The organism is Hoeflea sp. CAU 1731, from assembly GCF_039888615.1.
Classification (GTDB): Bacteria; Pseudomonadota; Alphaproteobacteria; order Rhizobiales; family Rhizobiaceae; genus Flavimaribacter.
This window is the reverse complement of sequence record NZ_JBDQQS010000004.1, coordinates 171,338-229,008: the sequence shown is the minus strand read 5'-3', so window position 1 is coordinate 229,008 and position 57,671 is coordinate 171,338. Positions and strand designations below refer to the sequence as shown.

Below are 57,671 nucleotides of genomic sequence, written 5' to 3'. Positions count from 1 at the left end.
CGGCTATCTGGCCGACAATGGCGACCCGGAGACCAGCGTGCCCGGCGCCAGCATGATCACCGGCATCGGCTTCGTCAGCGGCGTGCGCTGCCTGGTCTTCGTCGACGACAGCGGCATCAACGCCGGCGCTTCCACCCCGAGATCGGTCGACAAGGCGCTCGGCTGTCTGGACATCGCCCTGAAGCAGAAACTGCCTTTCATCCATCTCGTGGAAAGCGCAGGCGCCAATCTCATGGACTACACGGTGGAGCTCTGGGCGCACGGCGGGGGCATGTTTCACGGCCTTGCGAAACTGTCGGCCGCCGGCGTTCCGGTCATCACCGTATTGCACGGCCCGTCGACCGCAGGCGGGGCGTACCAGCCCGGAATGAGCGACTATGTGATTGGCGTGCGCAAGAACGGCATGGCGGCGCTTGCCGGAGCAGCCCTCGTTCAGGCGGCGACGGGCGAAGAATCAGACGACCAGACGCTTGGCGGCGCGGAAATGCACGCATCCGTCAGCGGACTGGTGGAGTATCTGGCCGAGGACGACGCCCACGGCATTGCGATCGCCCGCGACATCGTCGCGCGTCTCGACTGGAACAAGGACTGCGCCGCGCCGCCCGCCCGGGCTTTTGCGGAGCCAGTATCGTCGGCGGACGAAATCGCGGGGCTTGCGCCCGTCGACTACCGACGCCCCTACGACATGCGCGAGCTTGCCGCAAGGCTGGTGGACGGCTCCGATTTCAGCGATTTCAAGCCAGACTACGGCGTCTCCACGGTTTGCCTGCAGGCCAATGTCTTTGGCCATTCCTGCGGAATTCTCGGCAACAATGGACCAATCGATCCGCAAAGCGCGACGAAAGCTGCGCAATTCATGCAATTGTGCGACCAGGCCGACATTCCGCTGGTCTTTCTTTCGAACACCACCGGTTACATGGTCGGCGCGGATTATGAGCACGCCGGCATGATCAAGCACGGGTCCAAGATGATCCAGGCCGTATCCAATGTGCGGGTTCCGAAGATCACCTTCTATGTTGGCGCGAGCTTCGGCGCCGGGAACTACGGCATGTGCGGCTACGCCTACGCGCCGGATTTCCTGTTCTCATGGCCGAACGCGAAAACCGGAGTGATGGGCGGCGAGCAAGCTGCATTGACGATGGAACAAGTCATGACCCGATCGGCGGCCCGGCGCGGCAAGACGCTCGATCCGGCAATGCTGAAAGCACAGCGCGACAAGATCGTCGGTCTGTTCGACGGACAGTCCGACGCTTTCTATACCTCCGGCCACATGCTGGACCATGGCGTTATCGACCCGCGCGACACGCGCAAGGTGCTGGGCTTTACGCTGGAAACCTGCCGGGAAGCGCGGCGGCGACGGCTCCATCCGAACAGTTTCGGCGTGGCGAGGATGTAAGGAGAACCCCATGTTGCAGGAATCCGGCGGTCTGGAACTGGTCCATGAGGACCATTGGCTGACAATCCGATTCAACCGCCCTGAGAAACGCAATGCGCTGTCGTCGGACACGGTGACGGCCCTGACCTCCGTCCTCGATCAGGCGCGCGACGACAGCACGATTCGCGGCATTACATTCCGCGGCAATGGCGGGGTCTTCAGCTCAGGCGGCGACCTGAAAGGCTTCATGGAGGCGGAGGAATCCGCCGATCCAGTGGCGACGATCCGCGACGCGAGCCGCGACGCTGGCGAGCTCTTCGCGCTGATCGACGGCATGCCCCAGGTGGTCGTCATGCTGGTCGAAGGCGCCGCCATGGCCGGAGGGCTCGGCCTGTTGTGTGCTGGCGACATCGTCATCACCACCCGTGACGCGCAGTTTTCCCTGACCGAAACAACGCTTGGTATTCCGCCGGCGCAGATCGCGCCCTATGTTGTCCGCCGGCTCGGGCTGCGAACCGCCCGCCGCATCATGCTGACGGCGACGCGGTTCGACGGCGACGAGGCTCTGACACTCGGACTTGCCAACGAGGTTGTCGACACCGCCGATGAACTTGCCGAAAAGGAAAGGGAGATCCGCAAGGCGGTCCTCAGGTGTGGGCCGGAGGCGAACGCGGCGACCAAGGAAATTCTCCTGAGCGTCGGCCAGATGGACACCGATGAACTGATCGACCTTGCGGCCGATCGCTTCGCCAACTGCATGACCAGTCAGGAAGGACGCGAGGGCATCGCCGCCTTCCTTGGCAAACGAAAGCCGGACTGGGCGCGATGACGCAAACCTTCGACACGCTTCTCGTCGCCAATCGCGGCGAGATCGCGCTCCGCATCATGCGCACGGCAAGGCGCATGGGGCTTGAGACAATCGCTGTCCACTCGCCGGCAGACAGCGCCGCGCCGCATGTAAAGTTCGCCGACAGAGCGGTCGCTCTGGAGGGGTCGGCTGCGGCCGAGTCTTATCTTTCCATCGAGCAGATTATCGCACTTTCGCTTGAATCGAATGCTCAAGCCATTCACCCAGGCTACGGTTTTCTTTCGGAAAATCCGGACTTCGCGAAAGCCTGCAAGGACACAGGCCTTATCTTCGTGGGGCCGGACGAACACGCCATCCGGGCCATGGGAAGCAAGGCTGCGGCAAAAGCGCTGGCGGAACAGGCGGGCATCCCGTGCATTCCCGGCTTCAAAGGCGGAGACCAGAGCGACGACGCCTTTGTGCGGGCTGCGGAAGAGATCGGCTTTCCACTGATGATCAAGGCAACGGCGGGCGGCGGCGGTCGCGGCATGCGCCTTGTCAGGAACGCTGACGCCCTGAAGGGCGAACTCGATCTTGCGCGCACGGAGGCGCGTGCGGCGTTCGGATCGGACGAACTGATCCTCGAACGGGCGATGGAGAACGTGCGTCATGTCGAGATCCAGATTCTCGCCGATGCGCACGGACATTGCATCCATCTGGGCGAACGCGACTGCTCGGTCCAGCGGCGCCACCAGAAGGTGTTGGAGGAAGCACCCTGCCCGGCCCTGACAAACGAGCTGCGCCAACGCATGGGCAAGGCCGCCGTGGACGCCGCCCGGGCGGTGAATTACGTCGGCGCCGGGACCGTGGAGTTCTTGCTGACGGAAAGCGGCGATTTTTACTTCCTCGAAATGAACACGCGGCTGCAGGTCGAGCATCCGGTGACCGAGATGGTGACCGGCCTCGACATCGTGGAATGGCAGATCCGTATCGCGCGCGGCGAAACGCTCGCTCTACGTCAGGAGGATATCGGCTTCCATGGGCACGCGATCGAGGCGCGGCTGTGCGCCGAGGACGACGCCTTCATGCCGTCCACCGGTCCGATCCATTTCTGGCGGCCGCCTGAGGGCGACGGCGTCAGGGTTGATGCTGGCATCGAGGCCGGCTTGGAAATCTCGCCGTTCTATGATTCCATGATCGCCAAGATCATCGCCCACGGGCCAGACCGCGAGAGCGCCAGGCAGGCGCTTGTAACGGCGCTCGACCAGACAATCCTCTTCGGCCCGCAGACCAACAAGGCGTTCTTGAAGACCCTGCTGACCTCCGACGCCTTTGCCTCAGGCCAGGCGACAACGGATTTGGTCGGTCAGTTGGCGTTTGAACAGGACGAAGCCGATCCGGATACGACAGCGATCGCCGCCGTTCTCGTCTATCTTGATCGGCGCAGACAGGCGCATGAAAAGGCCGTTTCGGTTTCTCCCGCCCTGCTCGACTGGTCGAGTTCGCCACTGCTTCCCGTTCGCATAGGCCTGGCGGAAGCGCCGGCGCTGCGCCTCACCGCCAAAGGCAATGGCTGCTACGCGATTGAAATGGACGGCGCGACGAGAACTGTACAGACCGATCCTTCGGACCCGCTGCAGTTCGTCGTCGATAGCAAGCGCCTGCGCCTCGATGCAGCGTTGATCGATGGCGACGCCGTCTTTGTCGCGCTGAAAGGCCGGGAGTTGTGCTTTCGACGTCTCGATGGATTGCAGTCGGGCTCACAGGACGGCGCTGAAGCCGGCCTTCTGCGCGCGCCGATGCACGGTGTCGTGACGGAGATTGGCGTCTCAATCGGCGACGCCGTGACCAAAGGCCAGCGGCTCGGCGTCGTGGAAGCCATGAAGATGCAGCACGAAATCGTTGCGCCCATCGACGGAATCGTCGCAGCGATCGGCGCAGAGACCAGTCGCCAGATCGCCAACGGCGCCATGCTTTTTGAGATCAACGATAATTGAGCCGAGCAAGCGCAATCGAGGAGGCGCGGACATGCAGCAAGCCACAGACTTTCTTGAGGAATCCAGAGCCCTTGACGCTCTTGTCGCACCGCTCGACGCGGCGCAGTTGAAGACCGTTACGCAGTTCAAGGAGTGGACGATCGAGGATGTGATCGGACATTTGCACATGTTCAATCACGGCGCTTTGCTGACATTGAGGGACCGCGCGGCGTTCGGCGCCTTCATGGGCCCGATCGCCAAGGCTTTCCAGCAAGGCAAGTCCTTGCGTCAGGCGCAGTATGACTGGCTGGGGGACACGACTGGCCTGCGCCTTACAGCGTCCTGGCGCGAGGGTTTCGAAGAACTGGCTGAAGCCTACTCGAAAGCCGACCCCAAGGCGCGTCTCGCCTGGGCCGGACCGGACATGAGCGCGCGCTCCTGCATTACCGCGCGCCAGATGGAGACCTGGGCGCACGGCCAGGAGGTCTTCGATGTGCTCGGCGAGGAGCGGGTCGACACCGACCGGATCAGGAACATCTCCCATCTGGGCGTGACCACCTTCAGCTGGACTTTCGCCAATCGCGGGAAACCGGTTCCGGACACAGCGCCGTTCGTTTCACTGACTGCGCCATCGGGCGAGACGTGGGAATGGAACGAGCCGCAGGAAGACAACCGCGTCTCGGGTTCGGCGACTGGCTTTTGCCAGGTGGTGACCCAGACCCGCAACGTTGCGGATACGCGGATCGAGGCTGTCGGCCCGGTCGCCAAATACTGGATGCAGAACGCCCAGTGTTTCGCCGGCGCGGTGGAGACCCCGCCGGCGCCGGGCGCGCGCTTTCGCATGAAATAACGGCGCTACGCAGTTTCGAGCCAGGCCGCGACCTCCGGAGAGAAGACGTAATCGTCGAAGGCTTCAACCGGCGCCCCGCCTTCGACAAGCGCCTCGGCGCACCCGACGTAATCCAGCGGCGCCGGGTCGGCGATGTCCTCCGCATTCGAGGCGAAGGACAAAGTGCCCAAAACATTGTCGCCGAAACCGTGCTCAGTGCGCCAGTCGGCGCCCGCCTCCATGAGCAAGCGCGTCATGGCGGCGTCTCCCTGAAATACGGCGTGATTCAAGGCCGTCGCATGCCATCCCGCCTTGACCTCTCTCGGCCAGCCGACCGCCAGCATCGTGCGGACGGCGTCGATCGCGCCAACGCCCGCAAGCTGCGGAAGCATCCTCAGCTGCGCCTTTGACAAACGTGACAACATATCGGGATGATCGGCAAGGATGGAACGGGCCGCCGCCTCGTCGCCGCGCGCACAGGCTGCGACAAAGCGCTCTTCGTCGCTTGGGCTTTCCTCGACGCCGAGACCCTGGAGAAAGGTCACGACATCCTCGCGGCCATGAAGCATGGCCCAGCGGAAAGCGCTGACGCCTTCGCGGTTTTCGGCGCTGGTATCGCCACCAGCCTCGACAAGCAGCCTGATATGCTCCAGGGAGCGCCCGCGCAAAATGGCATGGTGCAGCCAGGCATTCTCGTTCGGGTCGCCGCCGTGATCGATGAGGAGTTTCAGCGCATCCAGCCGGTCGTAGTCCAGCGCCCGCCCCACCGCGTTGGTTCCCGGAACCGTCGCCCCTGCCTCCAGAAGCAGTCGCGTGCAGGCGAGATCGCCTGTCTCCATGGAATGATAAAGAGATTCGTTGTCATCCGGATCGGCGCCCGCGTCGAGCAGCAGCTTCGTCATACCTGCATGGTGGGTGACGCCTGCCGCTCCGTATAGCGGCGAAAGCGAACTGTCCTTGTATTGCGGGTCGGACCAGCGTCCGTTGACATCCGCGCCGCGATCGATGAGCAGACGCGCCGATGCGAGCAGGCCGTCCTCGCGATCGCCGTCGAGAATGAGTTTCGAATGCGCGACGGCGACCAGCGGCGGCATGGCGAGAGGACCGCCCGTCTTCAGAGCGAAATCCGGATCGCGCTCAAGAATGTCACGCAGAACCGAAACATCGCCGAGGACGCACGCGACCCATGGGTCGCCGGCAAACAGATCCGGCTCTTCATCCATCATGCGCATGGCGAGCCGGCGACGGGCGGCGTTGCCTTCGAGCACAAGCCGCAACCAGCTCGCCAGCCTTTCGGCGCGATCCCCGCGCTTCCATTCGACATACCGCTTCAACTGTGACCAGGACGGGAACCCGTATTCACGCGCAATGACCGATTGCGCATTGTGTAGCCGCAGCACTTTCGCGGTAGGCGCAACGCCGCCCCGCAAGGACGGCAACGCCTCGACAAAACGCGCGATCGCTTCGGGGTTTTCAGCCCTGGCGGCTTTCAGCAGCTGCTTGGACTGCTTCTTGAGATGGGAAATATCCGGAGATGCGGGAAGGGTTTTCATGATGCCTCCATGTGCAAAGGACCGAGACCCGCAACCGGCTGCACCTGGGGCAGACGAATGTCATGAATGATCGAGCAGGCTGAACCTTTTCCGCGGGTCCGGAGGCATCTCGCTGGGCCAAGCGCACTCTATTCGCTGCGGCGACGCGTGACAAGATGGAATTGAAATTTAGGAAAATGCAATTAAATCAATATCTTGAGCTATGATATTGAATCAAGATATTGATAACACAGAGCTTTTACGAAATCTGGCTTTGTTTCGGGAATCGACCGTTTCGCGTGTTTGGGTTTGTTTCGGGAATCTGATTTTCAGGCGTTCGCTGCTTCATCTTTCGCCACGCAGACGCGTGGCTGCTGGATGCCGGATCAAGTCCGGCAGGAGGGTTGGTGGGGGATGTTTCATAATCTGGCTTTGTTTCGGGAAATGGCCGTTTTGCGTGTTTGGGTTCGTTTCGGGAATCCGGATTTCAGGCGCTCGCTGCTCCATCTTTCGCCACGCAGACGCGTGGCTGCTGGATGCCGGATCAAGTCCGGCATGAGGGTTGATGGTGGGATTTATTTCGCAATCTGGCTTTGTTTCGGGAATTCGGGTTTTCAGGCGTCAGGGGCCCGGTCGCTCGCGGGTTTCACTGCACGTCTTATAGCACAAATCGCTGGAAATTACAGCAGGAGATTCCGTGTCGCCCTGTCCGGTTTCGGGACAGGGCGTGTGTTCGGGCAGGTATCAGAAAAAGGCCTGCAGGCCGGTCTGGGCGCGGCCGAGGATCAGCGCATGGACGTCGTGCGCGCCCTCATAGGTGTTGACGGTTTCCAGATTGCACATGTGGCGCATGACCTGGAATTCCTCGGAAATGCCGTTGCCGCCGTGCATGTCGCGCGCCATGCGGGCGATCTCCAGAGCCTTTCCGCAATTGTTGCGCTTGACGATCGAGATCATCTCCGGCGCGGCCTGGGCATCGTCCATGAGCCGGCCGACCCGCAACGCGCCCTGAAGACCGAGAGAAATCTCGGTCTGCATGTCGGCGAGCTTCTTCTGGAAGAGCTGGGTTTGCGCAAGCGGACGACCGAACTGTTTCCGGTCGAGACCGTACTGGCGCGCCGCATGCCAGCAGAATTCCGCCGCGCCAAGCGCGCCCCAGGCAATGCCGTATCGCGCGCGATTGAGGCAGCCGAACGGGCCTTTGAGGCCTTCGACATTCGGCAGAAGCGCGTCTTCGGACACCTCGACATTGTCGAGCACAATCTCGCCGGTGATCGAAGCCCTCAGCGACAGCTTGCCCTCAATCTTGGGCGCCGACAGTCCCTTCATGCCTTTTTCGAGCACGAACCCGCGGATTTTTCCGTCATGGGCCTCGGACTTTGCCCAGATGACGAAGACGTCGGCGATCGGCGAGTTGGAAATCCACATTTTGGCGCCGGACAGGCTGTAGCCGCCGTCGATCTTCTTGGCGCGGGTCTTCATGCCGCCCGGATCGGATCCGGCGTCGGGTTCCGTGAGGCCGAAACAGCCGATGGACGTGCCGGCGGCGAGACCGGGCAGATATTTCTTGCGCTGTTCTTCCGAGCCATAGGCGTAGATCGGATACATGACGAGCGAGGACTGGACCGACATCATCGAGCGGTAGCCGGAATCGACGCGTTCGACTTCGCGGGCGACCAGGCCGTAGGACACGTAGCCTGCGCCAATGCCGCCATAGGCTTCCGGAATGGTGACGCCGAGCAGCCCCATTTCACCCATTTCGGCGAAGATGCCGGGATCTGTCTTTTCTTCTCGATAGGCTTCGATCACGCGCGGCTGCAGCTTTTCCTGCGCATAGGCGTGCGCGGATTCGCGGATCATCCGTTCGTCGTCGGTAAGCTGGTCGTCCAGACGGAACGGATCGGACCAGTTGAAGGAACCGAGCGACGGGCTGTCCTTCTGTTTCAACTGAATGTTCATGGGGAATCTCCCTTACGCAGGTCTTGTCACAAAATACCGCGAGACGCCCTGAAACACTATCCACAATACGCAGAGCAGTGCTTGCCGGCTGCAAAATTACTTTCGCATCACGTGGCGGAATTCATCTGGACGTATCTGCACCGCATTCCCCGGAAAGTAAACCGGGACCGCGCACAAACGACAAGACGCGATCAGATGGCGGCCTGACGCATCTTGTCAATATAGACCGAGCGCAGACTCGTGGCGACCGGCCCGGGCTTGCCGTCGCCGATCGGTTTGCCGTCGATTTCCACGGCGGGCACGACGAAACCGGACGCCGAGGTTGAAAACGCCTCGACGGCGTTTTCGGCTTCCTCGACACTGAACGGGCGCTCCTCGATCTTCATCTGCAGGTCCCGCGCGCATTCGAGGACAGCCTGCCGGGTGATGCCGCTGAGGATGAGGCTTGAAATATCCCTCGTAACGATCGTCCCGTCGGACGTCACGATATAGGCGTTGTTGGACGAGCCTTCCGTGACGAAACCGTCGCGGACCAGCCAAGCGTCATCCGCGCCTTTCGCCTTCGCCTCCATCTTGGCGAGCGACGGATAGAGCAACTGCACGGTCTTGATGTCGCAGCGATTCCAGCGCTTATCCTCAATGGTGATGACCTTCTGGCCCCTGGCGGCGAGCGCGCTCTCAATCAGCGGTTTCTTCTGCGTGAACAGCACGACTGTTGGCGGCGTATCTTCGGAAGGAAATACGAAATCCCGGTCTGCGGCGCCGCGCGTGACCTGGAGATAGATCATGCCCTCATCGATGTCGTTGCGCGCAACGAGTTCGCGGTGGATGGCGAGCAGATCCTCGTCGCTCAGGTCGAGACGCATGTCCAGTTCGCCGAGCGAGCGGCGCAATCGCCTGCAATGTCCGCCAAAATCAATGAGCTTGCCGTCAAGTACCGAGGTGACCTCGTAGACCCCGTCGGCGAACAGAAAGCCGCGATCGAAAACCGAGACCTTGGCCTGATCTTCCGGCACATAGTCGCCGTTGACGTAGACTGTTCGCATTCTTCAACCCCATAATTCCGGTTCGGACGGGCAGACGCCGCCATCTTTGTACACAAGTGGATGATCACGATCTTCGGCGAGCAACAGCGGGCCGTCCAGATCAACGATGTCGACGCCCTGGGCCACAAGAATGGCTGGCGCCATGGCGAGCGACGAACCGACCATGCATCCGACCATGATCGCATAGCCCGCGGCCAGCGCCTCTTCCCTCAAAAGCAGGGCTTCGGTGAGACCGCCTGTCTTGTCGAGCTTGATGTTGACCATGTCGTATTTGCCGACGAGCGATGGAAGGCTCGACCGGTCGTGGCAGCTTTCATCGGCGCAGACGGGAAGTATGCGATCGAGCTCCAGCAGCGCATCGTCTTTGCCCGCCGGCAGCGGCTGCTCGACCATCCGCACGCCAAGGCGCAACAGTTCCGGCGCGAGGCTGCGATAGGTCTCGACGCTCCAGCCCTCGTTGGCGTCGACGATGATGGCCGTTTCCGGCGCCCCTTCCCGGACGGCTTTGATGCGATCAATGTCGCCCTCTCCGCCGAGCTTGATCTTGAGTAGCGGGCGATGCGCATTCTTGCGCGCCTTTTCCCGCATCACGTCGGGCGCTTCCAGCGACAGGGTGAAGGCGGTCGTCACGGACTCGGGTTGCGGCAGGCCGGCGACTTCGTAGACGCGTTTACCGGATTGTTTCGCCTCAAGATCCCATAAGGCGCAATCAAGGGCATTGCGGGCCGCGCCCACGGGCAGCAACGACTGCAACTCGGCGCGCGTGGCGCCCGCCTCGATGTCCGGCTGATGCGCCTTGATGGCGGCGATGACGCCGCCGACCGTCTCGTCATAGCGCGCATAGGGCACGCATTCGCCGAAACCGGTATGACCGTCCTCGGTGATCGAAACCGTAATCACGTTCGCCTGATCGCGCGATCCACGCGAAATGGTGAACGTCTCCGCCAGGCGAAATACGGTTTCCTCGACCGCAAGACTGCGCTTGCTCATGCCAGGGCGTCCGCGAGCTTGCCCGCTCCCTGACGAAACGGATCGACTGTCGGAAGCTGCATTCTTTGCTCCACTTCGGCGATATAGGCGGCCGCCTTCTCGTCATCCATGGCCGATGTATTGAGCGATACGCCGATCACCTTGCAGTCCGGATTGACGATCCTGGCCATCTGCAGCGCCACGTCTTGCAGCGTCTCCAGGCTCGGGAGCGTGTAGTCCGGCAGACCGCGCATATGCGGCCGGAAGGGCTCGTCGCACAGGATCAGCGCATCGGGCTGTCCGCCATGGATGAGCGCCAGCGTAACGCCGGAATAGGATGCGTGGAACAGGCTGCCCTGCCCCTCGATCAGATCCCAGTGATCGGGATCGTTGTCCGGCGTGAGGTATTCGATCGAACCGGCCATGAAATCCGCGATCACCGCGTCGAGCGGCACGCCGTCGCCGGTGATCAGGATCCCGGTCTGGCCGGTCGCGCGAAACGTGGCCTTCATGCCGCGTTCGTGCATCGCCTTTTCCATGGACAGGGCGGTGTACATCTTGCCGACGGAGCAATCGGTGCCGACCGCGAGACATCTCTTGCCCGTGCGTTTCTTGCCATTGGCGATCGGATATTTCACGGATGGAATACGAACGTCATGCAGCGTGCGGCCCGTGCTTGCCGCCAGTTGCGCCAGTTCCGGCTCGTCGCGCAGCAAATTGTGCAGGCCCGAGGCCAGGTCCATGCCGGCTTCCAGCGCCTCCTTCAGGACGGTTTTCCAGCTTTCGGAAATGACGCCGCCGCGGTTGGCGACGCCGATCACCAGGGTGCGCGCGCCCCTGGCCTTGGCTTCCTCGATGGTTAGATCGGGAATTTTCAGGTCGGCCTTGCAGCCCTCCAGCCGCAATTGTCCGACGGCGAGTTCCGGTCGCCAGTCCTTGATGCCCTGCGCAACCTTGGCCGCCAGTGAATCGGGCGCATCGCCCAGGAACAGTAGATAGGGGGTCTCAAGCAAGGCAGGCTCCGATGTTAGAAATCAGTATGAATCGGCGCCAGCATTGCATCTTTCCCCGACAAGGCAAGAGCGATTTTTTGCAATGCATCAAACGTAGCGATTGACGACATTCTCCAGATATTCCTGCCGGCCGGATTTCGGCTGCGGATTGACGTCCGACTGCTCCACGTAAGACGCGATGTCTTCGAGCGAATAATCGCCGTTCAGCATCTTCTGCGCCTCCTCGCCCTGCCAGCCGGAGTAGCGTTCGGCGACAAAGCCGGAGAGGACACCGTCCTCGATCATTTTCGCGGCGGCCTTGAGACCACGCGCGCAACAGTCCATGCCGCCGATATGAGCGATCAGAAGATCATCCGGTTCGATCGACTGACGCCGCAGCTTGGCGTCGAAATTGGTGCCGCCCGTCGTGAAGCCGCCGGCCTGCAGGATGTGATAATAGGCGAGCGCCATTTCCGGTACGTTGTTCGGGAACTGGTCGGTGTCCCAGCCGGACTGGTAGTCGTTGCGGTTCATGTCGATCGATCCGAGCAGGCCGAGCGCGGCAGCCGTTGCGAGTTCATGCTCGAAGGAATGGCCGGCGAGGATCGCGTGGCCCTGCTCGATATTCATCTTGACCTCGCCTTCCAGGCCGTAGCGCTTCAGGAAGCCGTAGACGGTCGAAACATCGAAATCATATTGGTGTTTGGTTGGCTCCTGCGGCTTCGGCTCGACGAGAATCTCGCCCTTGAAACCGATCTTGTGCTTGTACTCGACGACCATGTTGAGGAAGCGCCCCATCTGGTCGAGTTCCTGGCCGATATTGGTGTTGAGCAGCGTCTCGTATCCCTCGCGACCGCCCCAAAGCACGTAATTCTCGCCTCCAAGCCGGTGGGTCACGTCGATGCAGGTCTTCACCGTTGCGGCTGCAAAGGCGAAGACATCCGGATCGGGGTTGGTGGCGGCGCCCGCCATATAGCGCTTGTGAGAGAACAGGTTGGCCGTGCCCCAGAGCAGCTTGACGCCGGTCTCCGCCTGCTTTTCCTCGAAATAATCGGCGATGGCGTTCAGATTGCTTGTGTTTTCCGCGAAACTGTCGCCTTCCGGGCGGACATCCGCGTCGTGAAAACAGTAGAAGGGCGAACGCAACAGCGTGAACATGTCGAAGGCGACGTCCGCCTTTTGTTTCGCCAGATCCAGCGTGTCGCCGAACCAGGGCCGATCGAAGGTCTGGCCGCCGAACGGATCGAGGCCCGGCCAGACGAAATTGTGCCAGTAGCAGACGGCGAAGCGCAGATGGTCTTCCATGCGCTTGCCCATGACGATCTCGTCCGGGTTGTAGAAGCGAAACGCCAACGGGTTTGTGCTGTCTGCTCCTTCATAGGCAACAGGTTCGATATCTCCAAAGTAGCGCGTGCTCATTCTCATATACTCCGCAATGCCGGGTAGGTTTTTCGATAGGTCTGGTAGGCTTCGCCGAAGGCGTCCGTAAACGAATGCTCCGGTTCGATCGTGTGTTCGACGGCCGGCATGGCGCAGGTCGCCGCAGGATCGGAGCCCTCGGCTGCAAGCATGCCGAGACGCGCCGCGCCGAACGCCGCGCCCACTTCGCCGGCTGCCGGAACGTCGATCGGCACGTCGAGCACCGTCGCCACCGTCTTCAGCCAGTAATCCGATCGCGAACCGCCGCCGCTGGCGATCAGCCTGTCGATGCGGGTGCCGGCCGCAGCAAGCGCCTCGATGCAGTCGCGGAAGGCGAAGGCGACGCCCTGCAGGATCGCAGCGGTAATGGCCGGCCGGTCGGTTCCATGCGAAATGCCGGTCAGCGCGCCGCGGATATGCGCGTCGTTGTGGGGCGTGCGCTCGCCGGAGAGATAGGGCAGGAAGATCGCCGCAGGACCGCGCAAGTCGCCGCCCAGTTCGCTCGTCAGTTCACTGGCGGACTTGCCGGTCACGCCGGAAAACCAGTTCAGCGTATCGGTGGCGGACAGGATGACCCCCATCTGGTGCCAGCTTGCCGGAACGGCGTGGCAAAAGGTATGGACCGCGCTTTCGGCGTTCGGTCGATAAGCGCTGTTCGCCGCAAACACGACGCCAGAGGTGCCCAGCGACAGAAAGGCGGAGCCCTCCTGGAGAATGCCCATGCCGATTGCGGTGGCAGCATTGTCGCCTGCTCCGCCGGCGACTGTGACGGGATGCGCAAGGCCCCATTCTGAAGCAAGTTCTGCGCGAAGCATGCCGCTGGCCTCCGAGCCTTCAACGAGACGCGGCATCTTGCCTGCGTCCATGAAGGAGGCTTCAAGCAGCGCGTCGGACCATTTTCGCGCACTCACGTCGAGCCAGCTTGTGCCTGCCGCATCTGACATTTCCGAGACGTATTCGCCGGTGAGCCACAGACGCAGATAGTCCTTTGGAAGCAGTACCTTCCTAGTTTTGCTGAATATCTCCGGCTCGTTGTTGCGGACCCAGACGAGCTTGGGCGCGGTGAAGCCTGGGAAAACGATATTGCCGGAAATCTCGCGAAAGCGCGGATCGGCGTCGAGTTCTGCGGCTTCCTTGTAGCTGCGCGTATCGTTCCACAGGATGCAGGGGCGCAGAACATTGTCGCTTTCGTCAAGCAACGTCGCGCCATGCATCTGCCCGGACAAACCGATGCCCCGGACTTCGGAAAAGGCGTCCGGATGCGCGCTGCGCAACTCCGCCACGGCCTTTTTCGTGGCTTCGATCCAGTGCGCGGGATCCTGCTCCGACCAGCCCGAGGCCGGTCGCGAAACGTCCAGCGGAGCGGTCGCCGATCCTGCGATCGACTGGTCCGCGCCAATCAGCAGCGCCTTGACACCGGACGTGCCCAGATCGAACCCCAGATACATGCTACCTCCAATAGGTTTGACGCGGCGCCGCTGTCAGGCGGCAAGCGCGCCGGGACCAGGCTGCGCGCCGGGCGGACATTTTCCGGCGATGATCATGCCAAGCACCTCGTCCTTGGTGACGTCCGTGGTTTTGGCATAGCCCACGAACTGGCCATTCTTCATGACGCCGACACGGTCGGCGAGGTCGAAAACGTCGTGAATGTCGTGGCTGATCAGGAAAATGCCGATGCCTTCAGCCTTCAACTGCAGGATAAGATCGGCGACCTGCGCCGTCTCCTCCGGCCCAAGCGCCGCGGTCGGCTCGTCCATAATCAGGATGCGCGCATTGAACAGGATCGCGCGGGCGATCGCCACGGACTGCCGCTGGCCGCCGGACAGCGCCTTGACCGGCTCCTTGAAGCGCTGGAAACGCGGATTGAGCCGGCCCATGACCTCGCGCGCCCTGGCCTCCATCGCGACGTCGTCGAGCGTGCCCCAGGCAGTCATCAGTTCTCGCCCGAGATAGAGATTGGCGGCCGTGTCGACATTGTCGGCGAGCGCAAGGGTCTGGTAGATCGTCTCGATGCCGTAGGCCTTGGCGTCGCGCGGATTGTTGATCGTCGCCGGCTTGCCGTCGATGGAAATCGTGCCGCCGTCGCGCTGATAGGCGCCGGAGAGAATCTTGATCAAGGTCGACTTGCCGGCGCCGTTGTGGCCGAGCAGGCCGACGACCTCGCCCGGGAAGAGGTCGACAGTCGCATCGTCGACGGCGTGAATGCCGCCGAAGGAGATGCTGACATTGTTCATCTCAACGAGGGCCGTGGCTGAGGTCTGCGTATTCATTGTCAGATCTCCCGAAATCAGTGACGCGTCTTGCGGTAGAGCATATCGAACCAGACCGCGATGACGAGAACGATGCCAACCACAATGTTTTGCAGCGGCGTATCGAGCCCCATAAGCACCATGCCCGACTGCAAAGATTGCATGACGACTGCGCCGATCATCGCGCCGGCGATCGTGCCGATGCCGCCGGCAAGCGCCGTTCCGCCGATGACCGCCGCTGAGATGGTCAGAAGCTCGTCCAGCGCGCCTTGCGCATTGGTGGCTGCGTCGAGACGCGCCGTCGAAATGGCCGCGGCGATGGCGCACAGGATTCCCATGATGATGAATATCTTCATCGTGACCCATCGCGTATTGATGCCGGCGAGATCGGCCGCTTCCGGATTGCCGCCGAGCGCGAACACGTAGCGTCCGAAACGGGTGCGCGTCGCGATGAACGTCATGACGATGCCGACGGCGATGGCGATCAGGACCGGAATCGCCAGGCCGTGGGCGATAACCAGTTCCGACGCCTCTATGTCGAGATTGTTGTCTCGAATGTAGCGGCGGACGATCCCGACCGGCCAGTAATAGCTGTTGGCTATCCATATGGCGCCGAGAACGAGGGCGCATCCGATGCCGGCAAGGAACCCTTCAGCCCAGAGCGGCCGCAACGGGAACTGGAACCGCTGGCGCTGTCTGCGGGCGTTGGCGATGAGGGCGATGATTGCGGCGCAGGCGACAAGCCCGACAATCCAGCTCGCCATCGCTCCGATGGAGCCGGCAGGACCGCCGCCGATCAACCGAAAGATCGGATCCATCGGTGCGACGGTTTGCCCGGATGTCACCCACCAGACGGCCCCGCGCCAGACGAGCAGGCCGCCAAGGGTGACTATGAAGGCCGGAACGCCGAGATAGGCGATCACGTAGCCGTGCAGGGCCCCGATGAGGCCACCGACGATAATGCCGACGACAATGGCGATCAGCCATGTCGCCGGATGGTCGAAACCGATATATTGCGGGAGGAATTTGGCCTGGGTAAAGGCCATGATCATGCCGACGAAGCCAAGGACGGAGCCGACGGACAGGTCGATGTTGCGGGTAACGATCACCAGCACCATGCCGGTCGCCATAACTGCGACCGAAGCTGTTTGAACCGACAGGTTCCACAGGTTGCGGGGCGTGAGAAACAGCCCGCCCGAAAAGATGTCGAACAGTATCCAGATCAGGAGCAATGCGCCGATCATGCCCAGCATGCGGGTGTCGAGTTCGGTCGCCTTGAAGAAACGGCCAACCGGCGACAATTCGGCTGCGCGCGGACCGTCGCCTGCAGAAGCCCGCGTTGGAGTGCTGTTTGACATGGCCGGTCCCTCCCGACTGATTATTCTACTACAAAGCGCGCCTTACAGAAACGCCGCGACCGTTGGAGGTCGCGGCGCACTCTTCCCGCAAGGGGAACGGTTTTAGTTGCAGGCGTCAACCGTGCCGGCCTTCACGCCCTGGCAGACGACGTCCTTGGCGACCCATCCGGCGTCGATAACGACATTCAGATTGTCCTTGGTGATCGGAACCGGAGCGAGGAAGACCGCGGTCATTTCCACGCCGCCCGGTCCGCCGGACCAGCTCTGGGATCCCGGAATGTCCGACATCGCCTTGCCGTCAGCCAGCATGGATGCGATCGCGGCGGCGTTCTTGCCGAGTTCACGAGCGTCCTTCCAGACCGACACAGTCTGCGTTCCGAGCGCGACGCGGTTGAGAGCGGCGTGGTCGCCGTCCTGACCGGACACCGGCACCGAGCCGTCCATGCCCTGCGCCGCCAGCGCTGCGACCACACCGCCTGCGGTGCCGTCGTTGGAGGCGACAACCGCGTCGACATTGTTGTCGTTGGCGGTCAGGATCTGCTCCATGTTCTTCTGGGCGTTTTCAGGCTTCCAGCCGTCGGTGTAGGCTTCGCCGACATTCTTGACCTTGCCGGAATCCAGCGCTTCCTTCAGAACCTCCATCTGACCGGAGAACAGGAAATCCGCGTTCGGATCGGCCGAAGAGCCTTTGATGAAGGCATAGTTGCCTTCCGGCTGAGCGGCGAAGACGGCGCGCGCCTGCATGCGTCCGACTTCCTTGTTGTCGAAGGTGATGTAGAACGCTTCCGGATTCTCGATGAGACGGTCGTAGCCGACAACCGGAATGCCTTCCGCCGTGGCCTTTTCAACCGCCGGGCCGATCGCGCTGGCGTCCTGAGCGAGAATGATCAGGGCGTCTGCGCCCTGGGCGATCAACGACTCGACGTCCGTCAACTGCTTGGCGGCCGATGACTGGGCGTCCGCCGAGATGTAGCTGTCGCCGGCGGCTTCGATCGCGCCTTTCATGGCGGCTTCGTCGGTCTTCCAGCGCTCTTCCTGGAAGTTCGACCAGGATACGCCGATGGTCTTGCCTTCGGCCAGCGCGCTACCCGCAGCCGACGCAGCAAAGACTGCACCCATGAGTGCAGCGGTCAAGATTTTCATAACTGTAACCTCCCGATGAGTAGGCATCGCCCGACAAGCGGAGCAATGTCAGCACATGCTGATGAGCCATTTAATTCGAGGCTCGAAAAAAATAGTGACTTATTAGAAAAGCTGTGTCAACATCTAAAATCAACTGCGCTAAGTTGTTGCAATGAAGCATTTTTATCGCACTGCAACATAATTTGGCCGGCGGTGGGAGGACTGGTGGACAGTGGTCGATTTTGGACGATCGGACGACGTTCGAAAGCGCAATCGCAGGCGGATTCTGACCGTGCTCAGACGTCATGCGAACGTCTCTCGTAAACATATCAGTCAGGAAACCGGACTGAGCGCGTCGACCGTTTCAGCCATCACTTCGGAGCTGCTCGACGAGGCGGTGATCGTCAGCCTCCAGGGCACAGAAGACGGCGCGCTTCGCCGCGGGCGCCCACAGGTTCGACTGTCCTTGAACCCGAACGCGGCGCTCGTTGCTTCGGCCGTACAGCAACTCGACCGGATTGCGGTGACGGTCTGCGACTACACCGGAAAAACGATTGCAGAAATCGACCGCCCGTTCAGGGCGCGGGAAGCCGGGCCTGAAGAATTTCCCCGGATGCTGATCGAGACCATTTCCGACGCCTTGACCACCCTTCCCCCCGGCGCCGGACAACTGGAGCGCATTGAACTTGGCGTTCAGGGCATCACCGATGTCGAGGGCACGGCGATGTTGTGGTCTCCCATCACGCGCTACCGCAATATCGGCATGAAGGAGGCGCTTGAAGACGCCTTCGCGGTTCCGGCGAGAGTGTCCAATGATTGCTGCATGATTGCGCTTGCGCTGCACTGGCGCGACCCCGAGCGGTTTGCAGACAATTTCGCTGCGGTTCTGCTCTCCCACGGCATAGGCATGGGCCTGATGCTGAACGGCGAGTTGTTGACTGGCATTCGCTCGTCCGCAACGGAGTTCGGGCATTTGTCGCACATGCCGCACGGCGCGCTGTGCCGATGCGGACGTTCCGGCTGCATCGAGGCCTATGCAGGCGATTACGCGATTTACCGCAGAGCCACCAACGCCGGTTCGGAATCGGCCCCGCGCAATGATATCGCGCAGGCCGAGATGTCCGAGATCATGGAGGCTGCGAAGAACGGCGATGCGGATTCGATCGCCGCATTCGCGGAAGCGGGCGAAGCGCTGGGAACGGGACTGGCCAACATGTTTGCCCTCGTCGATCCCTTTCCCGTCGCGCTCGTCGGCCACGGCACCCGCGCCTATGGCTTCATCGAAGGTCCGCTGCGCCGGGCCATCGGCGACATCAATCCGTATGTTTCAGGGTCCGGAATCGAAATTTCCTGCTTTCCCGACGAGAAACCACTGATCATGGAAGGCTGCACGATCACGGCCCTGCTGGAACTCGATGAGGAAATCGCCCGGTCAACGGCGCCGCACCAGAAGGTCTTCACCGATGCGGTATAATCGCTTCCTTGCCCTGTCTTGTGTCGCAGCAATCGCAGTCGCCGGCGTCGCGGGCGCGGCCGACCCGTGGTCTGAAAACGCGGTTTCACGGAATATCGATCAGCGCGACTATACTGGAACACTGGACGCGACTCGCCTTGGGGAGTTGATTGAAGCCGGCGAGGCGCTTTTTGTCGCCAAGTACACCACCGGCGACGGCGCCGGGCGGCCGCTGGCAACGCAAGCGATCATCCCCACCAAGCGCAAGCGTCCCGTTGAACAGGCCTTTCAGCGCATGCAGGGCATGGACGCGAACGCCTGCTCCTCCTGCCATAACGACCCTGTCGTCGGCGGCGCGGGCGATTTTTCAGTCAACGTGTTCGTCTCGGAAGGCTTCGGCAACGCCGATTTCGATTCCGTCGATCCGCAATTCTCCAACGAGCGCAACACCAACCATCTGATGGGCGCGGGGCTTGTGGAATTGCTGGCCCGCGAAATGAGCGCCGATCTGCAAGACCAGCGAAACCAGGCCATCCGCAGGGCGAAATCAGGCGGCGTCGAACACATCGTGCGTCTCAACTCCAAAGGCGTGGATTTCGGCGCTTTGACGATCCATCCGGACGGCATCGTCGACCTGACCGGCCTTGACGGGATCGATACGGATCTGGTGATCCGTCCGTTCAGCCAGAAAGGCGTGATGACGTCGCTGCGTCAATTCACGATCAACGCGCTGAACGACCACCACGGCATGCAGGCCGATGAGCGCTTTGGCGCGCGCTGGACCGGCGAAGCCGATTTCGACGGGGACGGCCACGATCGCGAAATCACGGTCGGCGACGTTTCGGCTCTCGTCGCCTGGCAGGCGAGCCGTCCACCGCCGATGACGCGCGCGCCCGAAAATTCACAATGGCGGTCGCTTGCGGGTGAAGGCCGCGCGCGGTTTGACGATTTCGGATGCGCCGACTGTCACCGGCCTGCGCTGCCGCTGGAAAGCCTCGTCTTTTCCGATCCTGGCCCGCTCGACGCAGCCGGCACGCTGCGGCTCGGCGAGGGAGGCGAAGGCGCGGTGTACGATCTTGCCCTGCTCGACTGGGCGAAATCCCTGCCGAAGGATGACCAGGGTCGTGTGCTCGTGCCGCTTTTTGGCGATCTCAAGCGCCACAAGATCGCCGACCGGCAGATCGCTGTGCTGGGCAATGAACTGCTCGCCCAGCGCTTCGTCGAACGCGACATCTTCATGACCAGCGAATTGTGGGGCATCGCCTCCACCGCGCCTTATGGCCATCGCGGCGACCTGACGACGCTTAACGAGGTGATCCTCGCCCATGGCGGCGACGCAAGGGAAAGCCGCGACCGCTATGCAAGCGCCGATGAAGACGATCGCCGGGCGCTGATCGCCTTTCTCAAGACGATGGAGATACCTGAATGAGACGTCTCCTCGTCATCGTTTCCGGCATTATCTCTTCCGCCATTGCGGCCGGCGCGCAGGACGTGACTGCCGACGATCTGGCGATGGATATTCCTGCCATGCACGAAGTCGCAGCTAGCGCCGGAATTGATCACCAGTATCTGGGTCCCTGGGAGTTCTTCGTCGGCGGCGGCGCGGCCTCGTTTGACTGCAACGGCGACCGGTTTCCCGATCTCATGCTTGCCGGCGGCGCAAGCGAGACGCAGCTTTTCGTCAATCGCAGCGAGGCCGGCGGCGACCTGAGATTTGAAAAGCGCGCAATCGACGTCAAAGCGTCCGATCTCGAAAAGGTCGCCGGCCTCTACCCCATCGATATCGACAATGACGGCTATCGCGACGTCATCGTCCTGAAGGTCGGTCGCAACATTATTCTCAAGGGCGGAGCGGACTGCAGCTTCACCAACGCCAGCCGCGAATTCGCCTTCGACGGCGGTCGCGCCTGGTCGACCGCCTTCGCAGCGACCTTCGAAGAAGGGCAAACCTTTCCGACGCTCGCGATCGGCAATTATGTCGACCGGTCGGCGCCCGGATCACCCTGGGGCACCTGCCACGATAACCAGTTGATGCGGCCGCAGAATTTGGACAAACCCGACTACGGCGCGCCTGAGGCGCTAACGCCGGGCCACTGTGCGCTATCCATGCTCTTCACCGACTGGGACCACAGCGGCCATCCGGATCTGCGCGTGAGCAACGACCGGCAATATTATCGCGACGGCGGCGAGGAGCAGATGTGGCGCATAGACGCCGGCAAGCCGCCCCGTCTCTACCGCCGCTCCGACGGCTGGCGGCGCATGACCATCTGGGGCATGGGCATCGCGGAGGGCGACATAAACGCCGACGGCTTTCCGGAATATGCGCTGACCTCCATGGGTGACACCAAGCTGCAGACGCTAGATCTGGAGGCCGATGAAGGCCGCCCCGTCTACCGCGACATCGCCTTCGAGCGCGGTGCGACAGCCCATCGGCCTTACACAGGCGACGACCTCAAACCATCAACGGGCTGGCATTCGGAATTCGCCGATTTCAACAATGACGGACGGCTCGACCTGTTCATCGCAAAAGGCAATGTCGAACGGATGCCGGAGTTCGCCGCCTATGATCCCGACAATTTGCTGCTCGGCCAGTTCGACGGATCCTTCGTCGAGGTCGGCCACCGGGCGGGCGTCGATCTCGACCGGCGCGGACGGGGCGCAGTCGTGACGGATTTCAACATGGACGGCATGCTGGACCTGCTCGTCGTCAATCGCGGCGGTCCGGCGAGCCTGTTTCGCAACCTTGGCGGCCGCGCCGACGACAGCGCACGACCGATGGGCAACTGGCTGGAGATCGAACTGCAGCAGAAAGGCGCGAACCGCCATGCGGTGGGCGCGACGATCCTTGTCAAGTCAGGCAACGAAACGCGGGTGCGCAAGGTTCAGGTCGGGGGCGGCCACGCCTCCGGCCATTCGGGCTTCATCCATGTCGGGACTGGCGTTGCGGAACGCGCCAATATCCGCATCCAGTGGCCGGACGGCGAATGGAGCCCCTCCTACCGGGTCTTCGCCAACAATTTCGTGGTGATCCGCAAGGGCGACGACGCCGCGCAGTACTGGTATCCGTAGCAGCCCGGAACTTTTGCCGGGCGCAACTCATACGACGGCTTCCAGCCCATCATTCCAATTCGTCGTCATGCGTCGAATGTCGCCCGGGAACTGATATATGCTACATTGTCCTATGCAACCCGTAGAGAGGAAGCTCGATGTCTCCGAAAGTCGAAGCAACAATCAAGAATGGATTGATAGGCCTGGTTGGCGGCGTTATTGGAGCATATCTTGTTCGGTTCATCGGTGGCGGCGAGGGGTACAGTGTGATGGCGTGGCTGCCAATTGCGGGTCTGATAGGTGGGGCCGTCGGCGGCTACCTGAAAGCCTCGACAAAATAGACAAGCAAGAGGCCGGCGCAGCCTTGTCCGCATTCCGGACCTCGGATAGTAGGCCCCTGTTCGCAATCGTTTCGTGGACCTGATTGCACCGCGGCTTTCCTAATCCGCGGAAAGCTGCTCGAAATCCTGTCTTTCAAGCACAAAGGACACGGCGAATCCGATCAGCAAGCCCCAAAAGGGAGCGCCGATCGAGAGGATCGGGACATTGGCGACCGTGACAAGAAAGGCGACCGTGGCGCCATGGGAAAAGGCGCCCTTGAAGGAGACAATGAAAGCTCTCTCGAGGATGCGTAAGAGCGCGAGCCCCGCAAGCGCGGCGAGGAAGGCTACGGGCGTCGCCAGCATGAAGCGCGTGAAGACCGGTGCGAATACACCGAAAAACAGCGCCAGCAGCGCCACCATGACGCCGGCCACGTAGTGCTTGTCCTTGTCTGCACCGCTGGCGAGGATGGCGTTGACAGGTCCTGTCAGGCAGGTCGAAACAGAGCCGACAGTCGCCGCGATCAGGGAGCCAAAGCCGCACGCCGCCGTGACCATGTTGATGGGCGGATTGTGCCCCGATTGCTCGAGTACGGCGAAGCCTTGTGCATTCTGGGCCGCCAGTACGGTTATGGCGAGCGGCAATGTGAGTTCGACAATAGCGCCCCAGGAAAATTCCGGTCGGTAAAGATTGGGGCCCGCCAGGATGGGCGCCGCCGATTCACCCAAATTAAACGCGCCCGACAGGGCAATGGCGATTACTCCTGTTATGAGCGCGCCAATCAAAGGCGGCATGACCCTTCCGAGAGGCCGGACGGCCGAGAGCAGGAAAAAGGCCGCCGTCATGGGCGCAGCAATAATGAACCCGTCGCGGATCGCAAAAATGAGATTGAGGCCGAACTGGAGGAACACCCCGGCGACCATCGCCATTACGATCGGCATGGGCAGAAGAGCCATGCATTTGCGCATCCAGCCGCTCAGGCCGAGAACCAGCATGAGTACGCCGGTGACATAGTAGGCGCCGATTGCTTGCGCAAATTCGAGATGCTCAAGCGCCTGGCCGACCAGAACAGTGCCTGGAATGGTCCAGAAAAATACAAGCGGCTGACGATAGACGAGGCAAAAGGCCAGCGAGATCAGCCCGTTGATAAAAAAACATCCGAAAATCCAGGAGGCGATATCGGCTTCGGCGAGGCCGCCGACGGCTCCCGCCGTCAGAATAATCGCCACCGGCGCGGAAGCGGCGAAAAGAAATGCAACTACCGCATTGACGATATTTCCCCCGCGAACGCCAGCGAGCAGACCAGGAAGATCAAGTGTCAGGAAGGGTGGGCGTTCGAGCCGCATGGGACGCCTCAGGAAAGACTACAGTACAGGCAAGAAGCTTATTTCATGGAGGAGCCGCAGCTGCAACCCGACAGCAAACGGTCGATGAGCTCGACCGTTCGATCCGTATAGCCACGGTCAATCGGTTTGCCGGTCAGCAGTCGGTAGAACACCGGCGCATACAGGAAATCAAGCACCTGTTCTACGCTCTCGCCGAGATGAATTTCTCCGCGATTTTCGGCCGCTGTAAGGATCTCCCGACCGATGGCGCGGCTGCCCTCGATAATCTGTCCCCGGAAGGCTTTCGACAATTCGCTTTCCGTGTCGGCCGAGGCCATGGTCGACACGATCTGGCGTCCGCGCGCAGTCGAGAAAACAGCCACGACATCCGCCATGTGCGCCTTCAGCGCCGTATCGACGGAAACGGCCTCGTCCGGATCGGAACCCCGAAAACTGGTGCGTGAAATCAGCGCCGCCATGGCCAGTTCCTGGGCGTTCGCCCAGTAGCGATAGATGGTGGGTTTGCCCACGCCGGCCTCGCCTGCAACCGCCTCGACTGTAAGTCGGCCGAGTCCACGCTCCATCAGCATGCGATAAGCCGCGTCGAGAATCGCCTTCCGCGCACCCTCGTCGCGCGGTCGTCCGGGTTTTCTCTTGCGATGCTCACTGTCTTGACTCATTATGAAACGTAACGTAACGTAATACTAGGAATTGTCAAGGAGAGCGCCAATGCCAGCGGTCAAAGCCACACGCGTCTGCCCCTATATGGTTGTCAAGGACTGCAACGACGCCCTCGCCTTCTACCGGAAGGCCTTCGGGGCGGTGGAAACCTACCGGTTGAACGATCCTGTCGACGGTCGTATCGGCCATGCCGAGATCACAATCGGGGATACGTGTCTGATGCTCGCCGACGAATATCCGGATTTCGGCGCGCTCAGCCCTGACAGCATCGGCGGATCACCGGTCAAGATGCATCTGGAGGTGGATGACGCCGAGGCGTTTCTCGAACATGCGGTGGCGGCCGGCGCGACGGTTCTGCGTCCGCTTCGCGACGAGTTCTTTGGATACCGCACCGGCCTGGTTGCGGATCCCTTCGGCTACAGTTGGTTCATCGCTTCGAAGATCGAAGACGTCAGCGCCGAGGAGGCACAGAAACGCTGGAACGAGACGGTGAGCCGATGACGCCGATCATACTCTCGGCCGATGAAGGTCGACAATATGCGATGGGCAAGCTGACGGCCGTTTTCAAAGCGGACGAGGAGGAAACCGGATGCCGGTACAGCGCTTCGGAATGGTGGATGGAGCCAGGTTTCGAAGGCGTGGGTCCACACAGCCATGTCGAAAACGACGAAATTTTTCTCGTCATCGAGGGAGCGCCGGAAATCCTCGTTGGCGACGCCTGGCGCGCACTGGAAAAAGGCGCGTTCGTGCGTGTTCCAGCCAACGTCATGCACGATTTCCGCAACCGATCCGACAGAAAGGCAGCGCTGTTCAATATCTTCATTCCCGGCGGCTTCGAGCGGTCAATGCCGCAGATTGTCAAATGGTTTGAAGAACAAGCATAGTGGACAACTATTTCAGAACGCGTTGGATGGCCTCACGGAGTCGGCGCCGAAACGGGCGATCACGTCCTTCGGAATTTGCGTCGGAACCCCTGAACGGGCTGTCCGGCAGACCTGAGTCAGACAAGTCCGCCTTTGAGCCGAATGCGAGTTTCATCGTCCGGCGTCGCGAAAGATCGTATCGCGTGAGATCTTCCTGATCGACGAAGCGCCGGGCGTCCTCGTCAGATTCAAGCGAAGGCAAGGGTCGGCGCGTCACCGTCCGTCTCACATTCATAGTATCGGACTTCCTTCCTGCGCAGATAGCGGGCGCTGATCGGCCGGACAAGCGAAAGACTTCCGAAAAGGTTCATGCGGAACACCACGAAGACCGGCTGGCCGGATATGCTGTATCCGATCGCCTTGAACCTCGGTTCGCGGTTCCGATCGTCGGGATCGTCAAATATCGTCAATTCTCCGACGAAAACCGATTCAATTTCAGCTCTCGTCAAACCGTGCCTGGCGCAGACGGGCCAGTTGTCCCGGTCCCAGTCAAATCCGTCTACCTTCATCAATCCGCTTCAGAATATAAATAACAGAATTTCAACAAGTGCATGCAATATGGCGCGCCGGACTATCACCAGTCCGGCTTTTTAACAACTCCAAACATTTGAGGTGCCGTGCTCTCTGTCCGACGCCAGGCATTACGCAGGTCCTGCACGGCCATGCGCGGGCTTCGCCTAGACGCTTGTGAATCGGTTGCCGACAAATACACCGTTTGCCGTTATTCGACCACCGCGGTCGCCTCGATCTCAACCTTGGCGCGGTCTTCGATGAGGGCCGTCACCTGGACAACGGCCATCGCCGGGAAATTCCGGCCCATGACGCGCCTGTAGGCTTGTCCCAGTTCCTTCTGGCGCGCAACGTAAGCGCGCTTGTCGGTGATATACCACGTCAGGCGTACGATATGCTCCGGTCCTGCGCCGTCCTCGGCGATAATGTCGAGGATGTTCTGCAGGGTCTGCTCGCACTGGCCGACGAAATCGTCGGTTTCGAATTCCTGGTCGCCGTTCCAGCCGATCTGTCCGCCGGTCACGATAATACGGCCCGAAGCTGATATGCCGTTGGAATATCCCTTGGCCGGTTTCCAGCCATCAGGTTGAAGGAACTTCATGATCCCGTACTCTTCATTTGCGATTCCTCCTCAAGGACTTGCAGCCTTCAACCCGTTCACACGCCGAGATAACGGTCACGGATATCATCGGACAGGGCGGACGGCTCTCCGGTCCACACGCTCTTTCCCCGCTCCAGAATGGTGCAGCGATCGACGACCTTCAGCAGTTCCTTCAACGTCTTGTCGACGATGAGGATCGACTGACCCTCAGATTTCAGCATACTGATTGCGGCCCAGATCTCCTGGCGTATCACTGGCGCCAGTCCCTCTGTCGCCTCGTCCAGGATCAACAAAGCCGGGTTCGTCATCAGCGCACGTCCAACCGCCAGCATCTGCTGTTCTCCGCCGGAAAGCGTGTTGGACATCTGGTTGCGGCGCTCGGCGAGCCGCGGGAAGAGCCGGTTGACCCTGTCGAGCGTCCACGGTCCGGGCGTTGCGGCCACGAGCAGGTTTTCCACAACGCTCAGATTGCCGAAGCAGCGCCGCCCTTCAGGCACGAGCCCAATACCGAGACGCGCCACCCTGTGCGGCTTCAACCCTTCGAGTTCCTTGCCGCGAAACCGCACCGCGCCCGACCGGCAGGGCGTCAGCCGGCAAAGCGACCGTATCGTCGTGGTCTTGCCCATTCCGTTGCGGCCCATCAGCGCGACGACTTCACCTTCGTCCATCGTGAAATCGACGCCGAACAGAGCCTGCGAACGGCCATAGAACGTTTCAAGCCCGGAGATATCGAGAAGCATCAGTCTTCCTCCCCGAGATAAGCTTCGCGGACTTGCGCATTGTTGCGGATCTCTTCGACGGAGCCGGTGGCGATGACGTTGCCGTAGACGAGAACAGAAATCCTGTCAGCCAGCGAGAATACCGCCTCCATATCGTGCTCGATCAGCAGGATCGGAACTTTATGCCGAAGGGCGCCGAGGAAGGAGGTGAGCTGCTTCGAACCTTCCGGGCCCATGCCCGCCATCGGCTCGTCGAGAAGCAGAAGTTTTGGACGCAGGGCCAGAGCCATCGCCATTTCAAGCTGCCGGCGCTCACCGTGGGAAAGCTCCGCGGCGATAATGTCCGCGCGATCAGAGAGTCCGACTTCTTCCAGAACTGCACGGGCGGCGTCTATCAGCCGCCGGTCTTTCATGACCGGGCGGAAAAAACGGAAGCTCGATCCGTCGACCGCCTGGACCGCCAGCATGACATTGCGCAATGCAGAGAATTCGGGCGCAATCGACGAGACCTGAAAGGTTCGGCCGAGCCCGCACTGCGCCCGTTCGGCAACAGAAAGCGGCGCAAGATCGCGCCCGAGAAACCGTATCGTTCCGGAATCCGGACGCAGGAGCCCGGAAATTTGCTGGATCAAGGTCGACTTGCCGGCGCCGTTGGGTCCGATCAGCGCGTGAATCTCTCCGCCGCGCACATCGAGACTGACATTGTCGGTCGCCGTCAGCGCGCCGAACTGCTTGTTGAGGCCGTCTATCTGGAGAACAGCGTCAGCCATGGCGCGCCCTCCCGGCGATGAAGCCGATCAGGCCGCCGCGGGCAAACAGCACAACGCTGAGCAGGACGAGGCCCAGGAAGAACTGCCAGTGTTCGGTGACGCCTCCCAAATAGAACTCGAAGACAATAAAAAGCGCCGCACCCGCCACGGGTCCGAACAGCCGCCCGACGCCGCCGAGGATGACGAAGACCATGATCTCCCCGGACATGTGCCAGGACAAAGACGACGGGCTGACAAAGCGATTGAGGTCTGCGTAGAGAGCGCCTGCGAGCCCGGTGATCGCGGCTGAAATGACAAAGGCGACCAGACGGATCCTGAACGGCGCGATTCCGGTCGAAGCCAGCCGCACCTCGTTCTGCCGCGCCACCTGCAACGCCGCGCCGAACCGAGAGTCGCGGATGAGCATCGACAAGACCAGACAGACAATCAGGACGCCATAGCATATCAGGAAGAAGCTCATCGGGTTCATCGTGTTGACGCCCGGAAAGCCATTGCGAACATAGATCGAAAGTCCGTCCTCGCCGCCGTAGGCCGGCCAGGAAATCGCGAAATAGTAGATCATTTGCGCGAATGCGAGCGTGATCATGATGAAGTAGACGCCGGACGTCCTGAGCGCGATCGATCCGATCGCCAACGCAAGCAACGCGCAGACGAACAAGGCGACGGGCCAGATGACGAGCATCTGGTTGGTTCCCTCGATCGCAAACGGCCAGGTCACCAGCGGTTCATAGTTGAAGGCGTGCTGGGAGAGTATTCCGGCCACGTACCCGCCAACGCCAAAAAAGGCCGCGTGGCCAAAGGACACCATGCCTCCAAAGCCGAGCGCAATGTTGAGCCCGACGCCGGCCAGCGCCAGAATGACGACCCGCGTGACAAGGCTGACATAGAACGGCTCGTCCATCTGAAGAGCCACGAATGGAGCGACCAGAAGGGCCAGCAAGAGGACGATGTTGAAAAGTGTTTCGCGGCTCATCGACAGCCTCACGCGCGTGCTGCAAAAAGGCCCTGGGGCCGCAATGCCAGGATCAGCGCCATGAGAATGTAGATCGCCATTGACGCCAGCGCGGAGCCGACCGAGTTCGCCTGCGAGGGCGGCATAAACAGCTCGAAGAACTCCGGCAACAGGAAGCGTCCCATCGTATCGACCACGCCAACGAGGATCGAACCGATCAGCGCGCCCTTGATCGATCCGATGCCGCCTATGACGATTACCACGAAGGCGAGGATCAGAACCGGTTCGCCCATCCCGACCTGCACGGATTGCAACGCGCCGACCATGGCCCCGGCAAACCCGGCGAGCGCCGCGCCAAGCGCAAAGACGACCGTATAGAGATTGCGGATGTCGACACCAAGGGCCGCGATCATTTCGCGATCGGACTCGCCTGCCCGAATGCGCATGCCGAGCCTGGTTCGGGAAATCAGAAGGTAAAGACCGAAGGCGATCGCCAGTCCGACAATGATGATGGCCAGACGGTATACCGGATATTGGCTTCCACCCGGCAACGCCACAGCGCCCTGCAGGACTTTTGGAATATCGAGATAGAGAGGGAAGGATCCGAAGACCCATCGCGTGCCTTCCGAAAAGATAAGGATCAGCGCGAAAGTCGCCAGCACCTGGTCCAGATGATCGCGATCGTAGAGACGCCTGACAACTGCGATTTCAATGATGGCGCCAGCCGTCGCAGCGCCTGCAAGGCTCGCGACCAGACCAAGCCAGAACGAGCCGGTTGCAGCTGCTACCGTGGCGCAGAAAAACGCCCCGATCATATAAAGCGATCCGTGCGCCAGATTGATCAGCCCCATGACGCCGAAGACCAGCGTCAGCCCTGCCGCCATGAGAAACAGCATGACTCCGAACTGGACACCGTTGAGCAATTGCTCTGTCAGCAGCGCAAGATCCATTGGACGATCTGTCTTTTCGAAAAGGAAGGAATTGCGGGCCCGGCTATCGGGCCCGCAACGGCGTCAATTACATCTTGCAATCTTTTGCATAGGCGTCCGAATGGTTCTCCAGACCCATGCCGATGATCTTGTTGGTCAGCACGTCGCCTTCCATGACGACTTCGCGGACATAGATGTCCTGGATCGGATGGTTGTTGTTGGCGAACTCGAAATCGCCGCGAACACTGTCGAAATCAGCTTCTTTGAGAGCTGCGCGGAATTCGTCCATATCCTTCACGTCCGCCTTGTTCATAGCGGACAGGATGAGATTGGCTGTATCGAAGCCCTGGCTGGCGTAAAGCGAAGGCAGGCGGCCATATTCCTTCTGGAATTCCTCGACGAAGGTCTTGTTGGCCGGATTGTCGATATCCTTGGACCACTGGGACGTATTCTTGACGCCGAGAGCAGCGTCGCCGACGGCGCCGAGAATGCCCTGATCGAAGGAGAAAGCCGGTCCCAGAACCGGTTTATCGACGCCCGACTGGGCGTATTGCTTCATGAAGGCGATACCCATGCCGCCCGGCAGGAAGAAATAGACGCTGTCGGCGTCGGAAGCGCGGATCTGCGCGATTTCGGCGGCGTAGTCGGTCTGGCCGAGCTTGGTGTAGACCTCGTCAGCGACGTCGCCCTCGTAGAAGCGCTTGTAGCCGGTCAAAGCGTCTTTTCCGGCCGGATAGTTCGGAGCGAGAATGAAACTCTTGGTGTAACCGGCGGTGTTGGCGTAAGCGCCCATGGCCTCATGCAGATTGTCGTTCTGCCAGGCGGCGTTGAAATAGTTCGGGTTGCAGCCCGCGCCGGCAAGCTGCGACGGACCAGCGTTCGGAGAGATGTAGATCACGTCCTGCGCAACCGCGCCCGGAACGACGGCCATCGCCAGGTTCGACCAGATAATGCCGGTCAGAATATCGACCTTGTCGGCCTGGATCATCTTGTCAGCGAGCTGAACGGCGAGTTCCGGCTTGCGGGCGTCGTCTTCCACGATCACTTCCAGATCGTCGTTGCCGGCGAGTTTGGCGGCCAGCATGAAGCCGTCGCGCACATCGACGCCAAGACCGGCGCCGCCGCCGGACAAGGTGGTGATCATGCCTACCTTGACGGGTTCGGCTGTGGCTACGGCCACGCTCGCTACGCTCATGGAAAGCCCGATCAGGCTTGCAGCTATCAGTTTCTTCATGACAGTTCCTCTCTCATTTTGGCTATGTGTTGGTGTCTTTCAGGCGGAAACGCTGAATCTTGCCGGTTTGCGTTTTCGGCAATTCCTTGATGAACCGAATGGAGCGCGGATATTTGTACGGCGCAATGGTCGACTTGACATGATCCTGCAGCCGTTTGGCCGTATCATCGTTTTCCAGAATCCCCTCCACCAGAACGATATGCGCCTCGACGATCTGCCCACGCTCCTCGTCGGGAACGCCGATCACGCCGCATTCGGCGACATCGACATGCGCAAGCAGAGCCGCTTCAACTTCCGGCCCGGCTATGTTGTAGCCCGATGAAATGATCATGTCATCGGATCGCGCGAGAAAATGAAACATTCCCTCCTCGTCCTGCATGAAGGAATCGCCAGTCAGGTTCCAGCCTTCGCGCACATACACGGTCTGGCGCCGGTCGGCGAGATATCGACAACCGGTTGGTCCGCGCACGGCGAGACGTCCAGGCGCGCCGCGCGGCGCCTCGTTCATGTCATCATCGACGATTTTCGCCTGGTAACCGGTGACAGGCCATCCGGTCGATCCGGCCATCGAGTGACCGAGGCGATTGGAAATGAAGATATGCAGCATTTCGGTTGCGCCGATGCCGTCCAGAAGCGGTTTGCCGGTTTTCTCCATCCATGCGTCGTAGACCGGAGGCGGCAGCGTCTCGCCGGCTGAAACCGCGCAGCGCAGCGAAGAAAGGTCTGCGCCTTCTTCCATGGCGGCGAGCATCGCACGGTAGGCGGTGGGCGCGGTAAAGCAGATCGTCGCCTTGTAGGTCTGGATGATCTCGATCATGTTCGGGGGCGTGGCAGATTCCAGCAGGGTCGCGGCCGCGCCGAAACGCAAGGGAAAGATCGCCAGACCGCCGAGGCCGAAAGTAAAGGCGAGCGGCGGCGAACCGACGAAGACGTCGTCGGGCGTGACCCCCAGCACTTCTTTCGCGTAGCCGTCGGCGATGATCAGCAGGTCGCGATGAAAATGCATCGTCGCCTTGGGGTCGCCAGTTGTGCCGGATGTGAAGCCAAGCAGCGCAACGTCGTCCCGGCCGGTCTTCACCGCTTCGAAACGCACGGGTTTATTGAGCGCGATGCGGTCAAGCTCGGCGTCGTGATTGGCGGTGCCGTCAAAACCCACGACCTTGGCGAGATGCTTGCTGTCCTTGGCGCAAAGCACGAGTTCGTCCATCAGGCGCGTATCGCAGAGCGCCAGTCCGATTTCGGCCTTGTTGACGATTTTCGCAAGCTCGGAAGCCCGCAGCATGGGCATGGTGTTGACGACGACGGCGCCCGCCTTGGTCGCAGCAAGCCAGCAGGCAACCATCGCCGGATTGTTGGCCGAGCGGATCAGAACCCGGTTGCCCGGCTTGACGCCGTAATCCTCGACCAGCGCATGGGCGATGCGGTTCGTCCAGTCGGCGAGCTCCTTGTAGGTCCGCCTTCGGCCGTTTCCGATGAGAGCAGTGTGATCTCCAAATCCCTGCTCGACCATGCGGTCGGTCATCTCGACGCCGGCGTTCAGGTATTCAGGGTAAGAAAAGTTATCGAGAAGCAGGTCCGGCCATTCGTCGAAAGGCGGCAGATTGTCCCTTGCGAACGTATCCAGATGCGCAGAGGGACCGAGTTGAATGTCGCTCATGATGCGGCTCCTGTAGCGGCTTGCAGCGCCTGTCGGGCGATGATGACTTTCTGGACGTCGGACGCGCCCTCATAAATGCGCAGAGCGCGTATCTCGCGATAGAGGCTCTCGGTGATATGACCCTTTCGCACCCCGTCTCCGCCATGGATCTGCACGGCCTTGTCGATGACCGACTGCGCCTTGTCTGTGGCGTAGAGCTTGGCCATCGCGGCCTCACGCGTGATGCGCGGCGCGCCATTATCGCGTGTCCATGCGGCGCGGTAGATGAGCAGGGCCGCGGCGTCGATATCGAGCGCCATGTCGGCGATATGACCCTGGACCATCTGCAATTCGGAGAGAGGCGCGCCAAAGAGTTCGCGTTTTGCGGCGCGCGTCAGGGTCTCGTCGAGCGCCCGCCTGGCGAAGCCGAGGGCTGCGGCGCCAACGGTGGAGCGAAATACGTCCAGCACGGACATGGCGATGCGGAACCCCTCGCCCGGCCGACCGATCATTGCGGAGGCAGGCAACCGGCAATCGACAAACTCGAGACGCGCCAGCGGATGCGGCGCGATCACTTCGAGGCGTTCGGCGATATTCAGACCAGGCGTGTCTGCAGGAACCAGAAAGGCGCTGACGCCACGTGCGCCTTCGCCTTCGCCGGTGCGGGCGAAAACCGTGTAAACATCCGCGATGCCGCCATTCGATATCCAGGTCTTTTCACCGTTCAAAACATAGTCGTCGCCATCCCTGAGGGCCGAAAGCTCCATGTTGGCGACGTCGGATCCGGATCGCGGCTCGGACAGCGCAAAGGCAGAAATTGCGTCGCCGGCGCGCGTGCGCGGCAGCCATGCGCGTTTCTGCTCATCGGTTCCAAACAGCGATATCGCGCCGGTCCCGAGCCCTTGCATGGCGACAACGAAATCGGCCAGGCCATCATGACGCGCCATGATTTCGCGCATCAGGCAGATGGTGCGCACATCGATGCCGGAATTCTCATCATCCGGATCGATCGCGGTGTGTTTGAGGAAGCCGGCGTCGCCGATCAGTTTCACCAGCCCGCGGCAAGCCGCGTCCGTATCGGAATGATCGATGGTGATGAGCGCATTGGCCGCCCATTGGTCGAGTTCGTCATGAAACGCCGCGTGACGGCTTTCGAAGAAGGGCCAGTCAAGGAAAGTGCGATCGGCCATCAGTCGCCCTCAAAGACCGGTTTTTCCTTGGCGACGAAGGCGTCGTAGGCGCGCTTGAAATCGGCGGTCTGCATGCAGATCGCCTGGGCCTGGGCCTCCGCCTCGATCGCCTCGTCGATCGACATCGACCATTCCTGCTTCAGCATGGTCTTGGTCATCATGTGACCGAAGGTTGGCCCGGCTGCGAGTTTCTGCGCAAGCGTAACGGCTTCGGCTTCCAGTTCGCCGGCCTCCACGACGCGGTTGAAAAAGCCCCAGCGCTCGCCTTCTTCAGCCGACATGCTGCGGCCCGTGTAGAGCAACTCTGAGGCGCGACCCTGGCCGATGATGCGCGGCAGGATCGCGCAGGCGCCCATGTCGCAGCCGGCAAGTCCGACGCGGGTGAACAGAAAGGCCGTCTTCGCATCCGGCGAGGCCAGCCGGATGTCCGAAGACATTGCGATGATCGCGCCGGCGCCAACGCAAACGCCGTCAACCGCGGCGATCACCGGCTTGCCGCATCCGATCATCGCCTTGACGAGATCGCCGGTCATCCGGGTGAAGGCCAGTAGCTCCTTCATGCTCATCGAAATCAGCGGCCCGATAATGTCGTGCACATCGCCGCCCGAGCAGAAATTGCCGCCGTTCGAGCCGAATACGACCGCGTCCACATCGTCCGCATAGACGAGCGCGCGAAAACAGTCGCGCAGTTCGGCGTAGCTGTCGAAAGTCAGCGGATTCTTGCGATCCGGCCTGTCGAGCGTGACGATGGCGACCGATCCGTCCATCCTCCAGTTGAAATGCTCAGGCGCGAACGAAGCCATCGACGTCATGTGACCTTTCTCCCATTGATCGAAACATCCCCCAGCAGGGCAAGCAGTCGGGCGGCGTCCTCATCTTCGAGCGAGCCCAGCATGGAATTGACCCAGCCTTCGTGAACCTCGGCCATCTTTGCGAAGGATTTCTGGCCGTCCCCGGTCAATCTGACCTGCATGGCGCGCCGGTCGCCCTCGACCGGGTTCCGCACGACCAGGCCGTCCTGAACGAGCCGCTCGATAATGCCGGTCACATTGCCGTTCGACACCATCAGCGCCTCGGAGAGTTCGGACATCTTCATGCCCTCCCCCTTTCGGTATAGGGCGGCAAGCACATCGAACCGCGGCAGGGTGGTGGCGAACTCCACGCGCAGTCGCTCGCGGATTTCGCTCTCAATGCGCCGCGACAGTTTCAGCAGACGGATCCAGATGCGCAGCCTCTGCTTTGCGTCCAAATCCGCGACCGGCGCCGGTTCCAGTTCCAGGTTCATATAGCGCCGCCGGACAACACGATGGCCTGACCGTTGACGGAATCCGAATTGGGACCGCAAAGCCACAATACGGTCTGCGCGACTTCAGTCGGCTGGATGAAACGACCCGACGCCGTGCCTTTCAGAATAGCGTTGGCCGCCTCTTCGCGGCTCATTCCGGTCTTCTCGCGAATATTGGAAAGCGTGCGCTCCAGCATCGGCGTTTCCGTATAGCCGGGACAGATGGCGTTGACCGTGATCCCCGACTTCGCAAGTTCGATCGACATCGACTTGGTCAGGCCGACGACGCCATGCTTGGCGGCTGTGTAGGCCGCGGTATAGGCGGAGCCCCGCAGGCCTGCGATGGAAGCGATCGGGATCATGCGACCCCAGCCTTTCTCCTGCATGTCGGACAGCGCCGCCTTCAGCGTCAGGAACACGCCGGTCAGGTTGACGTCGATCATCCGTTTCCAGGCATCGAGATCAAGGTTCGCAAATGAATGGCTTTCAGCCGCGCCCGCATTGGCCACGACGATGTCGGCGGGGCCGGAATGGTCGCGCATTTTTGCAAAGGCGGCGTCGACGGACGCCGGATCGGTGACATCGCATTCGACAGTGGAAATCAGCGCGGTCTGTTCGGCGACCTCGGCCAAAGCCTCCTTGCGACGACCGCTGATCGTCACGCGCGCGCCCGCTTCAGCAAGCGCCAGCGCCACCGCCGCGCCGACGCCTGTGCCGCCGCCGGTCACCAATGCATGTCTTCCGGAAAGATCGCTCATGCTCACACCTTCATCGTCGGGGTCTCGCCGCGCTCGGCAAGACGGGTCATCTGGTCGCGGCCGGCAAGATAGGGCGACGGCCACGCCGTTTCGCCGTCCTTCAGCGCGACGGCGGCGTGCAATGTCCAGTAGGGATCGGCCAGATGCGGCCGGGCGAGACAGACAAGGTCCGCGCGACCGGCCATCAGGATCGAATTCACATGATCGGGTTCGTAGATGTTGCCGACAGCCATCGTCGCCATTCCGGCTTCGTTGCGGATGCGATCGGAAAACGGCGTCTGGAACATGCGGCCATAGACCGGTTTTGCGAGGATCGACGTCTGCCCTGCGGAGACGTCGCAAATATCCACCCCGGCCTCGTTCAGCATGCGCGCGATTTCGACCGCCTCGTCAGGGGTGACTCCGCCGTCGCCGACCCAGTCATTGGCGGAAATGCGGACGGAAATGGGCTTGCCTTCCGGCCAGACGGCGCGGATGGCGCGATACACTTCCAGCGGATAGCGCATGCGGTTTTCAAGGCTGCCTCCGTATTCGTCATCGCGGCTGTTGGTCAGCGGCGTGATGAAGGCCGAGAGCAGATAGCCGTGGGCGGCATGGATTTCCAGCATATCGAAGCCGCAACGCTGCGCCATTCCGGCTGAGGCCACAAATTGGTCGCGCACCAGGTCCATATCCGCCCGGCTCATCGCCTTCGGCGTCTGGTTGCGTTCGGACCAGGCGACGTCCGACGGCGCCATCAGGTCCCAGTTGCCGTCAAGCAACGGCGCGTCGATTTCCTCCCAGCCAAGCTGGGTCGATCCCTTGGCGCCGGAATGGCCAAGCTGGACGCAGACCTTCGCATCGGTTTCTGCGTGCACGAAATCGACGATGCGCTTCCACATAGCTTCATGTTCCGGGGCATAGAGGCCGGGACAGCCGGGCGTGATGCGGCCTTCCGGACTAACGCAGGTCATCTCGGTATAGACTAGGCCCGCTCCGCCTTTTGCTCTTTCACCGTAATGGACCAGGTGCCAGTCTGTCGGACAGCCGTCGACCGCCTTGTATTGCGCCATGGGTGAAACCACGACCCGGTTTTTAAGCGACAGGTCGCGCAGGCGATACGGCGCGAACATGGGCGCACGGTGACCGTTGCTGCCCGCCTGTTGCTGAAACCAGCCTTCTGCGCGACGCATCCATTCGGGATCGCGCATGCGCAGGTTCTCGTGGCTGATCCGCTGCGAGCGCGTCAGCAGCGAATAGTTGAACTGCACCGGATCGAGATGCAGATAGCGCTCGACATTCTCGAACCATTCGGTGGAGTTGCGCGCCGCCGACTGGAGCCGCAACACTTCGACGCGACGCTCGTCCTCATAACGGTCAAAGGCCGTCTGCATCGATTGCTCGCTGTCGATATAACCGGCGAGCGCAATGGCGCTCTCCATGGCGAGCTTGCTGCCGGAACCGATCGAAAAATGAGCTGTCGCGGCAGCATCGCCCAACAGTACGATGTTTTCGTGCGACCAGCGTTCGCACAGCACACGCGGGAAGTTGATCCAGGCCGAACCGCGCACATGATTGGCGTTCGACATGAGACCGTGGCCGTCGAGATAATTTGCAAAGATCCGCTCGCAGGCAGCGACGGACTCTTCCTTTGACATGGCGCCGAAGCCGAATTTCTCCCAGGTCTCCTCACGACATTCCACGATGAAGGTCGCGGTGTCGTCATCAAACTGGTAGGCGTGCGCCCAGACCCAGCCATGCTCCGTTTCCTCGAAGATGAAGGTAAAAGCGTCGTCGAATTTCTGATGCGTGCCAAGCCAGACGAACTTGCATTCGCGCACGTCGATATCCGGCTTGAACGCGGCTTCGTAGCGGCTGCGCGTCTTGGAATTCAGCCCGTCCGACGCCACGACAAGGTCATAGTCGGAAGCCAGTTTTTCGATGTCGTCGACTTCCGTCTCGAAGCGCAACTCGATGCCCAGTTCGCGCGCTCTGGCCTGCAGGATCAGAAGCAATTGCTTGCGGCCGATGCCGCAGAAACCGTGACCGGTGGACAGTTCACGGACGCCGCGATAGTGGACGGCGATATCGTCCCAATAGGCGAAATGCATGCGGATCTCGGCCGCGCTGACGGCGTCATTCGCCTCAAGATTGTCGAGGGTCTCGTCGGAAAGAACAACGCCCCAGCCGAAGGTGTCGTCAGGACGGTTCCGCTCGATGACGACGATCTCGTGACCGGGATCGCGCAGCTTCATGCTGATCGCGAAATACAGGCCGCCCGGCCCTCCTCCAAGACATGCGATACGCATTCAGCCCTTCCCCGTGTGTTCGGCTGTTCCCGTGGGACAGCTCTTGTTCACCGAGGACAGGCTGCCACCGATCCAAATTTATTTCAAGCTTAAAATTTTTAGGCTGCGTGAAATCTCGGCGCGCATCATATGCTACGATCAGAGTGTTACTTTTGAACCAATGCCGGCGGGAAGGGCCTGTTCGTAAATCCAGGCGGCGGCCGCAAGATCCTGCGCGACGATTCCGAGCGATCTGTAGAGCGTGATTTCGCTCTCAGTGCGCCTGCCCTCGACTTTTCCGGAAAGGACTTCTCCTATTTCGCCGCGAATATCATCTTCTCTGATCAGGCCTTTATCGATCGCCTCCATCACTTCACCCGCCGCCGTCAGGGTCGAATCCCGATAGTCCACGAACAGCGCGGAGCGGGTAACGAGTTCCGGATGGATTTCGCGCATGGAAGGGATGGACGAACCGACAATATTGAGATGCGTCGACGGCTTGACCCAGTCTGTCTCGATGAAAGGCTCCGCCGACGCGGTGACCGTGCAAACGACATCGGCTTCGCCAATTGCCCTTTCGAAATCGGAACCCGGAACGAACGAAGCGTTTGCATGCCTGAGACTGGCGCGATGGGCGAGCGCTTCGGCCTTGCCAAAGTCGCGACCGGCGATGTGCACGACGTCAAATTTGCGAACGGCCAGCATAGCGTCGATATGGTGGTCGGCCTGCTCTCCCGTTCCTATGATCGCCAGGACCGAGACCTTTTCTCTCGCCAGGGCGCGGGTGGCGACCGCGCTCGCCGCCGCCGTGCGCACGGCGGTGAGGAGGTCAGCGTTCATCATGGCGACCGCGCCGCCATACTCGCTGTCAAACAGCACCATGGCGCCCTGGTGGGAGGAATATCCGTATTTGGGATTGTCGGGATAAAGACTGAGCATCTTCATTCCGAAATACCGCCTGCCGCCTTCGCTCTCCGTCAGCATGGCGCCCGGCATGACGCCCATCCTGTTGGGAGCGCCGACATCCACCGTGAACCGGCGTGGAATATTCACTTTTCCGTCGGAGACATCGATCATGACTTTTTCAATGACGTCGATCGCCGTCTTCATCGAAAACAGCTTGTCCACGTCCTCGTTCGACAGAACAATCATCGTTCGCGCATCTCGTCCTTGCCCCAGACGGCCCCATCCTCGATGAGGCCCAGCCGTTCCTCCAGGAGGGCGGTATAGTCCGCCGGACGCACGACATACGGAAAGTGACCGCCCTTGAGGAAACGATAGGATACAGCTGGGCTCGCGAAAGCGCGAACCCCTTCGCGAATTGGCGGCGGAATAAGCGGATCATCGACAGATTCAATCGTGCAGACGCGATCGGCAGGCAATTCGATGCGCGGCAGAGGCGGCGCATATTTGATCGCCATCAGGCGCGATCTCAGATTGGGCTCGGGAATACCGCCATTGACGTCTTCCATCAGCATGCCGATCAGGGGGGCGAGCGACGGATCGGCCTCGACCGATTTGGACATGCCGTCCGAGAAATCCTTGCGGATGAGTTCGATCGGCGTATTGGCGAGATCAAGCGCATAGGGCGGCGCCTGTACGGCGAATTCGGTCGACGACAATGTGTTGGCGGCGAAAATGCTTTCGCAACGGTGCGGCCTGGTCGCCGCGAAATATTGCACGAAATAACCGCCAAGGGAGGAGCCGAGAATATGCGCGCTGGCGAACCCGGCGTTGTCCATGAGGGTCTCGAGATCGGACGACCATTCCTCGATATCGTGACTGTCGGGATAGGTGAGCGCCAGGATTTGCACCCTGTCTTTCAAGGCTTCGATCTGCTGCCAGAAAATCTCCGCCTTGCCGAGCGTGCCCGGAATGAGAACAAGCGCCGGACCGCTGTCGCCGACCCTGATGGAACCCCATTGACGCGGCCCGAACGTTGTTTGCTCAACCGGATTGGCTGCGAGAAAGGCGTTGCGGGATTCGATGAAAGGATTGGTCATAGTTCGAGATCCTCGACAACAGGCCAGTAATTGCGTTCCCTTTTGGTATAGGGAATGATTGTGAAATCAGGCGTTATGGAGCCCGGCGTTGCAACATAGATAACCTCAGACGCGATCGGCGAAAACCCTGCGTAGAAATGCTGCGATGATTTCACCACAACCATGTGACAGGCCGCGAGGTCGACGCCCATCGCCGTGAAGGCTTCCGGATGGAAAGTCTGGGTGCGAATATCGTTGACGATCAGATCGACGCCATTGCTCCTGAGCCAAACGGCATTGCCGATGGGCGACGGCGTGGGTCCAAAACGCTGCTGGACATCGTCGCGGATCGCCATGACCTTCGCCCTGATGTCCACGGGATCGCCCGACATCGGGCTGCATTTGCCGCCTAGCCGGAAATCCAGTTCGGCGCCCACGCCCGCCTCGCGGCAAATGCGCACGACAATCGGGTCCCAGAACAGGCCCATTGCGACATTCGTCAGCCCGCGGCGCATTACTTCCGCCAGCATGAAAGTCGCGTCGCTGGAGGCGCCGCCGCCCGGATTGTCGGCGGTATCGGCAAGCACAACAGGTCCTTCAAGCTTCTGCGCCTGATCGAGGGCCTCATACAGATCGGGATAGTCGCGCTTGAGATCCCACCGCATGTCGAAGAGTTTCCGTCCGAATGTCTCGGCTGTGCGCTGCGCCAGCGCCGCATCCCCGTCGGTAATGGCGACCATACGCGTACCGACGCGCGGACTATCGCCCCATGGAAAACCGTGGGCGAGCGACAGAGACAGGACGCCGTCCTTGCCTTCTGCAGCCTTCATCGCGTCGACGAACCCACGCATCGGTTCGCGCGGCGTGTGATAGGCGCTGATCATGCGGCAATCGAAATCCGCCATGACCGGTTTCGTCTTGCCTTCCGCCGCTGAAACAGCGAGCGCGAACAGCTCTTCGGCGCGCTCCGGAATGTCCGTGTGTGGATATTCCTTGAAGCAGACAAGAAGATTGGCGTTTTCCAGCATTGCGTCCGTCAGGTGGCAATGCGGGTCGAGTTCGGCGCCGATGACGGTCTTTTCGCCGCAAATCTGACGCGCGCGCGTGATGATGTCGCCCTCGCAGTCATCATAACCGTCAGCGATCATTGCGCCGTGCATGCCGAACAGGACGACATCGACCTCGCCCGCATCCTTCAGGTTTTGCAGCAATTCATCCCGCAATTCCTCATAGACCGGCTTGACGGTCGGTCCACCCGGCTGGGCGTAGGCGAAGAGGCCTTCGACCACCTTGTGACCAGCGGCTTCCGCCATGCGACGCCAGATATGAAGCGGCGCGCTAAAGGGCTCGGCCTGTTTCGCCGTAGCGTCGCCATGGGCGATCATGCCTTCTTCGAAACTGATCATTCCTGTTGGCAGAGGCGCGAAGGAGTTTGTCTCCGTCGCGATGCCTCCAATGAATACTTTCATGCTGGCTGCTCCTGAATGCTCAGATGGGATGAGAGAGCAATCTCTCGCTTCAGATGGACAGGTGTTTCACTCGCCTGCCGCGGAAATCCGGCTAAGGCGCGTGAGAACATCGGCGATCACGTGAACTACGATAAAGGCGAACGCTATGGGGATGGCTGCGGTGAAAAACAGCATCGGCACGCCCAGCATCTCGGCTTCCCGGCCGAGCGTGCGCGCCAGAAACCCCTTGGCGATATTCATGCCTCGTCCGAAGAAGGAATAGTAAAGGATCGGCGCAACGAAAATGAAAACGCCAGCGGCGCGGACCAGAGCGAGGGCGAGACCACGCCCGCCATCGCGTTTGACCATGTCGGGAAACAGGGTCGGGTCCTGCTTCATGCGAAACGCAGCGGATGCGCCGAGAAGTCCGGCCCAGACCATTGCGTAGCGGGCCGTTTCCTCGGTCCAGATCGGCGGAGCGTCGAAAATGTACCGGGCGATCACCTGAAACCCCGCGGAGGCGACCATGACGACAATCGCCAGGGCCGCCCCCGTCAGGGCGACGCCATTCAAGGTCGACGATATCCTGTCGACGATTTCTGCCGCTGAGCGCATCGCCCGGTTCCCGTCAGCGCTTATTTCGACTTTGCCATGGTCCAGGCTTCGATCTGCTCGGCCGTGAGCTGGCCGTCCTTGTAGATCGCTTCCGACGCCTTGACGAATTCGTCGCGCGCTTCATCGGTCAGTTCCACGACTTCGACGCCGGCTTCGCGCAGTTTGCCGAGAATTCCGGAACGACCGCTCAGCCAGTCGCGGTTGGCCTTGTCGGCGGCCTTGACGGCGTCATCGACGGTCGTACGCTCTTCATCGGTCAGACCTTCATACCAGTCTTCCGATGCGATCACGATGCGAACCGATTGGGAGATATTGGCGTCGGTGAAGTGCTTGATGAAGTCCGTGTGGCCAAACATCAGCGGCACGAAAGGCGGGTTGAGATATCCGTCGGCTACACCGGTCTGTAGCGCGTTCGGCACTTCGGCCCAGCTGACGACGGTTCCCGTGGAGCCCCAGGCTTCGAACAGATCGATCTGGGTTTCGTCGAGCGCACGCATGCGCAGATCTGCAAGATCGGCCATTTTGTTGACCGGATGCTTGGTGTTGAAGATGCCCGTTCCAACGCCAACGCTGTCGACGGCGAGAACCCTGACGCCCTTCGGCGTGGTGCCTTCATTGATCTTCGCCAGCATGCCGCCGTCATAAAGGGCGGTGTCGACTTCACCCATGTCGGTGAAGAAGTAAGGCAGATAAAGACCGAAAATCAGACTTTCGAGCCCGCCGGCCGACTTGACCGGCGCCATCGCGACTTCGACGAGGCCCTGCGAGACCTGGTCGAGTAGCTCGTCGTCTCCGCCGAGCGCGCCGCGCTGGTATTCCTCGGCTGTCATTCCGTGCTCGTTCAAATAGGTCACGAAGGTATGCGCCCAGACATAACTTCCCGACTGTTCCAAATCGGGCGGGCTGTCCAGCGCCACCTTGACGGTATCCGCCGCCATCGCCTGACCGACCGTCAAGGCCAGCCCGAAAAGGGCCGATGTTGCAAGAGATGCATATTTCATTTCCATTCTCCTTTGTTTTGACAGGCTCGCCCTTCGGGCGTCAGCCTCCTCCCACCAAACCCATGGCGCGCGGCAGCGCCAGGCTGATCTCCGGCACGGCGACAAGCAGCGCCAGAACCCCTATTTCCACGACAACAAAAGGCAGCACCGCTCTCGCAAGAGCCCAATAGTTGACCTTGCTGACTGCCGACACAACGAGCAGACAACCGCCAAGAGGCGGCGACACCAGCCCGATACAAAGATTGAAGCAGATAACAATTCCCAGGTGAACTGGATCGACGCCCTGGGCAAGGGCGACCGGCGCCATGAGAGGCACGAGCAAAGCCAACGCCACTGGTATGTCGAGCACCATGCCGGCCAGAATGAAGACGACGTTCATCGCGATCATGTATTCCAGTGGGCCGAGACCCAGATTGGAGACCATCGCCGAAATGGCTTCCGGAATTCGCTCCAGCGCGGCCAGGTGACCGAGCGCGGCGACCGCTGTCAGGATCATGAAGATCGATCCGGTCAGGATCGCGGTTCGCTTCAGGCTTTCGACGACCCCTTCCACCGTCAGTCCAGTATAGAATTGTCCGGCGGCAAGTGCCGCGATCACAGCCACGGCGGCGGCTTCGGTCGGCGTCATCCAGCCGAGAACGATCCCGCCAACGATGATGAGCGGCAGGCAGATCGCAGGAAGCGACACCAGGAACGTACGCAGGAGCGCTGGCGTCTCACCCTTGGTCGCCCGCGGATGATCCTGTTTCCAGGCGAACCAGGCGTTGACGGAGAAGAGCGCCGCGGCAAGAACGAGGCCGGGCACGATGCCCGCGATGAACAGCGCCGAGACCGATGTTTCCATCAATGCGCCATAGAAGATCAGGATAATCGATGGTGGAACAATCGGGCCGATGATCGCCGAAGCCGCGGTGATCGCTCCGGCATAGGTTTTCGTGTAGCCGCGCTCTTCCATGGCGGGGACCAGGGTGTTCGAAAGCGCCGCGGCGTCGGCGACAGCCGACCCTGAAATTCCGGCGAAGAAGACACTCGTCAGGATGTTGACGTGACCGAGTCCGCCGCGGAGCCGGCCGACAAGGGCCATGGAAAGATCGATCAACGCGCGCGTCACGCCCGCCCGGTTCATAATCTCCCCCGCCAGGATGAAGAGTGGCATCGCCATCAGCGCAAAAACGTCGATCTTGGAAAAGATCTGTTGCGGCAGGATCGCGAGATAGCGGCTGTTGTCGGTGGCGAGAAACGCGAGAACGCTTGCTGCGCCGATGACATAGGCAAGCGCGAGGCCGGACAGAAGCAATACGACAGCGACGACCGGCGCGATCCAGATCATGCCGCCCGCCCCAATCGGTCAGGAGACAGCGAGTGAACCGACATGCCATAGGACGTCAAACCTGCCGGTATGTCTTCGCCCCTGACAAGCGCGGCGGCAAATCGCGAAAGACCCGGCGCCGACTGAATGCCGTAGCCGCCCTGCCCGGCAAGCCAGAAGAATCCCCGGCCATCCGGCTCGAAACCGCAAACCGGCTCGCCGTCCGCCACAAAACTGCGCAGTCCCGCCCAGCTGTTGTGGATCCGCCGAACTTCTATGTTGAAAGCCTGCTGGATCCGGTCGATGCAAATTGCAACGTCCAGCTCCTCGGGCTGCACGTCGCAAGGCTCTGTCGGCGTCGCATCGGCCGGCGAAATCAGGAACCGACCGGCGTCGGGCTTGAGATAGAACTCCTCGTCTATGTCAACGACCATCGGCCGTTCATTGGCCTCCGTTCCCGCCGGCGCGTCGATGACCATTGCAGTGCGACGCTTGGGGACGATGCCAATCGGCTCGACGCCCGCGAGCGCAGCCACCTCGTCCACCCAGGCCCCGGCCGCATTGACGACAATATCGGCGAAAAACGTTCCGGTTTCGGTTTCGAGCGTCCACCGTCCGTCATGGCTGAGGCCTCTTAGCCCGGCGTTGCAGACAAGATCGCCGCCCTGTTTTCGGAAGCCCCGAAGATAGCCCTGATGCAAGGCGTTGACGTCGATGTCGCGCGCTTCGGACTCCATCATCGCTGCGGCGACATAGTCTTCCCGAAGCAAGGGCCAGAGCGCCAGCGCCTCAGCGCGATCGACGGGCCTGACGCTGCCACTGGCGGACTGGAGGCGGCAGGTTTCTTCGAGCTTTGCCTCTTGATCACGCCGCGCGACGAATAGAACGCCACGGGGCGTCAAAAGATCGGTATCGGTGAAACATTCAGGCGGATTTTCATAGAAGGAGCGGGAAAACCGCGTCAACGACTGGATGGAAGACGGTCCGTAGGTTTCGGAAAACAGCGCTGCAGAGCGGCCAGTCGTGTGGTAGCCCGGCTGACTTTCACGTTCCAGAACCAGCACGCGCGCCGATTTCGCCAGCTCATACGCGATCGAAGCGCCGGCAATGCCGGCGCCGACAACTGCGATATCATATGTCGAATCCACTCGCGAAGCCAAGCCACGCTTCCCCTGAATTTTTTCCGATCCTAATTCGATTTTCCTATATGGCAAGAAAATTTTCCAATGCGAAAATCTGGACCTTTCGTCTGCGTCACGCTAGAGAAGATACATCCGGCGCATGGAGGCAATCATAGAGGCCGACACCAGACAACGCCGCGCCCAAATGGGCGAAAGGCTGAGACAGATACGACATGGCAAGGGCATGACGCTCGCCGATGTCGCCCGCCAGTCCGGACTGGCGATTTCGACCGTATCAAAGGTTGAGCGCGGTGTCATGGCGTTGACCTACGACCGGTTCAGCCAGCTTGCAGACGGTCTCGGCGTGGATATCGCGGAACTCTTCACCGAGGAGGGAGAACGTTTTGCGCCGGGCGGACTTTCCGTCGCCCGCAAGGGAGATTATCGGCTGCACGAGACCAGCAATTATCGCTATGAAATGCTGTTTCCGGAAGTGTGGCGCAAGGCCATGACGCCAATCATGGGCAGCGTCAAGCCGCACGAGAAAACCCGCATCGACCGCTTTGTCACCCATCCGGGCCAGGAATTTCTGCTAGTGCTCGACGGCCGCGTCACCGTTCATCTGGAAGGCATGGATCCGATCACGCTGGAAGAGGGAGACAGCATCTATTTCGACAGCAATCGCGGCCATCTCTATGCATCAGCCCTCGACCGCGAGTCGCGCATTCTCGTCGTCTGCACAGAACTCGCGGAGGAAGATCCTGAAGCGCTTTCAGGCGACATAACGCGCAGCTGACGCGAAGGCGCTCCTAAGCCTCGACATGCCGCCGGAAATTGTCGAGGATCGCCTGCCATCCGTCCCGTTGCATTTCCAAAGAGTTCTCGGTCTCGGCGTCGAATACGGTTTTCACGACGGTGGCGTTGTCAACCTGTTCGAAGGTCGTGCGCACCTTGCGTCCATCCGGCATTTCAAAAGCAAGCGTCTTGCATGGCTCAACCTCCTGGTAAACAGCCTCGAAATCAAAGCCGAAGCTCCCGTCCCTGGCTTCCATGCGCGCCTTGTAGTTGCCGCCGACCCGCACATCGGCTTCAGCGCCTGGGCAACACCAGTCCACGGACGCGAAATTCCACCGTGTGATGTCATCGGGCGTGGTGTAGGCCTGCCAGACGCGTTCCACTGGCGCGGCTATTGTCGTTTCGATTGTGATCTGCTGGTTGCTCATATGTACTGAACCCTTGTCAAACGTGCCTTCGGCGGCAGGATCACTGGGTGATTTCCGGCTCTACCAGGCGCCCGAGCTTTTGAAGCGACTCCTGCCAACCCAGATAGCAGGCCTCTTCCGGTATCGGATCGGGTATATTCTCCTGCACCACCGTCATTTCCGTTCCCACCGATACAGCCTTGAATGTAACCGTAATCTTCATCTCACCCGGAAGGTTCGGATCGTCGAACGCATCCGTGTAGACAAGGGTCTCGCCAGAAACAACTTTCAGATAGACGCCGCCGAAGGAATGGCTTTCACCGGTTGTAAAGTTACGGAAAGACATGCGATGCCGACCGCCCTCCCGTGCGTCGAATTCATGCACCGTACAGAGGAAGCCGTAAGGCGGCGCCCAACTCGCAATGGCGTCCGGTTCGGTGAATGCGCGGTAGAGTTTTTCGGGGCTTGCGGCAAAGACCCGGTGCAGTTTGACGACGCCGGACATGAAAAATCTCCTTTGACAAATGTTTGGGGATATAACAGAGACCGCCGGTTCAGGCGGCCACGGCGGCGTCGAGAGCGACGATATCAACTTTTTTCATCGTCATCATCGCCTCGAAAGCGCGCCTCGCCACCTCTGCGTCCTGGCTTGTCGTCAGGTCGAGCAGACGCTTCGGTGTGATTTGCCAGGAAAAACCCCAGCGATCCTTACACCAGCCACAGGCGCTCTCCTCGCCTCCGTTGCCGACAATCGCATTCCAGAAGCGATCTGTCTCTTCCTGGTTTTCGGTGACGACCATGAAGCTTACCGCCTCATTCGGCTTGAACAGGGAACCTCCGTTCAAGCCGACAAATCGCTGCCCAAGGACGGTGAATTCGACCGTCAGTTCAATGCCCTGCCTCCCGCCCGGGAAATCCGCGGGCGCCGAGTTGACTCGCCCAACATGGCTGTCGGGAAACGTTGCGGCGTAAAATTCCGCGGCCTTGCGCGCCTCTCCGTCGTCAAACCATATACAGGTCACAATGTCAGTCATTCTCGATTTCCTCCTCCGGAGGGGGGTTGGCGTGCTCGTTTAATAATACCGACCGGTTGGTATGCTGTCAAACACAATCTTTCCAGCAAGTCCGCGCGCAGGACAACCGAGGCGCTCTTCGGCAAACCGGTAGAGGCAGCGGTTCCAAAGGCCGGCGTATCAGCTCGGTTGATGAATACGACTATGCCATGTTGATCGCGGACCAGACCTTTGCGGGCGTCGCCGGAAGCGCGATATCATCAACGCCGAGGTGGTGCATGGCGTCAAGAATTGCCGAAATGAGCACCGGCGTCGCCCCAACGGTGCCGGATTCTCCTGCGCCTTTGGCGCCCAAGGGATTCGTTTGGGTGGCGGTGTTTAGCGCCTCGAAGTGGATTGGAGGCATGTCCGAAGCGCGCGGCATTGCATAATCCATAAAGCTTCCCGTCACCACCTGACCGCCTTCATCATAGACGAAGTCCTCCATCATCGCCTGACCGAGACCCTGTGCGATGCCGCCGACCAACTGGCCTTCAAGCAGCATCGGATTGATGACCGTACCGACATCGTCGACCGTCACGATCCGTACGATCGAGGTAACGCCGGTCTCCGGATCGATCTCTACTTCGGCGACCTGACAGCCGTTGGGGAAAGTGAAACCCTCGAGTTTGAAATCGCCACTGCCGGAAAGACCCAACCCGAGTTCGGGCGGCAGGATCGGAGCAAAGGACATGGCCGCGACCTTCTGTATCGTCATTGTGCGGTCGGTGCCGGCTACAGTCAGCGCGCCGTCCTCGAATACGATGTCGGCCGCGCTTGCCTCCATGAGATGGCCGGCGATCGCCCGTGCCTTCTCGATCACCTGATCCGCGGCCATTTTCAGCGAACCGCCGCCATTGATCATCGATCTCGACGCCACGGTGCCGCGTCCGAAACTGACGGCGTCCGTATCGCCCTGGACGATGCGGATGCTCTCGAATGGAACGCCGAGCCATTGCGACACCATCTGCGAATAGACGGTTTCGTGTCCCTGTCCATGGCTGAACGTTCCCGCAAGCACCGTCACGCCGCCGCCGGAATCAAACCTGATTTCCATGCTTTCGTTCATGAGACCGGCGTTTTCCATGTGAAGGGCAACTCCGATGCCGCGAAATTTGCCGTTGTTCAAGGATTGGGCCTTTCGGGCTTCGAATCCGCTCCAGTCGGCCGCCTCCATCGCCCGGTCCAGAATGGCAGGGTAGTCGCCGCTGTCGATCGTATAGACAAGCGGCGTCTGGTAAGGCATGTCTTTGTTCGTCAACATGTTGAGCCGGCGCAATTCGATCCTGTCGCGCCCGGTTTCACGGGCCGCCTTGTCGAGCAGCCGTTCAATCAGAAATGCGGCTTCCGGCCGGCCTGCGCCACGGTAGGGTTGCGTCGGGGAGGTATTGGTGTAGACGGCCCTGGAAAAGACGTGAGCCACCGGCACGCGATAGCAGCCGGTCGCAAGCGTCGAAGCGAAAAGCGGCGAGACGCCCCCGCCCGGTGACAGAAACGCGCCGGCGTTGTAGTCGCAGGATACTTTCAACGCCTTGATGCGCCCCGAAGCGTCGAAAGCCAGAGAGGCTTTCACACTCTGATCGCGTCCGTGAAAATCTGAAACAAGCGCCTCTGACCGGTCAGGATGCCATTTGATCGTGGCCTTGAGTTTTTTGGCCGCCCAGGCCACCGCGATGTCTTCCGGATAGACGCCGCCTTTCATGCCGAAGCCTCCGCCGACGTCCCGAGCGACAACGTGGACGTCGTTCTGTGTCAGACCGATTGCGGATGCTATGTCATTGCGAATCGAGTGTGGCGCCTGGGTCGACGTATAAACGGTTACCCTGCCGTCGCGCGGATCATATGACGCCATTGTGCCGCGCATCTCGAGCGAATTCGCCGACAGGCGATTGTTGTGCAATTCGAGTGTCGTGACATGAGCGGCCGCGCTCACCGCCCTCTCGGTCGCGTCGGCGTCGCCCAGAGAAATTTCGAAGGCCACATTGCCCGGAGCGTCTGGCCACAGCACCGGCGCATCGTTAGCGGTCGCATTTTTCGTCGAGACAACGGAAGGCAATTCCTCAAAGTCGATTTCGACGAGTTCGGCGGCGTCCCTGGCGGCCATTTTGCTGTCTGCGATGACAACAGCGACCGGCATGCCGACATAGAGAAGCTTGCCGGTGCTCAGGATGGGAAATTCGCGTGTGGCGACTTCCTTGTGCATTCCCGGAATCAGAGTATGGCAGGAAATACCGCCAATGTTGTCGGTTTGGCAATCCGAGCCAGTGAGAACAGCGATGACCCCATCCGCGCCGGACGCCGCAACCGTGCCCACCGCGTTCAACACGCCGTGCGCCACCGGCGACCTAACGACAAAGGCGTGCAGAGCCCTTTGATCGATGATGTCCTCGACATAGGCGCCACTGCCCGTCAGGAAGCGCGCGTCCTCCTTTCGCGTTACGGATTGTCCGATTCCGAATTTCATTTTTTCTCGCATTCACTGTCTTGTTTGACGAGCAGCGACGCCCTTTCGATCAGGACACCGCATCATCACTTTGATGGTTTTAGCGCATGATATTGATCTGGAAACATCTTGCCACCTGCATTGTGCAAAACGCGGGTGGTTTATTGTCTGCAGATCCGTTGAAGGAGGTCTGCCAGGCTGATGGAAGACATGAACACGATTTAACGTAACGGACAGGCGTCGTTCATTTGCTCACCCCATCTGTATTTCAGAAAGAGGAGACAAGGACTATGACCTACGGAAACGAAATGACCCCACCGGGTTTCGACAATTTGAACCAGTTGATCTTGCCGCGGAGATACACAGAAAGCCAATGGAGAAAGTGGATGCGAACCTTCTTCCACGACCAGCGAGTCGTCAAAGAGCGCCACCGGAAACAGTAAAACTAGCGCCTGATCCGCTCGGAGCGCGGATCATAAAGCGGCTGAAAGCTTGGCTTTGCGACGAAGGACCTGCCCGCCACTTCGATCCGGTAGTCTGAAGCGAGCATGCTATCGAGGCTTTCGCCCTCGCGCGCCGGGATATAACCAAGGCCAATGGCCGCGCCGAGCGTGTGGCCGTAGCCGGCCGAGGAGAGATAGCCGACAGCCTCGCCGTCGCGAAAGATCGGTTCGGCGTGGTAAAGTAGCGGCTCCGGGTCGTCGAGCATAAACTGCAGAAGTCGTCGAGAGGCGCCGACTTCGCGTTTCGCAAGAACGGCCTTCCGGCCGATGAACGGTCCGAAACAGCCATCCGCCTTCCCGGTCTTCACCGCGAAACCCAGACCGGCGTCGATGACATGATCCTCGTCCGTGATGTCATGACCGAAATGGCGATAGGCTTTTTCCAGACGGCAGGTATCCAGGGCATGCATGCCGGCAAGCCGGAGCCCCTCATCCTTTCCGGCCTCCATCACCGCGTCGAAGACATGGCGCGCCATGTCAGTCGGCACATAAAGCTCCCACCCCAGTTCGCCGACATAGGTGATGCGGTGGGCGCGGCAGTGCGCCATGCCCAGTTCGATCGTTTGCGCAGTGCCAAAGGGAAAGGCCTCGCTGGCAAGATCAGCGGATGTGATCTTGCCAAGGATCCGGCGCGCATTCGGCCCCATGAGTCCGAGGACAGCCTCGCCGCCGGTCACGTTGACGGCGATGCAGCGCGCGTCGCGAGGAATGTGGCGCTTCAGCCAGGCGAAATCACGCGTGACGGTGGCGGCTCCGGTGACGACGAGAAACCTGTCTTGCGCCATGCGCGTCACCGTCAGGTCGGCCTCGATCCCCCCGCGCTCGTTAAGCCATTGCGTATAGACAATCCGGCCGGGAGCGACGTCGACATCGTTGGCACAGATGCGCTGAAGGACATCGACGCTATCCAGTCCCTCGACGTGAAATTTTCCGAAAGCCGACAGGTCAAACAGTCCGGCCGTTTCCCTGACGGCGCGATGTTCCCGCGCAACGCAATCGAACCAGGGCTGCCGCTTCCAGCCGAAACTGTACTCAACGCCTTCCCCCGCAGGGCCATCGTCAAAGAAATGCGGCCGTTCCCAGCCGGCCGTTTCTCCGAACCGGGCGCCGTTTTGCGCCATCCGTTCGTGAAATGGCGTGTGGCGCACGTTCCGCGAGGTCTGGTACTGCCGATATGGATAATGATCTGCGTAGAGCAGCCCAAGGGTCTCGCTCACCCGCTCCTTCAGATAGGCGCCATTGCCCTGGACGGGCTCCATTCGGCGGATATCCACATCCGAAAGATCGAATGGCGGCGCGCCTCCGACAATCCATTCAGCCAGCGCCTTTCCGGCTCCTCCGGCCGACTGGATGCCGACGGAATTGAAACCCGCTGCGACGTAGAAATTCTCGACGTCGGGCGACGGTCCGAGCAGATAGCGATCATCCGGGGTGAAACTCTCCGGTCCGTTGAAGAAGGTCTGTATCCCGGCCGTTTCCAGCTGCGGGAACCGGTTGATGGCTTTCGCAAGAATCGGTTCGAAATGGTCGAAATCCTCGGGCAACTGGTCGAAGCAGAAATCCTCGGGGATTCCATCCATGCCCCAAGGCTTGGCCACAGGCTCGAAGGCGCCAAGCAGGATCTTTCCCGCGTCTTCCTTGTAGTAGGCGCATTCGTCCGGCACCCGCAGCACCGGGAGATTGCCCGGAAGATCGGCAATCGGTTCGGTGACGATGTAGAAATGCTCGCAGGCGTGCAGCGGAACGTTGACGCCAGCCATCCGACCAACTTGCCGACCCCACATGCCGGCGCAATTCACAATGATCTCGGCGTCAACTTCGCCTCGGTTCGTGCGCACACCGGTGGCCCGCCCGTCACGAATGTGGATTTCCTCCACCTTCGTCAATTCATGAACCTCGACGCCCTTCTGGCGCGCGCCCTTGGCAAGCGCCATGGCGATGTTGGCCGGGTCCGCCTGTCCGTCCAGCGGAATGTGCAGACCGCCCACGACGTCGTTCGTGTTGAGCCACGGATACATTTCGCCGCATTGCGCGGTGCTCAGAACATCAACCTCGACGCCGTGCACCTTCGCCATGGAGGCGTTGCGCAGCAGTTCCTCCATTCTGTCGGCGCTGAGCGCCACGGCGATCGAGCCATTGCGCCTGAACCCCGTCGCAATGCCGGTTTCCGCCTCGAGCGAACCGTAGAGCTCCTGGCTGTATTTCGCGAGTCGCGTCATATTCAGCGTCGCGCGCAGCTGCGCGATCAGACCGGCCGCGTGCCAGGTCGTTCCGCTGGTCAGACGCTGTCGTTCAAGCAGCACAACGTCCCGCCATCCAAGATGGGCAAGGTGATAGGCGACGGAGCATCCGACGACTCCTCCCCCGATGATGACAACACGGCAATGTCGGGGCAGTTCGGTCAAACGCGCTTCTCCTACACCTAAAGCTTTTGATACCAGTTTGATACCAGATGACGCCAGTGATCGCCACATGGCCAGGCGCGACTTCCAGGCGACAATTTACGCTGAAATGTCAGAATTTCCGGCGCATATTGACATTTCCGCAAACTCACCGCAGTTTTCCTCCGCCGATCATGGGAGCAATATTGGCCGCACTATAGGGCCAGTTTCACCGATTTACAAAACCAACCGGAACGACGACGCCATGCGCAATTCCCTGTTCCATGTCGAACGCATGGAAATGACGACGCTGCAGACCCAGATCCGCGAGATGCTGGTCTCGGCCATGCTGTCCGGGCAGCTTCCGGTTGGCGCGCCGATACCCTCTACGCGCTCCATGGCGAAGCGGCTCCACGTGTCGCGCAACACCGTGATGCTGGCCTATCAGGCGCTGGCCTCCGACGGATACTTGGTGGCGCGGGAACGCTCCGGTTTCTACGTGTCGCCCGATATTCACGACGGCGCCGTATCGGGTATGAAACCAGCCGCCAATCCATCGAAAATGACGCCGACGACCGACTGGGCGGCGCGGTTCCGGGTCCATCCGAGCGATCAGGCGAACATTGTCAAGCCGTCCAACTGGCATGACTACCCCTACCCGTTCATCTACGGACAGGCTGACGCCGCGCTGTTTCCGATCGCCGCCTGGCGGGACTGCATGCGGCAGTCCATGGGGCGCAAATGGCTGGACGCCTGGACCAACGACCATTTCGCCGAAGACGATCAGATGCTGATCGAGCAGATACGTCAGCGCATCCTGACCCGACGCGGCATCTTTGCCGAGCCGGATGAAATCCTGTTGACCCTCGGTGCGCAGAACGCGCTCTATATCCTCTCCAGCCTGCTGGTGAAGCAGGGCACGAAGGTGGCGATCGAAAATCCGGGCTATCCGGATATCCGCAATATTTTCAGCTTGAGAACGGACGCCATCAATCCGGTTCCGGTCGACAGCGAAGGCATTGTTGTGGGCGAGGAATTGGCCGACTCGGAACTCGTCTTCGTCACGCCGAGCCATCAATATCCGACCAATGTGACGATGTCGCTGGAGCGCCGCAAGCAGCTCCTCGCCTGGGCCGAGGAAGCCGACAGCCTGATTATCGAAGACGACTACGAATCGGAGACCAACTACGAAGGCGAGCCGACGCCGGCGTTGAAATCGCTCGATGGCGCACAGCGCGTTCTCTACGTCGGCAGCCTTTCGAAATCGCTGATGCCAGGTCTGCGGATGGGCTTCATGGTTGCGCCAGCGCCGCTCATTCACGAAGCCCGCGCCCTGCGACGGCTAATGCTGCGCCACCCACCTGGAAACAATCAGGGCGTGGTCGCGCTGTTTCTCGCCCTTGGCCACCACGACACACTGATCGGGCGGCTTCACCGCAGCTACCGCAACCGTTGGATGGCCATGGGTAAGGCGCTTGACGCCTGGTTTCCCGGATGGGCGGAAGCCCCCTGTTTCGGCGGCACGTCCTACTGGGTCAAAGGCCCCGAATGGCTCGACAGCACGGAGCTTGCAGCCAGAGCCCTGGAGGACGGCGTGATTATCGAGCCGGGCGACATCTATTTCAGCGAACCGGATGCGCACCGCAACTATTTCCGCCTCGGCTTTTCCTCTATTTCGGAAGAACGGATCGAGCCGGGAATCGAACGCCTCGCCCATATCATCAAGGCGATGCGGCAGGATCAGTAGAGCCAGTTTACCGCCGCTGGCGCAAATCATTGGACCGATCTGGTTCTAAGCAAGGACCGGTCAAAACTCCTATCAGTCAAACAGGCGGCAAACCTACGCCAGGGATCAAAGAGAGGAACCAAGCGATGAAGATGACAACCGAAGAGGCATTCGTGAAGGTGCTGCAGATGCACGGGATCGAACATTCGTTCGGTATCATCGGTTCCGCCATGATGCCCATATCGGATCTCTTCCCGCAGGCGGGCATCACCTTCTGGGATTGCGCGCACGAATGCAATGCGGGGATTATCTGCGACGGCTATACGAGAGCGACCGGCAAGATGGCCATGGCTGTCGCCCAGAACGGCCCCGGGATCACCAATTTCGTCACGCCGATCAAGACCGCCTACTGGAACCATACGCCGATGCTGCTGGTGACGCCGCAGGCGGCCAACAAGACCATCGGCCAGGGCGGTTTCCAGGAAGTCGAGCAAATGGCCTTGTTCCGCGACATGGTCTGCTACCAGGAAGAGGTGCGCGATCCCTCGCGCATGGCGGAGGTGCTGAACCGCGTCATCCTGAAAGCCTGGCGCGGCTCCGCCCCGGCTCAGATCAACGTGCCGCGCGATTTCTGGACCCAGGTTATCGATATAGAACTGCCGCAAATCGTCATGCTGGAACGCCCGGCCGGTGGCGAAGACGCGATCGCCGAGGCAGCCGCACTCCTCTCCGACGCGGAGTTTCCGGTCATCCTGTCAGGCGCGGGCGTGGTCATCGGCGGCGCAATTGACGCATGCAAAGCACTGGCTGAGCGGCTCGACGCGCCGGTCGCCAGCGGCTACCAGCACAATGACAGCTTCCCGGGAAGCCATCCGCTCGCCTGCGGCCCGCTCGGCTACAATGGATCGCGCGCGGCCATGGAGCTGATCTCGAAGGCCGACGTGGTGCTTGCGCTCGGCACCCGCCTCAATCCGTTTTCGACGCTGCCCGGTTACGGCATCGACTACTGGCCGAAAGACGCAAAAATCATCCAGGTCGACATCAACGCCGACCGCATCGGATTGACCAAGAAGGTGACCGTCGGCATTTGCGGTGACGCAAAGCAGGTCGCAAAAAGGATACTCGAGAAACTTACGCCTGCAGCCGGAGACAAGGGACGCGACGACCGAAAGGCCCTCATTCATCAGACCAAGTCGGCCTGGCTCCAGACTCTTAGCGGTATGGACCACGAAGAGGACGATCCGGGAACCGTATGGAACGAGGACGCGCGCAATCGCGAACCCGACCGCATGTCGCCGCGCATGGCTTGGCGGGCGATCCAGGCAGGACTTCCCAAGGATGCGATCATCTCCAGCGACATTGGCAACAATTGCGCCATCGGCAACGCCTATCCGACATTCGAGGAAGGCCGCAAATATCTGGCGCCCGGCCTGTTCGGTCCCTGCGGATATGGCTTTCCCGCCATTCTCGGAGCGAAGATCGGCTGTCCGGACACGCCTGTCGTTGGATTTGCAGGCGACGGCGCGTTCGGCATCTCCATGAGCGAAATGACCTCCTGCGGCCGCGAAGAATGGCCGGCGATCACCATGGTTGTCTTCCGAAACTACCAGTGGGGCGCCGAGAAACGGAACACGACGCTGTGGTTCGACAATAATTTCGTTGGCACGGAGCTCGATCCGCATCTTTCCTACGCGAAGGTCGCAGAGGGCTGTGGCCTTAAAGGCGTAACGGCGCGCACCCAGGAGGAACTGACATCGGCCCTGGCGCAATCCTGCAAGGACCAGGCCGATGGCGTGACGACCTTCATAGAAGTTATCCTCAACCAGGAACTGGGTGAACCATTCCGGCGCGACGCGATGAAGAAGCCGGTGGAGGTCGCCGGGATCGACCCGGCCGATATGCGACCGCAAGCGGGCGCCTAGGTTCAGAACCTGATCGGCGTGTAGATGTTCGTGGCGATCAGCGCGGCGAGCAGGACCGCGAAGGAAAAGACGACCAACGCTGTTGCGACAGACAGGGATAGCGATCGCATCTGCATTCCACCATGCTCTCCATGGGCGCCATGCGCCGCATGCACCATGTGTCCGGATTGCAGGTCGTCTGCACCATGATGGTGCGCATGCGCGCCATGTTCATGTTGCGTCGACATCTCCGGTGAACTGTGCCCAAGTTTCGGCGCTGGCCCGTCGGCGCCCGGCAGTGTCATGCATCCGTGTTTGAGATGGCTCGCCACCAGCCAGTAATTGATCGGATAGGCGATAAAACCGCCGACGACGCTTGCCAGACTCATCCGGAACCAGAAGGACGCCGCGCCGGGATGGCGCGACTCCGGCCAATAGTCCGCAAGGATCACCATGACCGGGATCATGCCCGCCATCACAAAGTTCATCGATACAGTCTCGGCGAAGACGGTCTTCCGGACCGCCAGCATGTAGTCGCCCTGGTACATTCCGAGCATCATCAGCGCCTGAAATATAAAAAGACCGAAGATGAAACCGGCGGCATATTCGGCGACGGCGTCCCAGCCATTGGCCAGTTCGAATAAAGAAAGGACAAGGGCTGCCGCCAGGATGCCCGTCGCATCGCCGGCGAGGCAATGCATCTCGCTGTTGACCGCCTGCTTCCAGACCGGTTTGGTGAATTGATCGTGCCCGCCGACAAAGGGCCGGCGGC

At 60.8% G+C, this 57,671-nt stretch carries 51 protein-coding genes (2 of these 51 running past the window's edge); 13 read left to right on the top strand and 38 right to left on the bottom strand.

What is annotated here, in order from left to right; translation table 11 throughout:
- The 4 genes in view from AAFN47_RS09120 to AAFN47_RS09105 are tightly spaced (at most 31 nt apart) and all read left to right on the top strand, a layout consistent with a single transcriptional unit that may run on beyond the window.
- A protein-coding gene (locus tag AAFN47_RS09120) for an acyl-CoA carboxylase subunit beta (protein WP_499808901.1) crosses the window boundary here: on the top strand, window positions 1–1,396 show its 3' portion. Its footprint begins 227 nt before the window's first position; 1,396 of the gene's 1,623 nt are visible here — the last part of the coding sequence; the start codon falls outside the window, past its left edge; the stop codon is at window positions 1,394–1,396.
- A 10-nt stretch (window positions 1,397–1,406) separates the two neighbouring features.
- Window positions 1,407–2,204: an enoyl-CoA hydratase/isomerase family protein gene (locus AAFN47_RS09115; protein ID WP_499808900.1), complete on the top strand. Its 798-nt coding sequence runs from the start codon at window positions 1,407–1,409 to the stop codon at window positions 2,202–2,204.
- On the top strand, window positions 2,201–4,159 hold the full coding sequence (locus AAFN47_RS09110; protein WP_499808899.1) for an acetyl/propionyl/methylcrotonyl-CoA carboxylase subunit alpha: 1,959 nt from the start codon (window positions 2,201–2,203) through the stop codon (window positions 4,157–4,159). The genes AAFN47_RS09115 and AAFN47_RS09110 overlap by 4 nt, the downstream gene beginning before the upstream one ends.
- 31 nt (window positions 4,160–4,190) lie before the next feature.
- The gene (locus tag AAFN47_RS09105; protein ID WP_499808898.1) at window positions 4,191–4,988 is read left to right on the top strand and encodes a TIGR03084 family metal-binding protein; all 798 of its coding nucleotides are present in this window, start codon (window positions 4,191–4,193) and stop codon (window positions 4,986–4,988) included.
- A 5-nt stretch (window positions 4,989–4,993) separates the two neighbouring features.
- On the opposite strand, the gene AAFN47_RS09100 is transcribed toward AAFN47_RS09105, so the two are convergent.
- From AAFN47_RS09100 to xylF, 10 genes are all read right to left on the bottom strand, one after another.
- On the bottom strand, window positions 4,994–6,520 hold the full coding sequence (locus AAFN47_RS09100) for an ankyrin repeat domain-containing protein (RefSeq protein ID WP_499808897.1): 1,527 nt from the start codon (window positions 6,518–6,520) through the stop codon (window positions 4,994–4,996).
- Window positions 6,521–7,243: 723 nt separating this feature from the next.
- On the bottom strand, window positions 7,244–8,458 hold the full coding sequence (locus AAFN47_RS09095; protein WP_499808896.1) for an acyl-CoA dehydrogenase: 1,215 nt from the start codon (window positions 8,456–8,458) through the stop codon (window positions 7,244–7,246).
- 191 nt (window positions 8,459–8,649) lie between these two features.
- Window positions 8,650–9,504: a D-amino-acid transaminase gene (locus tag AAFN47_RS09090; protein ID WP_499808895.1), complete on the bottom strand. Its 855-nt coding sequence runs from the start codon at window positions 9,502–9,504 to the stop codon at window positions 8,650–8,652.
- 3 nt (window positions 9,505–9,507) lie between these two features.
- A complete protein-coding gene (gene dgcA / locus AAFN47_RS09085; RefSeq protein ID WP_499808894.1) occupies window positions 9,508–10,494 on the bottom strand; it encodes an N-acetyl-D-Glu racemase DgcA in 987 nt (328 codons plus the stop codon).
- Window positions 10,491–11,486, bottom strand: coding sequence for an N-acetyltransferase DgcN (dgcN, locus tag AAFN47_RS09080; protein ID WP_499808893.1), 996 nt, complete (start codon window positions 11,484–11,486; stop codon window positions 10,491–10,493). Before dgcN ends, dgcA begins: the two co-directional genes overlap by 4 nt.
- A gap of 87 nt (window positions 11,487–11,573) precedes the next feature.
- A complete protein-coding gene (gene xylA, locus AAFN47_RS09075; RefSeq protein ID WP_499808892.1) occupies window positions 11,574–12,884 on the bottom strand; it encodes a xylose isomerase in 1,311 nt (436 codons plus the stop codon).
- A gap of 2 nt (window positions 12,885–12,886) precedes the next feature.
- Entirely contained in the window at window positions 12,887–14,332 is a 1,446-nt protein-coding gene (gene xylB / locus AAFN47_RS09070) for a xylulokinase (RefSeq protein WP_499808891.1), read from the bottom strand.
- A gap of 33 nt (window positions 14,333–14,365) precedes the next feature.
- Window positions 14,366–15,154: an ATP-binding cassette domain-containing protein gene (locus tag AAFN47_RS09065; RefSeq protein WP_499808890.1), complete on the bottom strand. Its 789-nt coding sequence runs from the start codon at window positions 15,152–15,154 to the stop codon at window positions 14,366–14,368.
- A gap of 17 nt (window positions 15,155–15,171) precedes the next feature.
- A complete protein-coding gene (locus AAFN47_RS09060) occupies window positions 15,172–16,491 on the bottom strand; it encodes a sugar ABC transporter permease (protein WP_499808889.1) in 1,320 nt (439 codons plus the stop codon).
- A 102-nt stretch (window positions 16,492–16,593) separates the two neighbouring features.
- Complete coding sequence (gene xylF / locus AAFN47_RS09055; protein WP_499808888.1) at window positions 16,594–17,634, bottom strand: D-xylose ABC transporter substrate-binding protein; 1,041 nt, start codon at window positions 17,632–17,634, stop codon at window positions 16,594–16,596.
- A gap of 211 nt (window positions 17,635–17,845) precedes the next feature.
- Here xylF and AAFN47_RS09050 point away from each other — a divergent pair, with 211 nt between their 5' ends.
- The 4 genes from AAFN47_RS09050 (at window position 17,846) to AAFN47_RS09035 (ending at window position 22,455) form a co-directional block, all read left to right on the top strand.
- Window positions 17,846–19,087 (top strand): ROK family transcriptional regulator, encoded by a 1,242-nt coding sequence (locus tag AAFN47_RS09050; protein WP_499808887.1) that lies wholly within the window; start codon window positions 17,846–17,848, stop codon window positions 19,085–19,087.
- Window positions 19,077–20,495: a di-heme oxidoredictase family protein gene (locus tag AAFN47_RS09045; protein ID WP_499808886.1), complete on the top strand. Its 1,419-nt coding sequence runs from the start codon at window positions 19,077–19,079 to the stop codon at window positions 20,493–20,495. The genes AAFN47_RS09050 and AAFN47_RS09045 overlap by 11 nt, the downstream gene beginning before the upstream one ends.
- Window positions 20,492–22,135, top strand: coding sequence for an FG-GAP repeat domain-containing protein (locus AAFN47_RS09040; protein WP_499808885.1), 1,644 nt, complete (start codon window positions 20,492–20,494; stop codon window positions 22,133–22,135). The genes AAFN47_RS09045 and AAFN47_RS09040 overlap by 4 nt, the downstream gene beginning before the upstream one ends.
- Window positions 22,136–22,272: 137 nt before the next feature.
- Window positions 22,273–22,455, top strand: a complete 183-nt coding sequence (locus AAFN47_RS09035; protein WP_499808884.1) for a hypothetical protein — start codon at window positions 22,273–22,275, stop codon at window positions 22,453–22,455.
- A gap of 99 nt (window positions 22,456–22,554) precedes the next feature.
- On the opposite strand, the gene AAFN47_RS09030 is transcribed toward AAFN47_RS09035, so the two are convergent.
- Both AAFN47_RS09030 and AAFN47_RS09025 read right to left on the bottom strand, forming a co-directional pair.
- Window positions 22,555–23,781, bottom strand: coding sequence for a benzoate/H(+) symporter BenE family transporter (locus AAFN47_RS09030; protein WP_499808883.1), 1,227 nt, complete (start codon window positions 23,779–23,781; stop codon window positions 22,555–22,557).
- Between the two features lie 38 nt (window positions 23,782–23,819).
- On the bottom strand, window positions 23,820–24,440 hold the full coding sequence (locus tag AAFN47_RS09025) for a TetR/AcrR family transcriptional regulator (RefSeq protein ID WP_499808882.1): 621 nt from the start codon (window positions 24,438–24,440) through the stop codon (window positions 23,820–23,822).
- A 49-nt stretch (window positions 24,441–24,489) separates the two neighbouring features.
- Here AAFN47_RS09025 and AAFN47_RS09020 point away from each other — a divergent pair, with 49 nt between their 5' ends.
- Together AAFN47_RS09020 and AAFN47_RS09015 are read left to right on the top strand one after the other, a co-directional pair.
- A complete protein-coding gene (locus AAFN47_RS09020; protein ID WP_499808881.1) occupies window positions 24,490–24,942 on the top strand; it encodes a VOC family protein in 453 nt (150 codons plus the stop codon).
- Window positions 24,939–25,325, top strand: coding sequence for a cupin domain-containing protein (locus AAFN47_RS09015; RefSeq protein WP_499808880.1), 387 nt, complete (start codon window positions 24,939–24,941; stop codon window positions 25,323–25,325). The genes AAFN47_RS09020 and AAFN47_RS09015 overlap by 4 nt, the downstream gene beginning before the upstream one ends.
- 227 nt (window positions 25,326–25,552) lie before the next feature.
- On the opposite strand, the gene AAFN47_RS09010 is transcribed toward AAFN47_RS09015, so the two are convergent.
- The 20 genes from AAFN47_RS09010 to AAFN47_RS08915 all read right to left on the bottom strand — a co-directional run bounded on the left by AAFN47_RS09010 (window position 25,553) and on the right by AAFN47_RS08915 (window position 45,718).
- A complete protein-coding gene (locus tag AAFN47_RS09010) occupies window positions 25,553–25,873 on the bottom strand; it encodes a BrnT family toxin (protein ID WP_499808879.1) in 321 nt (106 codons plus the stop codon).
- A 212-nt stretch (window positions 25,874–26,085) separates the two neighbouring features.
- On the bottom strand, window positions 26,086–26,475 hold the full coding sequence (locus tag AAFN47_RS09005) for a RidA family protein (protein ID WP_499808878.1): 390 nt from the start codon (window positions 26,473–26,475) through the stop codon (window positions 26,086–26,088).
- A 56-nt stretch (window positions 26,476–26,531) separates the two neighbouring features.
- Entirely contained in the window at window positions 26,532–27,218 is a 687-nt protein-coding gene (locus AAFN47_RS09000) for an ABC transporter ATP-binding protein (protein WP_499808998.1), read from the bottom strand.
- Window positions 27,215–27,964, bottom strand: a complete 750-nt coding sequence (locus tag AAFN47_RS08995; protein WP_499808877.1) for an ABC transporter ATP-binding protein — start codon at window positions 27,962–27,964, stop codon at window positions 27,215–27,217. Before AAFN47_RS08995 ends, AAFN47_RS09000 begins: the two co-directional genes overlap by 4 nt.
- Entirely contained in the window at window positions 27,957–28,937 is a 981-nt protein-coding gene (locus AAFN47_RS08990) for a branched-chain amino acid ABC transporter permease (RefSeq protein WP_499808876.1), read from the bottom strand. The genes AAFN47_RS08995 and AAFN47_RS08990 overlap by 8 nt, the downstream gene beginning before the upstream one ends.
- A gap of 8 nt (window positions 28,938–28,945) precedes the next feature.
- Window positions 28,946–29,866, bottom strand: coding sequence for a branched-chain amino acid ABC transporter permease (locus AAFN47_RS08985; RefSeq protein WP_499808875.1), 921 nt, complete (start codon window positions 29,864–29,866; stop codon window positions 28,946–28,948).
- A 67-nt stretch (window positions 29,867–29,933) separates the two neighbouring features.
- Entirely contained in the window at window positions 29,934–31,079 is a 1,146-nt protein-coding gene (locus AAFN47_RS08980; protein WP_499808874.1) for an ABC transporter substrate-binding protein, read from the bottom strand.
- 22 nt (window positions 31,080–31,101) lie between these two features.
- Window positions 31,102–32,736, bottom strand: coding sequence for an AMP-binding protein (locus AAFN47_RS08975; RefSeq protein WP_499808873.1), 1,635 nt, complete (start codon window positions 32,734–32,736; stop codon window positions 31,102–31,104).
- Complete coding sequence (locus tag AAFN47_RS08970; RefSeq protein WP_499808872.1) at window positions 32,733–33,905, bottom strand: acyl-CoA dehydrogenase family protein; 1,173 nt, start codon at window positions 33,903–33,905, stop codon at window positions 32,733–32,735. The genes AAFN47_RS08975 and AAFN47_RS08970 overlap by 4 nt, the downstream gene beginning before the upstream one ends.
- On the bottom strand, window positions 33,905–34,717 hold the full coding sequence (locus AAFN47_RS08965) for an enoyl-CoA hydratase family protein (protein ID WP_499808871.1): 813 nt from the start codon (window positions 34,715–34,717) through the stop codon (window positions 33,905–33,907). The genes AAFN47_RS08970 and AAFN47_RS08965 overlap by 1 nt, the downstream gene beginning before the upstream one ends.
- Window positions 34,714–35,184 carry a MarR family winged helix-turn-helix transcriptional regulator gene (locus tag AAFN47_RS08960; protein ID WP_499808997.1) on the bottom strand — a complete coding sequence of 157 codons (471 nt, stop codon included), beginning with the start codon at window positions 35,182–35,184 and terminating at the stop codon, window positions 34,714–34,716. Before AAFN47_RS08960 ends, AAFN47_RS08965 begins: the two co-directional genes overlap by 4 nt.
- Before the next feature lie 2 nt (window positions 35,185–35,186).
- A complete protein-coding gene (locus AAFN47_RS08955) occupies window positions 35,187–35,948 on the bottom strand; it encodes an SDR family NAD(P)-dependent oxidoreductase (protein ID WP_499808870.1) in 762 nt (253 codons plus the stop codon).
- Between the two features lie 2 nt (window positions 35,949–35,950).
- Window positions 35,951–38,236 carry a bifunctional salicylyl-CoA 5-hydroxylase/oxidoreductase gene (locus tag AAFN47_RS08950; RefSeq protein WP_499808869.1) on the bottom strand — a complete coding sequence of 762 codons (2,286 nt, stop codon included), beginning with the start codon at window positions 38,234–38,236 and terminating at the stop codon, window positions 35,951–35,953.
- 138 nt (window positions 38,237–38,374) lie between these two features.
- A complete protein-coding gene (locus AAFN47_RS08945) occupies window positions 38,375–39,367 on the bottom strand; it encodes an ornithine cyclodeaminase family protein (protein WP_499808868.1) in 993 nt (330 codons plus the stop codon).
- The gene (locus AAFN47_RS08940) at window positions 39,364–40,218 is read right to left on the bottom strand and encodes an alpha/beta fold hydrolase (protein ID WP_499808867.1); all 855 of its coding nucleotides are present in this window, start codon (window positions 40,216–40,218) and stop codon (window positions 39,364–39,366) included. The genes AAFN47_RS08945 and AAFN47_RS08940 overlap by 4 nt, the downstream gene beginning before the upstream one ends.
- Complete coding sequence (locus AAFN47_RS08935) at window positions 40,215–41,666, bottom strand: M81 family metallopeptidase (protein ID WP_499808866.1); 1,452 nt, start codon at window positions 41,664–41,666, stop codon at window positions 40,215–40,217. The genes AAFN47_RS08940 and AAFN47_RS08935 overlap by 4 nt, the downstream gene beginning before the upstream one ends.
- 66 nt (window positions 41,667–41,732) lie before the next feature.
- Window positions 41,733–42,260, bottom strand: coding sequence for a TRAP transporter small permease (locus AAFN47_RS08930; protein ID WP_499808865.1), 528 nt, complete (start codon window positions 42,258–42,260; stop codon window positions 41,733–41,735).
- 20 nt (window positions 42,261–42,280) lie between these two features.
- On the bottom strand, window positions 42,281–43,261 hold the full coding sequence (locus AAFN47_RS08925) for a TRAP transporter substrate-binding protein (protein ID WP_499808864.1): 981 nt from the start codon (window positions 43,259–43,261) through the stop codon (window positions 42,281–42,283).
- Window positions 43,262–43,301: 40 nt separating this feature from the next.
- A complete protein-coding gene (locus AAFN47_RS08920; protein WP_499808863.1) occupies window positions 43,302–44,591 on the bottom strand; it encodes a TRAP transporter large permease in 1,290 nt (429 codons plus the stop codon).
- Window positions 44,588–45,718 carry an NAD(P)/FAD-dependent oxidoreductase gene (locus tag AAFN47_RS08915; RefSeq protein ID WP_499808862.1) on the bottom strand — a complete coding sequence of 377 codons (1,131 nt, stop codon included), beginning with the start codon at window positions 45,716–45,718 and terminating at the stop codon, window positions 44,588–44,590. Before AAFN47_RS08915 ends, AAFN47_RS08920 begins: the two co-directional genes overlap by 4 nt.
- A gap of 133 nt (window positions 45,719–45,851) precedes the next feature.
- Between AAFN47_RS08915 and AAFN47_RS08910 the strand changes: the two genes are divergently transcribed.
- Window positions 45,852–46,487 (top strand): helix-turn-helix domain-containing protein, encoded by a 636-nt coding sequence (locus AAFN47_RS08910; protein WP_499808861.1) that lies wholly within the window; start codon window positions 45,852–45,854, stop codon window positions 46,485–46,487.
- A gap of 13 nt (window positions 46,488–46,500) precedes the next feature.
- On the opposite strand, the gene AAFN47_RS08905 is transcribed toward AAFN47_RS08910, so the two are convergent.
- The 5 genes from AAFN47_RS08905 to AAFN47_RS08885 all read right to left on the bottom strand — a co-directional run bounded on the left by AAFN47_RS08905 (window position 46,501) and on the right by AAFN47_RS08885 (window position 53,296).
- Complete coding sequence (locus AAFN47_RS08905; protein ID WP_499808860.1) at window positions 46,501–46,914, bottom strand: SRPBCC family protein; 414 nt, start codon at window positions 46,912–46,914, stop codon at window positions 46,501–46,503.
- Window positions 46,915–46,954: 40 nt separating this feature from the next.
- Window positions 46,955–47,398, bottom strand: a complete 444-nt coding sequence (locus tag AAFN47_RS08900; RefSeq protein WP_499808859.1) for an SRPBCC family protein — start codon at window positions 47,396–47,398, stop codon at window positions 46,955–46,957.
- A 49-nt stretch (window positions 47,399–47,447) separates the two neighbouring features.
- Window positions 47,448–47,927: a VOC family protein gene (locus AAFN47_RS08895; protein WP_499808858.1), complete on the bottom strand. Its 480-nt coding sequence runs from the start codon at window positions 47,925–47,927 to the stop codon at window positions 47,448–47,450.
- Window positions 47,928–48,108: 181 nt separating this feature from the next.
- The gene (locus tag AAFN47_RS08890) at window positions 48,109–50,409 is read right to left on the bottom strand and encodes a xanthine dehydrogenase family protein molybdopterin-binding subunit (protein WP_499808857.1); all 2,301 of its coding nucleotides are present in this window, start codon (window positions 50,407–50,409) and stop codon (window positions 48,109–48,111) included.
- A 424-nt stretch (window positions 50,410–50,833) separates the two neighbouring features.
- Window positions 50,834–53,296: a GcvT family protein gene (locus AAFN47_RS08885; protein WP_499808856.1), complete on the bottom strand. Its 2,463-nt coding sequence runs from the start codon at window positions 53,294–53,296 to the stop codon at window positions 50,834–50,836.
- A gap of 241 nt (window positions 53,297–53,537) precedes the next feature.
- On the opposite strand from AAFN47_RS08885, the gene pdxR reads away from it, so the two are divergent.
- Together pdxR and xsc are read left to right on the top strand one after the other, a co-directional pair.
- Window positions 53,538–55,019: a MocR-like pyridoxine biosynthesis transcription factor PdxR gene (gene pdxR / locus AAFN47_RS08880; RefSeq protein WP_499808855.1), complete on the top strand. Its 1,482-nt coding sequence runs from the start codon at window positions 53,538–53,540 to the stop codon at window positions 55,017–55,019.
- Window positions 55,020–55,144: 125 nt separating this feature from the next.
- Window positions 55,145–56,920 (top strand): sulfoacetaldehyde acetyltransferase, encoded by a 1,776-nt coding sequence (gene xsc, locus AAFN47_RS08875; RefSeq protein WP_499808854.1) that lies wholly within the window; start codon window positions 55,145–55,147, stop codon window positions 56,918–56,920.
- A 2-nt stretch (window positions 56,921–56,922) separates the two neighbouring features.
- Here xsc and AAFN47_RS08870 read toward each other — a convergent pair whose 3' ends face one another.
- Window positions 56,923–57,671, bottom strand: partial view of a DUF4396 domain-containing protein gene (locus AAFN47_RS08870; RefSeq protein WP_499808853.1) — the 3' portion only. It continues 154 nt past the right edge of the window; 749 of the gene's 903 nt are visible here — the last part of the coding sequence; the start codon falls outside the window, past its right edge; the stop codon is at window positions 56,923–56,925.

Bases quoted from the DNA above. Each gene is read 5' to 3' on its own strand.
- AAFN47_RS09115 (WP_499808900.1), top strand. From the start codon at position 1,407: ATGTTGCAGGAATCCGGCGGTCTGGAACTGGTCCATGAGGACCATTGG.
- AAFN47_RS09110 (WP_499808899.1), top strand. From the start codon at position 2,201: ATGACGCAAACCTTCGACACGCTTCTCGTCGCCAATCGCGGCGAGATC.
- AAFN47_RS09105 (WP_499808898.1), top strand. From the start codon at position 4,191: ATGCAGCAAGCCACAGACTTTCTTGAGGAATCCAGAGCCCTTGACGCT.
- AAFN47_RS09100 (WP_499808897.1), bottom strand. From the start codon at position 6,520: ATGAAAACCCTTCCCGCATCTCCGGATATTTCCCATCTCAAGAAGCAG.
- AAFN47_RS09095 (WP_499808896.1), bottom strand. From the start codon at position 8,458: ATGAACATTCAGTTGAAACAGAAGGACAGCCCGTCGCTCGGTTCCTTC.
- AAFN47_RS09090 (WP_499808895.1), bottom strand. From the start codon at position 9,504: ATGCGAACAGTCTACGTCAACGGCGACTATGTGCCGGAAGATCAGGCC.
- dgcA (WP_499808894.1), bottom strand. From the start codon at position 10,494: ATGAGCAAGCGCAGTCTTGCGGTCGAGGAAACCGTATTTCGCCTGGCG.
- xylA (WP_499808892.1), bottom strand. From the start codon at position 12,884: ATGAGCACGCGCTACTTTGGAGATATCGAACCTGTTGCCTATGAAGGA.
- xylB (WP_499808891.1), bottom strand. From the start codon at position 14,332: ATGTATCTGGGGTTCGATCTGGGCACGTCCGGTGTCAAGGCGCTGCTG.
- AAFN47_RS09065 (WP_499808890.1), bottom strand. From the start codon at position 15,154: ATGAATACGCAGACCTCAGCCACGGCCCTCGTTGAGATGAACAATGTC.
- AAFN47_RS09060 (WP_499808889.1), bottom strand. From the start codon at position 16,491: ATGTCAAACAGCACTCCAACGCGGGCTTCTGCAGGCGACGGTCCGCGC.
- xylF (WP_499808888.1), bottom strand. From the start codon at position 17,634: ATGAAAATCTTGACCGCTGCACTCATGGGTGCAGTCTTTGCTGCGTCG.
- AAFN47_RS09045 (WP_499808886.1), top strand. From the start codon at position 19,077: ATGCGGTATAATCGCTTCCTTGCCCTGTCTTGTGTCGCAGCAATCGCA.
- AAFN47_RS09040 (WP_499808885.1), top strand. From the start codon at position 20,492: ATGAGACGTCTCCTCGTCATCGTTTCCGGCATTATCTCTTCCGCCATT.
- AAFN47_RS09035 (WP_499808884.1), top strand. From the start codon at position 22,273: ATGTCTCCGAAAGTCGAAGCAACAATCAAGAATGGATTGATAGGCCTG.
- AAFN47_RS09030 (WP_499808883.1), bottom strand. From the start codon at position 23,781: ATGCGGCTCGAACGCCCACCCTTCCTGACACTTGATCTTCCTGGTCTG.
- AAFN47_RS09025 (WP_499808882.1), bottom strand. From the start codon at position 24,440: ATGAGTCAAGACAGTGAGCATCGCAAGAGAAAACCCGGACGACCGCGC.
- AAFN47_RS09020 (WP_499808881.1), top strand. From the start codon at position 24,490: ATGCCAGCGGTCAAAGCCACACGCGTCTGCCCCTATATGGTTGTCAAG.
- AAFN47_RS09015 (WP_499808880.1), top strand. From the start codon at position 24,939: ATGACGCCGATCATACTCTCGGCCGATGAAGGTCGACAATATGCGATG.
- AAFN47_RS09010 (WP_499808879.1), bottom strand. From the start codon at position 25,873: ATGAAGGTAGACGGATTTGACTGGGACCGGGACAACTGGCCCGTCTGC.
- AAFN47_RS09005 (WP_499808878.1), bottom strand. From the start codon at position 26,475: ATGAAGTTCCTTCAACCTGATGGCTGGAAACCGGCCAAGGGATATTCC.
- AAFN47_RS08995 (WP_499808877.1), bottom strand. From the start codon at position 27,964: ATGGCTGACGCTGTTCTCCAGATAGACGGCCTCAACAAGCAGTTCGGC.
- AAFN47_RS08990 (WP_499808876.1), bottom strand. From the start codon at position 28,937: ATGAGCCGCGAAACACTTTTCAACATCGTCCTCTTGCTGGCCCTTCTG.
- AAFN47_RS08985 (WP_499808875.1), bottom strand. From the start codon at position 29,866: ATGGATCTTGCGCTGCTGACAGAGCAATTGCTCAACGGTGTCCAGTTC.
- AAFN47_RS08980 (WP_499808874.1), bottom strand. From the start codon at position 31,079: ATGAAGAAACTGATAGCTGCAAGCCTGATCGGGCTTTCCATGAGCGTA.
- AAFN47_RS08975 (WP_499808873.1), bottom strand. From the start codon at position 32,736: ATGAGCGACATTCAACTCGGTCCCTCTGCGCATCTGGATACGTTCGCA.
- AAFN47_RS08970 (WP_499808872.1), bottom strand. From the start codon at position 33,905: ATGGCCGATCGCACTTTCCTTGACTGGCCCTTCTTCGAAAGCCGTCAC.
- AAFN47_RS08965 (WP_499808871.1), bottom strand. From the start codon at position 34,717: ATGACGTCGATGGCTTCGTTCGCGCCTGAGCATTTCAACTGGAGGATG.
- AAFN47_RS08955 (WP_499808870.1), bottom strand. From the start codon at position 35,948: ATGAGCGATCTTTCCGGAAGACATGCATTGGTGACCGGCGGCGGCACA.
- AAFN47_RS08950 (WP_499808869.1), bottom strand. From the start codon at position 38,236: ATGCGTATCGCATGTCTTGGAGGAGGGCCGGGCGGCCTGTATTTCGCG.
- AAFN47_RS08945 (WP_499808868.1), bottom strand. From the start codon at position 39,367: ATGATTGTTCTGTCGAACGAGGACGTGGACAAGCTGTTTTCGATGAAG.
- AAFN47_RS08940 (WP_499808867.1), bottom strand. From the start codon at position 40,218: ATGACCAATCCTTTCATCGAATCCCGCAACGCCTTTCTCGCAGCCAAT.
- AAFN47_RS08935 (WP_499808866.1), bottom strand. From the start codon at position 41,666: ATGAAAGTATTCATTGGAGGCATCGCGACGGAGACAAACTCCTTCGCG.
- AAFN47_RS08930 (WP_499808865.1), bottom strand. From the start codon at position 42,260: ATGCGCTCAGCGGCAGAAATCGTCGACAGGATATCGTCGACCTTGAAT.
- AAFN47_RS08925 (WP_499808864.1), bottom strand. From the start codon at position 43,261: ATGAAATATGCATCTCTTGCAACATCGGCCCTTTTCGGGCTGGCCTTG.
- AAFN47_RS08920 (WP_499808863.1), bottom strand. From the start codon at position 44,591: ATGATCTGGATCGCGCCGGTCGTCGCTGTCGTATTGCTTCTGTCCGGC.
- AAFN47_RS08910 (WP_499808861.1), top strand. From the start codon at position 45,852: ATGGAGGCAATCATAGAGGCCGACACCAGACAACGCCGCGCCCAAATG.
- AAFN47_RS08905 (WP_499808860.1), bottom strand. From the start codon at position 46,914: ATGAGCAACCAGCAGATCACAATCGAAACGACAATAGCCGCGCCAGTG.
- AAFN47_RS08900 (WP_499808859.1), bottom strand. From the start codon at position 47,398: ATGTCCGGCGTCGTCAAACTGCACCGGGTCTTTGCCGCAAGCCCCGAA.
- AAFN47_RS08895 (WP_499808858.1), bottom strand. From the start codon at position 47,927: ATGACTGACATTGTGACCTGTATATGGTTTGACGACGGAGAGGCGCGC.
- AAFN47_RS08890 (WP_499808857.1), bottom strand. From the start codon at position 50,409: ATGAAATTCGGAATCGGACAATCCGTAACGCGAAAGGAGGACGCGCGC.
- pdxR (WP_499808855.1), top strand. From the start codon at position 53,538: ATGCGCAATTCCCTGTTCCATGTCGAACGCATGGAAATGACGACGCTG.
- xsc (WP_499808854.1), top strand. From the start codon at position 55,145: ATGAAGATGACAACCGAAGAGGCATTCGTGAAGGTGCTGCAGATGCAC.